The 57671-nt window shown below is 70.7% G+C and carries 33 protein-coding genes and 1 pseudogene (2 of these 34 cut by a window edge); 9 read left to right on the top strand and 25 right to left on the bottom strand.

From position 1 onward, the window contains the following. The 4 genes from KBX21_RS15745 to KBX21_RS15760 all read right to left on the bottom strand — a co-directional run. On the bottom strand, positions 1-1422 hold the 5' portion of the coding sequence (locus KBX21_RS15745) for an ABC transporter ATP-binding protein (RefSeq protein WP_210842356.1). It extends 777 nt beyond the left edge of the window; only the first 1422 of its 2199 coding nucleotides appear in the window; its start codon is at positions 1420-1422; its stop codon lies beyond the left edge, outside the window. A gap of 15 nt (positions 1423-1437) precedes the next feature. After that, complete coding sequence (locus tag KBX21_RS15750; protein ID WP_049575096.1) at positions 1438-2346, bottom strand: ABC transporter permease; 909 nt, start codon at positions 2344-2346, stop codon at positions 1438-1440. An 85-nt stretch (positions 2347-2431) separates the two neighbouring features. After that, complete coding sequence (locus tag KBX21_RS15755; RefSeq protein WP_049575100.1) at positions 2432-3442, bottom strand: ABC transporter permease; 1011 nt, start codon at positions 3440-3442, stop codon at positions 2432-2434. Between the two features lie 607 nt (positions 3443-4049). Next, a complete protein-coding gene (locus tag KBX21_RS15760) occupies positions 4050-5666 on the bottom strand; it encodes a glycosyltransferase (RefSeq protein ID WP_210842357.1) in 1617 nt (538 codons plus the stop codon). Between the two features lie 631 nt (positions 5667-6297). Here KBX21_RS15760 and KBX21_RS15765 point away from each other — a divergent pair. Beyond that, positions 6298-6765 (top strand): ATP-binding protein, encoded by a 468-nt coding sequence (locus KBX21_RS15765; protein ID WP_199776617.1) that lies wholly within the window; start codon positions 6298-6300, stop codon positions 6763-6765. Between the two features lie 77 nt (positions 6766-6842). Here the strand turns inward: KBX21_RS15765 and KBX21_RS15770 are convergent, their stop codons facing one another. The 3 genes from KBX21_RS15770 to KBX21_RS15780 all read right to left on the bottom strand — a co-directional run bounded on the left by KBX21_RS15770 (position 6843) and on the right by KBX21_RS15780 (position 11409). Continuing rightward, positions 6843-7022 carry a hypothetical protein gene (locus tag KBX21_RS15770; protein ID WP_210842358.1) on the bottom strand — a complete coding sequence of 60 codons (180 nt, stop codon included), beginning with the start codon at positions 7020-7022 and terminating at the stop codon, positions 6843-6845. A gap of 231 nt (positions 7023-7253) precedes the next feature. Beyond that, positions 7254-10490: an efflux RND transporter permease subunit gene (locus KBX21_RS15775; RefSeq protein ID WP_210842402.1), complete on the bottom strand. Its 3237-nt coding sequence runs from the start codon at positions 10488-10490 to the stop codon at positions 7254-7256. Between the two features lie 568 nt (positions 10491-11058). Next, positions 11059-11409, bottom strand: coding sequence for a helix-turn-helix transcriptional regulator (locus KBX21_RS15780; protein WP_199776618.1), 351 nt, complete (start codon positions 11407-11409; stop codon positions 11059-11061). 167 nt (positions 11410-11576) lie between these two features. Between KBX21_RS15780 and KBX21_RS15785 the strand changes: the two genes are divergently transcribed. From KBX21_RS15785 to KBX21_RS15805, 5 genes are all read left to right on the top strand, one after another. Further along, on the top strand, positions 11577-12488 hold the full coding sequence (locus KBX21_RS15785; RefSeq protein ID WP_049575116.1) for a cation diffusion facilitator family transporter: 912 nt from the start codon (positions 11577-11579) through the stop codon (positions 12486-12488). Positions 12489-12771: 283 nt separating this feature from the next. Then, positions 12772-14061: a TrkH family potassium uptake protein gene (locus KBX21_RS15790; RefSeq protein ID WP_053107305.1), complete on the top strand. Its 1290-nt coding sequence runs from the start codon at positions 12772-12774 to the stop codon at positions 14059-14061. A gap of 38 nt (positions 14062-14099) precedes the next feature. Further along, positions 14100-14771: a TrkA family potassium uptake protein gene (locus KBX21_RS15795; protein ID WP_049575119.1), complete on the top strand. Its 672-nt coding sequence runs from the start codon at positions 14100-14102 to the stop codon at positions 14769-14771. A gap of 101 nt (positions 14772-14872) precedes the next feature. After that, the gene (locus KBX21_RS15800) at positions 14873-15883 is read left to right on the top strand and encodes a metal ABC transporter substrate-binding protein (RefSeq protein ID WP_210842359.1); all 1011 of its coding nucleotides are present in this window, start codon (positions 14873-14875) and stop codon (positions 15881-15883) included. A 316-nt stretch (positions 15884-16199) separates the two neighbouring features. Then, positions 16200-16433: a DUF397 domain-containing protein gene (locus KBX21_RS15805; RefSeq protein WP_017543722.1), complete on the top strand. Its 234-nt coding sequence runs from the start codon at positions 16200-16202 to the stop codon at positions 16431-16433. Positions 16434-16620: 187 nt separating this feature from the next. Here KBX21_RS15805 and KBX21_RS15810 read toward each other — a convergent pair whose 3' ends face one another. Further along, complete coding sequence (locus KBX21_RS15810; protein ID WP_049575125.1) at positions 16621-17457, bottom strand: helix-turn-helix transcriptional regulator; 837 nt, start codon at positions 17455-17457, stop codon at positions 16621-16623. A gap of 265 nt (positions 17458-17722) precedes the next feature. After that, positions 17723-18220, bottom strand: coding sequence for an ATP-binding protein (locus KBX21_RS15815; protein WP_049575129.1), 498 nt, complete (start codon positions 18218-18220; stop codon positions 17723-17725). Between the two features lie 317 nt (positions 18221-18537). Between KBX21_RS15815 and fabG the strand changes: the two genes are divergently transcribed. After that, positions 18538-19296 carry a 3-oxoacyl-ACP reductase FabG gene (gene fabG, locus KBX21_RS15820; RefSeq protein WP_210842360.1) on the top strand — a complete coding sequence of 253 codons (759 nt, stop codon included), beginning with the start codon at positions 18538-18540 and terminating at the stop codon, positions 19294-19296. A gap of 101 nt (positions 19297-19397) precedes the next feature. Here fabG and KBX21_RS15825 read toward each other — a convergent pair whose 3' ends face one another. From KBX21_RS15825 to KBX21_RS15850, 6 genes and pseudogenes are all read right to left on the bottom strand, one after another. After that, on the bottom strand, positions 19398-20678 hold the full coding sequence (locus KBX21_RS15825) for a hemolysin family protein (RefSeq protein WP_210842361.1): 1281 nt from the start codon (positions 20676-20678) through the stop codon (positions 19398-19400). 164 nt (positions 20679-20842) lie between these two features. Beyond that, positions 20843-21799: pseudogene (locus tag KBX21_RS15830) on the bottom strand (serine hydrolase); the annotation flags it as partial. A gap of 96 nt (positions 21800-21895) precedes the next feature. After that, entirely contained in the window at positions 21896-22519 is a 624-nt protein-coding gene (locus KBX21_RS15835; RefSeq protein WP_210842362.1) for an energy-coupling factor transporter transmembrane protein EcfT, read from the bottom strand. Next, complete coding sequence (locus tag KBX21_RS15840; RefSeq protein ID WP_210842363.1) at positions 22516-23208, bottom strand: energy-coupling factor ABC transporter ATP-binding protein; 693 nt, start codon at positions 23206-23208, stop codon at positions 22516-22518. Before KBX21_RS15840 ends, KBX21_RS15835 begins: the two co-directional genes overlap by 4 nt. Beyond that, positions 23208-23831 carry a biotin transporter BioY gene (locus KBX21_RS15845; protein ID WP_049575145.1) on the bottom strand — a complete coding sequence of 208 codons (624 nt, stop codon included), beginning with the start codon at positions 23829-23831 and terminating at the stop codon, positions 23208-23210. Before KBX21_RS15845 ends, KBX21_RS15840 begins: the two co-directional genes overlap by 1 nt. 169 nt (positions 23832-24000) lie before the next feature. After that, positions 24001-25203: a lactonase family protein gene (locus KBX21_RS15850; protein WP_210842403.1), complete on the bottom strand. Its 1203-nt coding sequence runs from the start codon at positions 25201-25203 to the stop codon at positions 24001-24003. Positions 25204-25605: 402 nt separating this feature from the next. On the opposite strand from KBX21_RS15850, the gene KBX21_RS15855 reads away from it, so the two are divergent. Both KBX21_RS15855 and KBX21_RS15860 read left to right on the top strand, forming a co-directional pair. Beyond that, a complete protein-coding gene (locus KBX21_RS15855; RefSeq protein WP_049575151.1) occupies positions 25606-26082 on the top strand; it encodes a globin domain-containing protein in 477 nt (158 codons plus the stop codon). Between the two features lie 54 nt (positions 26083-26136). Further along, positions 26137-26775: a pyridoxamine 5'-phosphate oxidase family protein gene (locus KBX21_RS15860; protein WP_049576873.1), complete on the top strand. Its 639-nt coding sequence runs from the start codon at positions 26137-26139 to the stop codon at positions 26773-26775. Positions 26776-26809: 34 nt separating this feature from the next. Here KBX21_RS15860 and hrpA read toward each other — a convergent pair whose 3' ends face one another. The 10 genes from hrpA to ccrA all read right to left on the bottom strand — a co-directional run. Then, positions 26810-30775: an ATP-dependent RNA helicase HrpA gene (gene hrpA / locus KBX21_RS15865; protein WP_210842364.1), complete on the bottom strand. Its 3966-nt coding sequence runs from the start codon at positions 30773-30775 to the stop codon at positions 26810-26812. A 224-nt stretch (positions 30776-30999) separates the two neighbouring features. Next, positions 31000-38106, bottom strand: a complete 7107-nt coding sequence (locus KBX21_RS15870; RefSeq protein WP_210842365.1) for a type I polyketide synthase — start codon at positions 38104-38106, stop codon at positions 31000-31002. Between the two features lie 103 nt (positions 38107-38209). Beyond that, entirely contained in the window at positions 38210-43015 is a 4806-nt protein-coding gene (locus KBX21_RS15875; protein ID WP_247665823.1) for a type I polyketide synthase, read from the bottom strand. Positions 43016-43029: 14 nt separating this feature from the next. Beyond that, positions 43030-51069, bottom strand: a complete 8040-nt coding sequence (locus KBX21_RS15880; protein ID WP_210842366.1) for a type I polyketide synthase — start codon at positions 51067-51069, stop codon at positions 43030-43032. 417 nt (positions 51070-51486) lie between these two features. After that, complete coding sequence (locus KBX21_RS15885) at positions 51487-52752, bottom strand: styrene monooxygenase/indole monooxygenase family protein (RefSeq protein WP_049576897.1); 1266 nt, start codon at positions 52750-52752, stop codon at positions 51487-51489. 77 nt (positions 52753-52829) lie between these two features. Next, positions 52830-53387: an ATP/GTP-binding protein gene (locus tag KBX21_RS15890; RefSeq protein ID WP_210842367.1), complete on the bottom strand. Its 558-nt coding sequence runs from the start codon at positions 53385-53387 to the stop codon at positions 52830-52832. Between the two features lie 22 nt (positions 53388-53409). Beyond that, complete coding sequence (locus KBX21_RS15895; RefSeq protein WP_013151545.1) at positions 53410-53769, bottom strand: DUF742 domain-containing protein; 360 nt, start codon at positions 53767-53769, stop codon at positions 53410-53412. A gap of 47 nt (positions 53770-53816) precedes the next feature. Beyond that, positions 53817-54242, bottom strand: coding sequence for a roadblock/LC7 domain-containing protein (locus tag KBX21_RS15900; RefSeq protein WP_017543700.1), 426 nt, complete (start codon positions 54240-54242; stop codon positions 53817-53819). A 93-nt stretch (positions 54243-54335) separates the two neighbouring features. Continuing rightward, the gene (locus KBX21_RS15905; protein ID WP_307869223.1) at positions 54336-56834 is read right to left on the bottom strand and encodes an ATP-binding protein; all 2499 of its coding nucleotides are present in this window, start codon (positions 56832-56834) and stop codon (positions 54336-54338) included. 638 nt (positions 56835-57472) lie between these two features. Next, positions 57473-57671 carry the 3' end of a crotonyl-CoA carboxylase/reductase gene (ccrA, locus tag KBX21_RS15910; protein WP_210842368.1) on the bottom strand. It continues 1055 nt past the right edge of the window, so only the last 199 of its 1254 coding nucleotides appear in the window; its start codon lies off the right edge, out of view; it ends in the stop codon at positions 57473-57475.

Raw genomic sequence — 57671 nt, forward strand, 5'->3', positions numbered from 1 at the left:
CTTGCCCATGACCTCGATCCGCCCCTTCTGGGGCTTGTGGAGGTGGAGAATCTCCATGAGGGTCGACGACTTGCCGCAGCCGGACTCGCCCACCAGGGCGAGGGTCTCGCCCTCGCGAACGTCGAAGTCGAGGCCGTCCACCGCGTAGACGGAGCCGACCCGGCGCTTGAACACCGACCCCTTCATCAGCGGGTGGTGCTTGATGAGGCCCTCGGCCCGCAGCATCTCAGGACGATCCTCACGGCGGACCTCGTTCTCGACAACCTCGGGAATCTCCGGAATCGGGTAGATGTCCTGGCCGGTCCAGTCGTTCTCGGCGATCTCCCCGGAGCGGATGCAGGCGACCCGCTGCACACCGGTGTCGTGCACCGTGGTGTGACCGTCGGTGTCGTCGGCGGCCTCCTCGCGGATCTCGTGGGCGGGGGGCTGGCCGCCGACGCGCAGTAGTTTGGGCTCGGCGAGCTCACACTCTGGCTTGACGATGGGGCAGCGCGGGGCGAACGGGCAACCCGGCGGCAGGTTGGTCAGGGAGGGCGGAGTCCCCTTGATGGGGATGAGCGCGCCCTGGCGCTCAAGGTCCATCCGCGGTACCGCACCGAGCAGACCCATGGTGTAGGGCATGCGGCTGGAGTAGTAGATCTCGTCGACGCCGCCGATCTCCACGGGGCGTCCCGCGTACATGACCAGGAGGCGGTCCACGAACCCCGCCACGACGCCGAGGTCGTGGGTGATCATGACGATCGCGGCGCCGGTCTCGGCCTGGGCGGTGCGCAGAAGGTCGAGAATCTGTGCCTGGATGGTGACGTCCAGGGCCGTGGTGGGCTCGTCACAGATGATGACGTCGGGGTTGTTGGCCATGGCCATGGCGATCATGACGCGCTGGCGCATCCCGCCGGAGAACTCGTGCGGGAACGATCGGTAGCGCTGGGCGGCGTTGGGGATACCGACGAGTTCGAGGAGTTCCACGGCCCGAGCGTGCGCCTTGCCCTTGCCCGCCCTGGGATCGTGGACCAGGACGGCCTCGGCGAGCTGGTCGCCGACCGTGTACACGGGGGTGAGCCCGGACAGCGGGTCCTGGAAGACCATGGAGATGACCTTGCCGCGCTTCCTGGCCATGGCGCGGTCGTCCAACCCGAGGATCTCCTCACCGTGGAGGCGGACGGAACCGGTGACCCGGGCGTTATCGGGCAGCAATCCCATCGCAGCCATGGAGGACACGGACTTGCCGGAACCGGACTCGCCGACGATGCCGAGCACCTCGCCGCGGTTGACGGCGTAGCTGACGCCACGTACGGCATGGACATCCGGATTGTTGTTCAGCCCGGCGAAGGTGACAGTGAGGTCGGTGACCTCCAGAACCGGGACGTGACCGGTCTGGTCTTTCCGTTCCGACGCGTGAGTTTCGGTCATGTCGGTGCTCATGTGTGTGCCCTCCCCCTAGGAGCGACGCGACTTGGACGAGGGGTCGAGGGCGTCGCGCAGCCCGTCCCCGATCATGTTCACTGCCAGGACCAGCACGACCAGCATGACCGTGGGAAACATGAAGACCCACGGGGCTGTAGTGGCGAACGGGGCCCCGTCCGCGATCACGACACCAAGACTGACGTCCGGCGGCTGGACACCCAGGCCGAAGTAGCTGAGCGCGGTCTCACCGATGATCGCCGCGCTGACCATGATCGTGGCGTCCGCGATGAGGAGGGACGACATGTTCGGCAGGATGTGCCGCAGGATGATGCGGTGAGAGGGAACGCCCATGAAGCGGGCAGCGTGGATGTACTCGCGCTCACGGAGCGAAATCGTCAGGCCCCGGACCATCTTCGAGGTGACCATCCAGCTGAACGCGGCCAGCAGGATGACCAGGATGAGCCAGCCGCCCTGGCCGACGAAGTGCCGGGACAGAATGGCGAGGACGACAAAGCTGGGCAGAACCAGAGCGAGATCGGCCACCCACATGAGGAGTCGGTCGGGCAGGCCACCGAAGTATCCGGCGAAGGAGCCGACGAGCGCGGCGACGGCGGTGGAGCCGAGCGCGACCAGCAGTCCGATGAGGAGCGACTTCTGCAGGCCAGCCGTCGTGTGAGTGAAGATGTCCTGGCCGGTTCGGTTGGTGCCGAACCAGTGGTCAGGTGAGGGACCGTTCAGGATGGACACGTAGTCGCGCTGGCCCACCTCCCAAGCGCTGATGATCGGTCCGACGAAGGCGAACAGGGCCAGCAGGACGATCAGGACGAGGCCGACGATGACTCGGCGGGTGGCCAGCATCTGACGAACGACGTCCTTGAGCCGGTTCGGGGCCGGTGGCATCGTCGGCCCTTCGACCGCCGTACTCTCTTGGGGCGTGCTCATGGCGTGGTCTCCAGCTGGACTGCCGCGGAGGTGCGCGGGTGGGGCATGGCGGGGCTGTGGGATCGGGTTCGCGGGTGCGTCATAGTCACACCCGCACTCTCGGGTCGAGCCAGGCGTAGAGGATGTCCGAGAGGAAGGACGCCGCCATGATGGTGATCGCCATGAACCAGGAGACCGCCGCGACCACATGCACGTCCTGACGGGCGATGGAGTCGATCAGCCAGGCGCCCATGCCGTGCCAGCCGTAGATCTTCTCCGTGAAGGTCGCGCCGGACACCAGGGCACCGAAGGTGAAGGTGAAGTAGGTGATCGTGGGGATCAGCGCGGTACGCAGCGCATGCTTGAACAGCGCCTTCCTCCGGGTGAGCCCCTTGGCCATCGCCGTACGCACGAAGTCCGAGCCCAGCACGTCCAGCATCATGTTGCGCTGGTAGCGGGCGAAGGCGGCGAACAACGCCAGGGCGAGCACAAGAGTGGGCAGGATCGCGTGGTGGACTCGGTTGAGTAGGAGTTCCCACCAGGCCCCGCTGAACCCCGCCGTGTACTCGCCCGAATAGCGGAACATCGTGAAACCGAAGGCGTCGTTGACGAAGACCGCGGCGACCTGGACGACGATGGCAATGACCACGGTCGGGACCGACAGCACGAAGAAGGACGCGGCGGTGGCGGCTTTGTCGAAGCGGCGGTACTGGCGCACCGCGGCGTAGGCCCCGATCAGGATCCCGAGCGCGCTGCCGAGGATGGTGGCGACAGTGATCAGCCGTAGGGTCACACCGGCCTTCATCCACATCTGGGAGGAGACCTCACCGCCCTGGATGGTCTTGCCGAAGTCTCCGGTGACGATGCCACCGATCTGGCCGGTCGCGCCGACGTCGCCCACGAGCCAGGTGATGTAGCGCTGGAAGATCGGGGTCTGATCGTTGAGGTTCAGGACGTCCAGTTGGGCGTTGATGAACTCAGGCTCTGGCGGCGGCTGCATCTGCTCGAAGTATCCGCGCGGATACAGATTGGTGGCCGCGAGCACGTACGCGAAACTCGTCGCGATGAAAATCAGCACGACGTAGTTCAGCAGCCGTCTGGCCAGGAACTTGCCCAAAACTATCTCCGAACCTCACAGCCGAGCCCGGCGCTTGACCTGTCTTGATCTGTTGTGGGTCACCAGCACGCGGAGTGACACGGGTCGGGCAAGGTTCGCGCGCTCCGATCGGTTAGTCCGGGTAAGCGCCCAAGCTCTGCCGACACCGCGGGGATCACCCCCAGTGACCGCCGAAACACACTGGATTCCAGTTCACGGTCAGTGACCGGAATGTCAAGATTCTGGGGGATCACTAGACACTTGCCGGTAACCACCGCATCAAGAAAGGACAACGGTGGCAATGTGGGCAGCAAGTTCGCATGCAATTGTCAAGCCTGACACGCAACGCAGCACCTCAACTCCATTGCGTCACACAACCGCACTGAACTGGGCCTATGTGGATTTCGAGCACGGATCACGTAAACGTCGTTTACGGAAAACCGACCCCGAGACGATTCGCCACCCGACCGATCAATGTTCGCAACACGCCGGAAACGGTCCCTCTCCGCACGCCGACCGGGACCGGACCAGCACGCCCAATCATTACTATCCGTCACCGAAATCCCGATCTCCGGCGATTTCCGTTCCACGCCGCATCCCCCGAATAGGTGACCTTGGGTAACACGCGTTAACACGGGCTAAGCATCGCCCCTGAAGCCGTCTTACGAACGGCGCCCTCCGCACCCCCTGCCACCTGCACGGATTCGAGTGACGTGGCCAACACCGGCGGCCGGACACGCGGTACCAACGGGGCTGGGGAACCGGACCGCACCGCGCCCCACCAGGTGCCCAGCGAGCGCGCCGCGTCACCGGCGACGGAGAGACCGGTCCACGCCAGTGGCCCCACCGGGGCCACACCGTGGCGTCGCCGCCACGACAGCAGGTGCGGCACGGTCAGCACGGCGGCGGCGACCAGCGCCCGACGCCCCGTCCGCCCGTCCCTGCCGGTACCCGACGCACGCCGGACTCCCGGGGGCAGGTCCACACGGCCGCTCGGGCGTTCGCGGGCCCAGAGCACCCCGCCGCTGACGGCCACCGCTGCCACGAGCGGCCAGTGGGCCGTCCGCGCGAACCTCGCTCCGGTCCGCACCGTGTGGGCCAGGTCCACGAGCACCGGCCGCACCGTGTCCCCGGCCGGGACCCCGGCTTCCCGAACCAGTTCGCGCGCGGTCGCCGCTCCCCCGAGCGCGCACACCGCGAGACCGGCCAGGGGCCGACCGGACAGGGCCAGGCCCAGGCCGACCACGCCGGACAGTGGCAGCTCGGGGCCGGCGACCCCCCGGCCGTGCCTGCGCGTCAGTGGCCCGGCCGCCGCCCCGGCCTCGAACCGGGAGAGCAGATGCGAGCGCAGGTCCGTGTGCGGCACGGTGCGCACTCGCGACCGGGGCTCGTACCGCACCGTCCACCCCCGCTCGGCCAGACGCCACAGCAGGTCCACGTCGGCCGTCGCGCCGAGGGAGGGGTCCGGGTCGACCAGGCCCCGCCGCACGAACAGGGCGGGCACCGGTTCCGGCGACGCCGCCGGACCGTGGGTGGGCGCGGGTCGGCCGGGGCCGTGTCCCCAGGGCAGGATCGACGTGGGGTCGGGTCCCCGGTCGGCGTGGAGCGCGCTGAGGGAGGCGACGAACATCCCCCGGGGGCCGCTCCGCACCCGTTCGGCGAGAACCCGGGGCACCACCGCGGCGACACCGGGGTCGGCGAAGTGACCGAGGGCGGTGGCCAGCCAGCCGGGGGCGGGCCGGGTTCCGGCGTCCACCAGGGCGACCACCGGGGCGTCGCAGACCCTGAGCGCGACCGCCCGGGCCTCGGCGCCGTCCATGGGCCCGGGCACCACGTGCAGGCCCCTGGCGCGGGCCACCTGGGCACCCAGGCAGGTGGCGCCGACCACCACCGGTCTGAGGTCCGGGTACTCCTGCCGGAGCCCGTCCAGGGTGGCCTCCAGTTCGAGGTGGCGCTCGGCCCCGATCACGGCGACCTGCACGCCGGGAGGCCGGGCCTCCGACGTGGGCCGGGGGTGGGCCAGGCCGGCGTCGACCAGCGCACGTGCGATCCGGCGTTCACCATGGCGGTCGGGCGTGGCTCCGCTCAGCCAGCGGATGACCGAGCTGACGCCCTCGGGAGGCAGACGCAGGGCAGCGGGCGGTGAACCGCCGACGAGGGCGTGGCCCTCGTCCGTGAGTCGGACGGCGCGGTCGATCTCGACGCCGAGGCCGACAGGCAGGGGGTCGGGGGTGGGCGAGGCCATGCCTCCTACCTTCTCGGGTGATCCGCGCCACGCGCAAGACCGAGGCAAGCGGCAAATTTCGGGAGGTCTTCACCAAATCGTTATTCGACCTTGAACCGGCGCAGCGGCGCGTATCCCCGCCGATATCCGACCCCCGTCAGGCCCACCTACCCGAGCGGAACCCTCTTTGGGCAGCTCAGAGGGGGTTACCCTGTCCGGAGCAGGTCGGCTGGGTCGTCAAGGAGGCACGGAGCGTATGCTGAGCGCGATTAGGCCCTTCAGTGTCGTAGGGCACACCCCACACCACACATGACCATCCTCCACGGCCGGCCCTTCGGCCTCGTCACCGTCCCGTGTGAAGCCCCGCGGCTTCTCCCCCACCGCATGCCGTCGCCCTCGTGCCGCGTCCCCAGCGGCACCGAGCCGTGTCCCTCCCTGCTCCCGGGGGCTTCGCCCCGTGTCTGCATCCCGCGCCGTGACCCGTTCCGGGCATGGACGCGTCCAGGGCCAGGCGCCAGTTCGGCCCTGCCCGCGAACACACGTCCTCGGGGAGTGAACCCACTTGTGTGAGACCGCAGCCCCTCGACCAGTGCCCGCGCACCTCCCGACGGCGTCGGCCCCTCTCCACCGTCCCCAACGTCCGGCCAGTCCCATGGAAGAGTCCAGCAGTACCCCGTCCCGATCCACAACCGAGGGCCGTCCAGTGCGTCGGCGCTTCCCCGGTCTGGCCAGCCAGATCTCCTACGCGCGCAGGTTCGTCGCGCGGCAGCTGGCGGTCTCACCGGAGGTCACCACGGCGACGCTGTTGACCAGCGAGCTCGCCACCAACGCCATCACGCACAGCGACTCGGGCCGCGCCACCGGAAAGTTCGAGGTGTGCGTTCGGCGCGCGCCCGGGTGGGCCCGGGTGGAGGTCCGTGACCTGGGCAGCACGACGGAGGCGCCCACGCCCCAGCACCGGGATCCCTACGACACCGCCGAACACGGCAGGGGTCTGGATCTGGTGGAGGCGCTCGCCAGTAAGTGGGGGACCGAACCACGCCACGACGGCCGGGGCCGTCAGGTGTGGTTCGAGCTGGTGTGGGACGGCGACGACCAGGAGTCCGATCGGTCCGGCTGAGGAGCCGGTGCGGTTCCGGAGCAGGGCGTTTCCGGTCGTGAGGTCCGTGCGTCGCCGTGCCGGGGGCGTGTGCTGTCCTAGTCGTCAGTCGTGGTCGGTGCGGCCCCCTTGGGGTCAGCGGTGGTCACACCGGTGTCCGTGGCGGGCAGCCGGTAGCGCTCGTACAGTTCGCGTGCGTAGTCCTTGGCCTCCTGCGAGGGCTCGTCTCCGAGCTCGTCGCGAACGAGGTCATCCAGGCTCTTCTTCGAATCATCCATGGGGGGAAGCCTGCCTGGACTGGGCGGATAGCACAAATCGACATACCGGTGACACAGAGGAAGGGTCCTGGATCCCCTGACCCACAGGGCTTCTCGGTCATCCGGCGGACTCCGGGGCCCGGGTTCCCGCGACCTTCCGGACCTGGTCCGACGCCCCGACGAACGCGAGGAGGGTGCCCCGCACGACCCGCGTGCGGGGCACCCTCCTGTTGGGTGCCGTACCGGTGGGAGCTAGTTCCCTGTGGTTCCTCCGGTGGTGGTGTCCCGCTCCTGCGGGACGTCACCCGTCTCGCCGTCGGCCGTGGTGCCGTCGCCCGACTCCTTGGCCTCCGCCCGGGCACGGCGCCTGGCGCGGCGCCGCTCCTGACGGGCGGCCGACCTGGCCTCGCGCCGCTGACGGCGCACCTCCACCAGCTGGTAGAGGACCGGGACCAGGATCAGGGTGAGCAGGGTCGAGGTGACCAGACCACCGATCACCACGAGGGCGACCGGGGCGGAGACGAAGGCTCCGCCGCCCGCCAGGCCCGTGGCCATCGGGACGAGCGCGGCGATGGTGCCGACCGCGGTCATCAGGATGGGGCGCAGGCGGTGTCGCGAACCCTCGACGATGGCCTCGCTGAGGCCCATCCCCTTCTTCCGGTTCTGGTTGATCAGGTCCATCAGCACGATGGCGTTGGTGATCACGATGCCGATGAGCATCAGCATGCCGATCAGGGCGGCGGCGCCGATCGGTGTGCCGGTCAGCATCAGCAGGCCCAGCGAACCGGTGGCGGCGAACGGGACCGAGATGAGCAGCATGAGCGGCTGCATCAGGCTCTTGAACGTCGCGACCATGATCAGGTAGCAGATGATGACCGCGGCGAGCAGTGCCAGACCCAGCTGCGCGAAGCCCTCGGTCTGGTCCTGGCTGACACCGCCGAGACTGGCGGTGGCACCCGAGGGCAGGTCGATCCCGTCCAGCGCCTGGGTGATCTCGACACTGACCGCGCCGAGGTCGGAGGCGGTGGGGTTGGCCGACACCGTGGTGCTGGTGACACCGTCGATGCGGGTCAGCTCCGGCGGCTGCTCGACCTCGGTGACCTCGGCGACGTCGCCGAGTTCGATCTCCTCACCGGTGGGCGTGGTGATCGGCAGCTCCTCGAGCTCGACCACGGTACCCGGCGCGTCCTGGACCAGGACGACGACGTCGCGGCGGATGTGCTCGATGGTGGCGTCACCGACGTCGCGGCCGTTGAAGGCGGCGGAGACGGTCTGGCCGACCATGCTCTCGTTGAGGCCGTACTCGGCGGCCTCCTCACCGTCGACGTGCACCTCCAGCGCGGGCTGCGACTGGGAGATACCGCTGGTGACGTCGTCCGCGCCGTCGATGCCGCGCAGTTCGTCCTCGATCATCCCGGCCGCCTCGACCAGGGTGTCCTGGTCCTCGGCGGTCACGCGGACCTCGATGCCCGAGCCGCCCATGCCGCCCGTGGAGTCCATGCGCGGCGGGTACTCGGTGTCGAGGTCGTCGAAGGTGTCCCGCAGGACGTCGCGGTTGCGGAGCTGGTCACTGTCGGGGTCAGCGGTGATCGTGTAGTCGATCTGGTCGCCGCCCCCGCCCATCATCGGGTTGCCGCCGATGTTGACCTGGTAGGTCTCGATCCAGGCCATCCCGGCCAGGGCTTCCTCGACCTTGACGGCCTCGGCGTCGGCGGCCTCCAGGGACATGCCCGGTTCGAGCTCCTGGATGACCGTGTAGGTGTTCTCCTCTGCCTCGCCCAGCCAGTCCGTCTCGGAGTTGGCGGCCATGACGAGGGTGCCGCCGAAGATCGCCACCGAGGCGGCCAGCGTGACCACCGTGGCGACCCTGCGCTTGGTGGTGATCCACCGGATGACCGGCAGGTAGGCCCGCTGGAGCGGGGTGCGCATCTCGCGCTGGTGCGCGGCTCGCTCGATCTCCTCGCGGCTGGCGTCCCCGACCTCGGCGGGCCGCAGGAACCAGTAGCACAGGACCGGGGTGATGGTCAGGGCGACGAGCAGGGAGCCGGCCAGGGCCAGGCTGCTGGTGACCGCGAACGGCATGAAGATCTCGCCGACCATGCCGCCGACGAAGGCCAGCGGGAGGAACACGGCGATGGTGGCGAAGGACGAGGAGGCCACGGCGGTGGCGACCTCGCGGACACCGTCCTTGACGGCGGTCATCCGTTCCTTGCCGTAGTCCATGTGTCTGCGGATGTTCTCCAGCACCACGATGGAGTCGTCCACCACCCGGCCGATCGCGATGGTGATCGCGGCCAGGGTGAGCATGTTCAGGGTGAACCCGAACACCTGCATGCCGACGAAGGCCGCCAGGACCGACACCGGGATGGACACCGCCACCACCAGGGTGGAGCGGATGGACAGCATGAAGACCAGGATCACGATGACCGAGGCGGCCAGGCCGTAGGCACCGGCCTCGAACATGTCCGTGATCGAGTCGTTGATGAAGGGCGCCTGGTCGAAGACGACGGCCAGGTTGATGTCGTCGCCGAGCAGGTCGGACTGCTGGTCGAGGACGTCCTGGACCCCGTCGGAGATCTCGACGGTGTTGCCGTCCGGCGTCGCCATGACCATGAGCGCGACGCTGGGGTCGCCGTCCAGGCGGGCGATGGAGGAGGCGTCCTCGGTCACCATCTCGACGTCGGCGACCTCGGAGATCTGCACGGGAGAGGGCGCCGGGGCCGGCGGGGCACCGGGCATGGCCGCGGACGGGTCCGCGCCCTGGGAGGGCTGCACCCACACGTCCTCGATGTCCTCGAGGCTGGTGAGCTGGTCACCGGTGGTGACGCTCAGGCTGCGGCCGTCCTCGTCGATGCTGCCGCCCGCCATCAGCAGGCCGCTGGACTCCAGGGCGTCGGCCAGGTCCTGGGTGCTGATCCCGGCGTCGGAGAGCTCGTCCTCGTCCGGGGTGACCTCGACGCGCTGTTCGGGGACGCCGGACAGGTTGGCCGAGCGCACACCCGGGACCGACTCCAGTTCCGGGATGAGCACGTTCTCGATGGACGCGACCATCGACTGCTCGTCGCCGTTCTCGGAGCTGGCGGCCAGCATCATCACCGGCATCATGTCCATGCTCAGGGCCATGACGGAGGTGGAGGCGTCGTCGGGGAGCAGACCGGAGATCTGGTCGACCGCGACCTGGGTCTCGCGGACCAGGGCGTCCTGGTCGCGGCCGTAGTCGAACTCCGCCATGATCTGCGCGGACCCGGTGGTGGAGGTCGAGGTGATGGTGTCGACCCCCTCCACGCCCTGGAGGGCCTGTTCGAGGGGCTCGGTGACCTGTCCCTCGACCACCTGCGGTGTGGCGCCCTGGTACTGGGCGGAGACCATCACCATCGGCAGGGACATCTCGGGGAAGAGCTCACGCTTGGACGACATCGCCGCGAGGACGCCGAAGAGCAGAACGGCCAGGGTGATGAGGAGGACCAGCGCCCGGTTGCCGAGCGACATGACCGAAAGCCGGTTCACGCGTTCGTCCCTTCCGCCGGGTGGGCGGAGCCCCGAGTCGGGGGGTGTTCCGCGCGGAGGGCCGTTGGGGCCTGTCTGGACATGAGAGGTGATCGCTCCTAGCTCGCCGAGTGTGGGACGGCCGGACCGGGGTGTGCGGCGTTCGTTGTCGAGCGCGCGCTCACCCGTGCGGTCTCGGTGCCGATCCGCGAGGACGTGGGTGTGGGGGATGCGGGGTGTTCGTCCGCCTGGTACGGGGCCCGCGAGGGGCTGCGCATCCGCCGGGCGCACCACTCACCATACGTCGCGTTATATCGGAAGTTGAGCGGAACAAGGGAGTTCAGGGATCTCTCAGGGACATGTCAGCCTTCTGTCAGGGTCCCGTCCGACCAAAGTTAGGGACGTCCGCGGAAAGTCGCGGGTCACCCATCCCGAAGTGTGTGTTCGTGCACTCAGAACCCACGGATTCCTGTAACGGACATCACATGGCTGTTTCCGGCCCACCGAAACTCGCCGGGAGGCCGCGACCCTCCCGGCGGGCCGGGGGCGTACGACGGCGCGGCGCGGTGACTCAGACGACCGGCGCCTGTTCCCCTGGTTCCCCCTGGGAGTCCAGGGTCATGTGGGGCTGCGTGGTACCCCAGACGACACCGAGGAGGTCCTCCAGCGCGTGGGCCAGGGACGCGTCGACGAGTTCGTAGCTGACCTGGCGTCCGCGCGCCTGGGTCCTGACGAGTCCGCAGTCGCGCAGGCACGCGAGGTGGTTGGACACGTTCTGCCTGGTGAGGCCGAGCCGGTCGGCGAGCCCGGCGGGGTAGTCGGCCCCTTCCAGCAGGGCCAGGAGGAGGCGGCACCGAGTGGGGTCGGACAGGGCACGGCCGAGACGCTGGATCGCGGAGAGGCGCTGCTCGGAGGTCAACATGAAAATCATTGTACATCGTTTGCTGTATAGACAGCCCACGCTGTATAAACAGTGAAGGCTGAACTGTTTGACCGGAACACCCGGGCCCGCTGATCACCCGGGCCCGCCGCAGCAGACCGCCGCGACGCGTGGCGACGCCACCGCTCGCCGAACCGAGGAGGGAACCCATGGGCGCCGGACACGACCACGGCCCGATCACCGCCGGGGCCGCCAACAGCAGGAAGTTGGCCCTGGTCCTGGGGCTGATGCTCGTCGTCGCCGTCGTTCAGGTCACCGGCGCCGTGTTCAGCGGCAGCCTCGCCCTGCTCGCCGACGCGGGACACACCGTCACCGACTCCTTCGGGGTCGCCCTGGCACTGGCCGCCGTGTGGATCGCCGCGCGTCCCGCGACCAGCAAGCGCACCTTCGGTTTCCAACGGGCCGAGATCCTCGCCGCCGCCGTCAACGCGATCGTGCTGTTCGCCCTGTGCGCGTTCATCGTGATGGAGGCGGTCAAGCGGCTCAGCGAGCCCACCGAGGTGTCCGGGCTCGGCATGGTGGCCGTCGCCGCCTTCGGCCTGGTCATGAACATCGTCGCGCTGTTCGTCCTGCGCTCCGGCGCCAAGGAGAGCCTCAACGTCAAGGGCGCCTACCTGGAGGTCATGAGCGACGCCCTGGCCTCGGTCGGCGTGATCGTGGGCGGGCTGATCGTGTGGCTCACCGGCTGGCAGCAGGCGGACACCCTGGTCTCCCTGGGCATCGCCGCGATCATCGTGCCCCGCGCGTGGGCGCTGCTGAAGGAGGCCGTGCACATCCTGCTGGAGGCCACGCCCAAGGGCATGGACCTGAGCGAGGTCCGCGCGCACCTCATGGGGCACCCGGCCGTCATCGACGTTCACGACCTGCACGCCTGGACCATCACCTCGGGGGTCCCCGTGATGTCCGCGCACGTGGTGGTCGCCGAGGACGACCTGCGGGACTCCGGAAAGATGCTCGACGAACTGCACGAGTGCCTGACCGGGCACTTCGACGTGGAACACTCCACCCTCCAGCTGGAACCGCCGGGCCACGCCGACCACGAGGGCGCCCGGCACCCCTGAGGGGCTCCCCCTCCTCGCGGTGGGGCGGCGTGCCCGGACCGCGTGGCTTTGGCAGAATTGTGTGGGTCCCCGAGCGAGGAGAGCCCGTGTCACGCAGCCCCGAGCACCAGGCACGTCAACGGTGAACCCACCGCCCGCACGCCGTCGCCCCAGGGCGCTGCGATGGTTCGCACGCGGCGCCTTCTCACTGCGGGGAGCGGTACGGAACCGGGGCCCGGCCACCACACGACACGTCACGCGGGAGCCCCGCGCCTGGCTCAAGCCCGCGCGGGTCTTCCTGCTGATGTTCGTGGCCGTCGACCTGGTCGGTGCACTGCTCCTCAGCACTCCGTGGGCCACGACGGACGGCCGCGGCCTCCCCTTCGAACAGGCCTTCTTCACGGCGACCTCGGCGCTCGCGGTCTGCGGGCTCAGCGTCGTCTCGATCGGTGACGACCTGAGCGGGTTCGGACAGGGTGTGGTGCTGGCGCTGATGCAGGCGGGCGGCATGGGCATCATGACCCTGGCCTCACTGCTCGGAACCGCCGTGATCCACCGGTTCGGGCTCCGGATGCAGCTCAACGTGCAGGCCGAGATGCGCACCCTGTGGGTCGGGGACGTGCGCGGGCTGGTGAGCCGGGTCCTGACGATCTTCCTGGTCTGCCAGGCGATCACCTTCCTCCTGATCACCCCCCGCATGTGGCTGGGCTACGACCTCACCTTCGGCCAGGCCGTCTACTCCGGCGTCTTCCACTCCATCTCGTCGTTCAACAACGCCGGGATGTCCCTGTACCCCGACAGTTTCGTCCGGTTCTCCGGGGACGCGTTCGTCCTCTTCCCCATCGCGCTCTCCTCGATCCTCGGCGGCATCGGCTTCCCCGTGCTGCTGGAGCTGCGGCGCCAGCTGCGCACCCCGCGCCGCTGGACCCTGCACACCAAGCTCACCGTCGCCACCACCAGCCTGCTGTTCGTGGTGGGAGCGCTGCTGGTCACCACGATGGAGTGGAACAACCCCCACACCCTCGGGCAGCTGCACTGGTGGGCCCGGATCACCGACGGCGTCTTCGCCGGGGTGATGCCGCGCAGCGGCGGCCTGAACTCCGTGCCCACCGGCGAGATGCAGGACTCCACCCTGCTGCTGACCATCATGCTGATGTTCGTCGGCAACGGCAGCGCCGGGACGGCGGGCGGGATCAAGGTCGCCACCCTCGCGGTCATCTTCCTGGTGGTGCTCGCCGAGGTCCGCGCGCACGACCGGGTGCACGTCTTCGGCCGTCAGCTTCCCTATGACGTGATCCGCCAGGCCCTGAGCCTGGTGTTCCTGTCCGCGACCGTGGTCGCGGCCAGCACCTTGCTCATGCTGTACGCCACCCGGTACTCCCTCATGCAGGTGCTCTTCGAGGTCGTGTCCGCGTTCGGCGTGGTGGGGCTCTCCACCGGGATCACCCCCGATCTCGCGCCCTGGAACCAGTACCTGATGGCGGTGCTGATGGTCGCCGGTCGGATCGGGCCCGTCACCTTCGTGACGGCCCTGGCCTTCCGCGACCGGCACCGCCGCTACGAACTCGCCGAGGCCCGGCCGGTCATCGGTTGAGCCGGACCCACTCGGCACTTCCCCGGAGGAGAGAGAACATGCCACACCGAGACAGATCAGACGACAAGCGCGTGCTGGTCATCGGCCTCGGCCGGTTCGGGAGTTCGCTCGCGCTGGAACTGGTCAACCGCGGCTGGGAGGTGCTCGGCCTGGACTCCAACCCCCGCCTGGTGCAGACCTACGCCGACGCGCTCACCCACACGGTGGTCGCCGACGTCACCGACGAGGAGGCGCTGCGGCAGATCGGCGCGGCCCAGTACGCGCGGGCGGTGGTGGCGATCGGCAGCCACCTGGAGGAGAGCATCCTCGCCACGTCCCTGCTGGTGGACATGGGTGTGCCCTCGATCTGGGCGAAGGCGACCAACCGCAGGCACGGGCGCATCCTGGAGCAGGTCGGTGCCGACCACGTGGTGCTGCCCGAGCACGACATGGGCGAGCGGGTGGCGCACCTGCTTTCCGGGCGGATGCTGGACTACGTGGTGCTGGACTCGGGCTTCGCGCTGGGCAAGACCCGGGCGCCGAAGTCGCTGTTGGGCAGGACGCTGCGGGAGACACGGGTACGACAGCAGTTCGGGATCACCGTGGTGTCGGTGAAACGGGTGGGCGCGTCCTTCACCTACGCGACCCAGGAGACCGTCCTCCACAAGGGCGACGTGATCGTCGTGGCCGGCCGCACCGACGATGTGGAGCGGTTCGCGGAGAGCACCTGAGCGGGGCCCGGCGATCACCTGGGCGGAGTCGTGGCTGACCAGGAGCTTTCCCACAAAGCAGACAAATTGACAACCGTTTTCATTTTCCCGATGATGGGTCCATGAGAACTCCCATCGCGCGCGCCGCCGCCCTCGGCGCCACCACACTCCTGATCGTCACCGGGTGCGGAACCGGCGGAGGTGGGACCAACGAGGACAGTGTCTCCCCCGCCGACGCGGACCTGACCGTCGTCACCGGCGTGTACCCGCTGGAGTGGCTGGCGCAGGAGATCGGTGGCGACGGCGTCGCCGTCGTCCAGCTCACCGAGCCGGGCACCGAACCGCACGACCTGGAGCTGACCGGCCGACAGATCGCCGAGGTCAGTGAGGCCGACATCGCCTTCTACGTCCAGGGGCTCCAGCCCGCCGTGGACGAGGCGGTCAGCCAGGAGGCGGAGGAGGCCGCTCTCGACGTGGCCGACGTCGTCGAGCTCCGTCCGGCCGCCGGCGCGGACGACCACGCGGAGGACGACCACGATCACGACCATGACCACGGCCATGACCACGAGGAGGACGGGGGGCACCCCGAGGACGACGGTCACGACCACGGCGACCTCGACCCCCACTTCTGGCTGGACGTGGAGCTGATGAAGGAGTCCGCCGAGGCCCTGGCCGAGCGGATGGGCGAGATCGACCCCGAGGGGGCCGACCGCTACCAGGAGGGGGCCGAGCGCGTCGTCGGCGAGCTCTCCACCATCGGTGACGCCTACGAGGAAGGCCTCGCCACCTGCGAGCACCGCGAGGTGGTGGTCGGCCACACCGCCTTCACCTACCTCACCGAGCAGTACGACCTGGAGCAGATCGGGGTCAGTGGAGTGGACCCCGAGACGGAGCCCTCCCCCGCCCAGATCGCCGCGATCACCGACGTCGTCAGGGAGCGCGACATCACGACGATCTTCACCGAACCGCTGATGCCCGCCGCCACCGCCGACACCATCGCCGCGGAGACCGGCGCGCGGGTGGAGGTGCTCGATCCGCTGGAGGGAGTCACCGACCGGTCACCCGGCGACGACTACCCGTCGATCATGCTCGGCAACCTGGACGCGTTGACCGCCGCGCTCTCCTGCGAGTGAGTCGAGGGGGTGCGCACACCCCCCAACGAGGCCCCGTCGGATGACCGGCGGGGCCTTTTGCTACCACAGGACATTCGACGCCGAGCGTCCTTTCCAATAACGGTTCCGCGATTGTCACATAGGGCCTGACCTGCATCGGAATGGGTTTGATCAGGCACTGAAGGCATCTCGATTACATGGCGCTTACATCCTCACAAAGCCCCGGACAAGTGGCGATGGTCACGCTATGCTCGGAAGAGTGTCAGTCCGATGCACGTGCATCTGGTAGTGCATCGGTACGCACATCCCCTCAGAGAGACCAAGGAGCTAGACGAACATGACCGCACACAACGGCATCCGCGCGACCGAGCTGACCGAGGCCTCCTGGCAGAAGGCCAAGCGCAGTAACTCACAGGGTGCCTGCGTCGAGATGGCCCGCCTCAACGACGGTTCGATCGCCATGCGCAACTCGCGTTTCCCGACCGGACCGGCGCTGGTCTACACCCAGGAGGAGATCGACTGCCTCATCCTGGGCGCCAAGGACGGCGACTTCGACAACCTGCTCGGCTAGGACGTGTTCCCCGGCTCCTGATCGGCGCACCCCGGGGCGGTGCGTCAGCCACGGCCTGGTACGCCTCACCCTTGCTCTCTCCCAGGTCGCAGGGCCTCCACGAACACCGAAGGGCTCCGTCCGAAACGGACGGAGCCCTTCACGCGTGTGTGGACCGGCCGGGCGGGGGGCGCCCTCGGTACCGGTGTCAGTTGCCTTCGAGGTCCTTCAACATGTCCTTGAGGAAGGAGAGGGTCTCGTCGGGGGTGGCGGCGGAGACACTGAGCCGCGTCATGGCCTTGGTGTAGGCCTCCACCGTGGCGGGCTTGTCGATGACCTCGCCGTCAGTGAGCTGTTCGAGGTAGACGATGTCGGAGAGTTCGAACTCGGAGTAGCGCAGCAGCGTGAAGGAACCGGCCTCCGCCGCGTGCGCGCCCACCTCGAAGGGGATGATCTGGAGGGTGACGTTCTCGTGGTTCTCGCAGAGGTGGATCAGGTGACGGAGCTGGCCACCCATGATCGCCGGGCCGCGCTCCCTGCCCCCGATGGGACGGCGCACGGCCGCCTCGTCGAGGATGATCCACATCTTCTTCCCGGCTTCCAGGTGCTTCTGTCTGGTGAGTCTGGCCTGGATTCGCTGCTCGGTCACCATGTCCGTCTCGACCCCGCCGGAGATGATCTCGCGGGCGTACTCCTCGGTCTGGAGCAGGCCGGGTACGAACTGGGACTCGTAGATCCGGATCTGGTCGGCTGCCTCCTCGAAGCCCACGTAGCGGATGAACCACTTGTGGAGGGCGTCGCCGTACTCCTTCCACCAACCGGGCTTGTTGGATTCGGCGGCCAGTTCCCGGAATTGCTTGAGCAGCTTGCGGTCCGTGACGCCGTACAACTTCAGGAGGTCCTCGATATCACGGGCCTTGAATCCGACCCGGCCGAGTTCCATGCGGCTGATCTTGGAGGCGGAGGCGCGAATCTTCTCACCGGCCGCCTCGCGCGTGAGGCCGCTGCGCTCCCGATGCTTCCTCAGCTGGTGCCCGAGGAGCATGCGACGCACGGTGGGTCCACTCCCCTGACGCAATTGAGCGATATCCACCTTCGCCGCCTCTCTGTCATTCTCCGAACAAGGGTATCGGGTCGACCGAACCCCTTTGCCGGGCGGTCCGGACACTACACGTACACGATATAGCCCGCGTCCCGCCCGGCCCACGGATCGGTCCCGTCAACCCCTGCGACACGTCGGATCGCTGGGTGGACATCTTCCGGGGGCCGCCAAGCGGTCGGCCCCCGAGAACGGGGGCCGTGTCATCGACTCACACGAATTGCGCCCAAACGAACTTTCCGCCGGGCGGCGTGGGAATCACTCCCCACTCTCGCGCGAAAGCGCTCACCAGGGCAAGCCCTCTGCCACCCTCCATGCTCGGCTCCGCTTCCCTTCTGTGGGGCAAGCGATCTCCGCCGTCCCGAACAGCGCAGATGAATTCACCGCCGCTGCGCATGAGGGACAGCTGAATACCGGCTTCGCCCTGCCTGGTCAAGGCCAGGGGTCCACCGTGCCGTACCGCATTGGTGACCAATTCGGAAACGACCACCGCCACATCACCGGACAAGTACTCCATCCGCCATTCGAGGAGGAGGGCCGCGGAAATCTCGCGCGCGGCGGCCACCGCCCTGGGACGGGGCTCGAAGGTCCACGTGACGGCGTCGTGCCGGTCTCCGCAGACCGGGGTGTTCCAACGACGCGAACCGTGGGTCAGGACCCTGAGCCACCAGGCGCCGGTAGGCTTCGCCACCACCTCCGCACACTCCATGCCCTTCAACTCCTCACTGACGCTTCGCGCCGGGCCGCCGACGAATGGGGAGGCCCGTGCCGGTGCACGACCCGAATGCACGTGCATCTCGGCGTTGGAGGCAATCGTAGGCCACGCCCCGACAAAGTGCAGGCAAACGCGGACACGAACCCGAAAGGATTGCCGCTGCGCAGGTGGGAGGTATCGAAGAGCTGTCGCGCAGGCGTTACCCAGGTGTTTCGCAAGTGCGGCGCAACCACCACCCGGGGACGTACCGACCGGTAGGCATGTGGATAGGATTCCCCAGCGCCCAGCACACGAATTACGGAGGTAACACCATGTCCCCAACGCCTCGTGTGGCGATCGTGACCGGCGCGGCCCGTGGTATCGGCGCCGCGACCGCCGAGCGTCTGGCCCGTGAGGGCCGAGCCGTCGCCGTGCTGGACCTCAGGGAGTCCGACGCCCAGGAGGTCGCGGACCGGATCACCGACGCCGGAGGCACGGCCGTCGCGGTGGGTTGCGACGTCTCGGACGAGGACCAGGTCGCCGCGGCGGTCGACACCGTCGCCGAACGCCTCGGCCCGCCCGCGATCCTCGTCAACAACGCGGGTGTGCTCCGCGACAACCTGCTGTTCAGGATGTCCACCGACGACTGGGACACGGTCCTCGGCGTGCACCTGCGCGGATCGTTCCTGATGAGCAGGGCCGCCCAGGCGCACATGACCGCCGCCAAGTGGGGCCGGATCGTGAACCTGTCCAGCTCCTCCGCGCTGGGCAACCGGGGCCAGGCCAACTACTCGGCGGCCAAGGCCGGGCTCCAGGGCTTCACCAAGACCCTCGCCGTCGAGCTGGGCAAGTTCGGCGTCACCTGCAACGCGGTCGCCCCCGGGTTCGTCGAGACCGCGATGACCCGCGCCACCGCGGAGCGGATCGGCATCGACTACGACGACATGAAGGCCTTCAAGTCGGCCGAGATCCCGGTCCAGCGGGTCGGCTACCCGGAGGACATCGCCAACGCCGTCGCGTTCTTCACCGGTGAGGACGCCGGGTTCGTGTCCGGGCAGGTCCTGTACGTCGCGGGCGGCCCCCTGGACTGACCGGTCCCGCGCCACAGGGCGGGTGTCCCCTTTCGGCGGGGCGCCCTCCCTTCGTGATTCACGTGGCCGGAACCGGCCATCCCGCTTCCGGCGCCGGGGCGCTAGGAGTGCGGTCCTTCCGGCTTCGGGCGAACAAGCACCTCGGTGATGGTCCTGCCGTTGGTCTGCGCCACCTCGGCCGTCCAACCGCCGAAGTCCACCCGTTCCCCCGCCCTCTGGGGGATGTGCTCCAGCACGGCGAGGATCAACCCGGCCACGGTGACGTAGTCGCCCTCCGGCGGGTCCGGGAGGTCCAGGTCGAGGTCGGACAGGTCGTGCACCGGGTAGGTACCCGGCAGCGTCATCGACCCGTCCTCGTGCCGCCGGACGACGCGGACGTCGGTGTCGGTCTCGTCGTAGATCTCCCCGACGATCTCCTCCAGCAGGTCCTCCAGGCTGACGATCCCCTCGATCCAGCCCATCTCGTTGACCACCACGGCGAGCTGCGCGCGTTGCTCGGTCATCCGTTCGAGGGCCAGGGACACTACCAGCGAGTCGGGGAGCAGCATCGGCTCCCGAGCGACCTCACGTACGCTTCCCGAGCCCCGAACGAGGTCGGACCAGTGCACCACGCCGAGGACCTCGTCCAGGTCTGCCTCGGCCACCACCGGCGCCCTGGAGTGCCCGTGCTCGGCGAGCATCCCCAGGGCGTCGCCGGTCGGCGTCCCGGCCGGGATGGTGAACACCTCCCCGCGCGGCACGACCACCTGGCGTAGCCGCCGGTCGTCGATCTCGAACGCACCCGTGATGATGGTGCGCTGTTCCTGGGTGATGCCGCGTTGGGAGGCGAGCATGTCCCGCAGCTCCTCCTCCGAGATCTCCTCCCTGGCGGCCTCGGGGTCACCGCCGGTCAGTCTCACCAGCAGGTCGGTGGACGCGCTCAGCAGCCACACCACCGGGCGGGACAACGTGGCCATCAGGTCCAGGGGGCGGGAGACCGCCAGCGCCCAGGTCTCGGCGCGCTGCATCGCGACGCGTTTGGGCGCGAGCTCCCCCAGCACGAGCGTCACGAACGTGAGGACGACCGTGACGAGGACGACCGACACCGGGGCCGCCGCGGCACCGAGGAAGCCCAGGGGTTCGACGAGCGGACGCGCGAGGGACACGGCGGCGGTGGCGGAGGCGAGGAACCCCGCGAGGGTGATGCCGATCTGGATGGTGGCGAGGTAGCGGTTGGGGTCTCCGGCCAGGCGGGCCACGGCCCTGCCGCCCGCCCCGCGTGCCGCCAGCTGCTTGACCTGCCCCTCGCGCAGGGTGATCAGTGCGATCTCACTGCCCGAGAAGAGCGCGTTGACCAGGACCAGGGCCAGAACCAACCCGAGCTGTACCCCGTAGCCATCCATGTTCCGCCGTCTCCCCAGTGGTGGACCCGTGGATCATTACCCCTCGTCTCCTCACCCTGACACAACGTGCTGTTCGGGCCCCCTCCACGCACCGTGGTCCGCGCTCTTTGTCGGGGGCCCGGGCACCCGGTGCCGACCGCTGCCCCACGTTCGGAGTGAGGGTCGGTGGCCGGAGCGAGGTCGTCGCGGGGGCCAGGCGTGGCCTCGATGGCTTCGGTGACCTCGGTGACCAGTTCCTCGACGAGTTCGATGCCCTGGGTGTAGCCGGGGTGTCCGTCGGACAGGACCGCCACCAGGTACTCGCGGTCGGGTCCGCGGACGTGTCCGACGCTGTTGATGATCCACGCGCCGCCGTCGGACCCGTTCGGAGTCCAGCCGTTCTTCACCCCCACGGTGTCCCCTGGGGCGGCGACCGCGGAGACTCCCCAAGCCTGTTCGGGGGCGACCGACTCCATGAGCCCGCGGACGTGGGCGCGGTCGTCCTCGGAGAGCGGCCCCTCGTCGGTGTACAGGGCGCGCAGCAGGCGGACCTGGTCGGCGGCGGTGGTCTTCGTGGCGCCCCAGCTCCCACCCGCGTCGGGTTCCGTGCCGGTGAACCCGAGGCGCTCCGAGTGACGGCGGAACCCGTCGGTGAAGCCGAGCCGGGAGTAGAGGAGGTCGGTGACCGAGTTGTCGCTGTACCTGATCATCCGTTCGGCTCGTTCGAGCTCGTCCTCTGTGAGTGCGCGGCCCTCCTCCTCGGCGTTCATGAGGAGCATGGTGAGGATGGTCAGCTTGGCGACGCTCGCGGTGGGGAACCGCTGGTGCGACTGGTGACTGAAGGTGGTGCCGGTCCGCAGGTCCTGGACCGCGATCCCGAACTCGGCCGCGTGCTCGGCGTCGAGGGCCTCGACGCGTTCGGTCAGGGCGGCCCGCTCGTCCGGGGGCAGGGCCGTGCCTCCCAGCGCGATGGTGGGCGGCTGCCGGGGCGGGGCGGCCAGTTGGGCGATCCGCGCGGCCCCGGGCGGCACTGCCTCGATCTCGGGGAGCGCGCCGGGCAGGGACGTGCCCATCAGGAGGGCGACGAGGACGGCGGTCGCGACGGACCGGGTTCGTCGATCGGTGGAGGGAGGCCGGGGCACACGATCACCGGTTGCACCGTTGAGGGGGTCTCACGGCCATTATCCCCGGACAACCAGCGCGAATCACCCGTCCGATACCGAATCGGTACCGGTGGGTCAGTCCGTTCCCAGGCGGGTTTCCTCGTCGATTCCCCGGGCCACCAGGGCCTCACCGGTGGCGTCGGCCATCCGGAGCAGTTGGACGATCACCGGCACCACCAGCAGGTGGGGACGCCCGGACAGGCCGCGTGCGCGGTACCCCTCCCGTGCGGCTCGCCAGGCGGTGGCGACCATCGGGATCGACCGCACGGTCAGCGCGAGCACCAGGGCGACCCGGTCGGGGTTCACCCCCACGTGGCGCAGCGGGCGGGCGAGGCGTTCGAAGAGGTCCAGCATCTCCCGCACACGGGTCGTGAGGGTGACGGCGTTGGCCAGCAGCACCAGGGTGGCGAGCTGGGCGCAGAGCCGGAGCCCCTCCTCCCAGGCGCCGAACAACGCCTGGAACGTCCCGATGGCCAGGAGGAACGGCCACAGCGCCCGCAGGACTCCCAGGGCCCGGCGCGGGTGCAGGCCGACCAGCGGATACACGACGAGGCTCGCCGCGAGGGCACCCAGGGACACCCACGGGTCAGCGGCGACCAGCAGCGCCGCGCCGACCACCAGCAGACCCAGGAGTTTGGGCCCGGCGGGGATCCGGTGCAGCGGGCCCGTGCCGGGCACGTACAGACCGATCGCGCTCACGTGGCGCCGTCCGCCTGGTCCATGAGCTTGGTGTAGAAGGTCACCGCGTCCCCGGGGGCTCCGTCGAACGCCACCCGGCCCTCGGCCATGACCAGGACCCGGTCGAAGCCGGAGAGCAGGTCCAGGTCGTGGGTGAACAGGACGACCCGCTGTTCGAGCCCGGCCAACGTGCGGTGCACCATGCGGGTGTTGCGCAGGTCGAGCAGGGTGGTGGGTTCGTCACAGACCAGGATCTCGGGCCCGGTCACCAGGACCGAGGCCAGCGCGAGGAGCTGCTTCTGGCCTCCGGAGAGCAGGTGTCCGGGGTGGTCGCGGTGGTCACCGAGCCCGTACCGCTCCAGGACCTCGTCCACGCGGCGAGCGGTCTCCTCCCTGCCCAGCTTCAGGGAGCGCAGTCCGATCTCCACGTCCTCGGCGACCGTCGGCATGATGATCTGGTTGGCGGCGTCGGAGAAGACGAACCCGACCCTGCGCCGGACCTGCTTCGCGTGCCGACGGGTGTCCCACTCCCCCAGCGAGACCCTGCCCGCGTCCGGCAGCACCAGGCCGTTCAGGGTGCGGGCCAGGGTGGACTTGCCCGATCCGTTGGCCCCGATCACGGCGATGCGGTGCTCGGTCAGGTCGAGGTCGACGTCCCGCAGCACCGCGCGGCCGTCGTAGGAGTGCGAGACCCCTTCGAGGCGCAGCATCAGTCGTTCTCCTGGGAGACCCGGTCGTCGATGACCGGGCGGCCCGCCGGGGGAATCGGGTAGGCGCGGAAGACGGCGCTGGCGATCGCCGCGGTCGCCACGGCCTTGACGATGTCGCCCGGAAGGAAGACCGCCATGGACAGGGCGGCGGCGAGGGCGCCGTCCCCGAGGACCACCGCCATCCAGGGGACGCCGATCGCGTAGATGACGACGATCCCGCCGAGCAGGTTGATGAGCAGGCCCCGCAGGAAGCCGTACCTCCCGTGCGCCACCATGCGGTCGGTGAGGAAGCCGATGACGAGGGCGGCGAAGATCCAGCTCACGATGAACCCGGCCGAGGGCCCGGCCAGGACGGAGAGCCCGCCGCGACCGCCCGCGAAGAGCGGCAGCCCGGCCAGTCCGAGCGCCAGGAAGGCGGCGATCGCCAGGCTGCCGCGCTTCCACCCGAGGAGGCTGGGGGCGAGCATGATGCCCAGTGTCTGGAGGGTGATCGGCACCGGCCCGATGGGGATGGCGACGGTGACGCTGAGCGCGGCGATCAGCGCGGCGAACACGGCGACGAGTGCGAGGTCGCGCGCGGTGAGTCCCCGGTAGCGGACGTGGGCCGTCACGGTGGTGGGCATGCGTGGTCACCTTCGGGGAGGAGTCGGGAGCGGGTCACCGTCCATTGTCCGTTATGCGGGGTCGACCGGCAGGGGGCGGGGCGTACAGAAGCTCGGCGCGGGTGTTGTAGGGGTTCGCCTAGGGCCCGGGTCACAGTGGGTGCACCGGGCCCCGGGATCCCCCTCGATCTCAGCCCTGGGCGGCCTCGGCGCGCTGGATGCGTTTGATGGGGACCGGCAGCACGCAGACGGGGACCGGCAGGTCCAGGCGGTGGCCGGTGTCACTGGGAACGCCGGTGTCCGGGTCGATGCGCAGCGACATCAGGGAGTCCCCGTTCTGGGCGGCCACGACCAGGTGGTCGGGTTGTCCGTTGTGACCCCGGACCACGGTGAAGTGGCGGGGCCAGGCGCCCACGGGGGTGTCGGCCAGGTGCTCCAGGCGGGCGCCCTCGTCGCGGACGGCGAAGGTCGAGACGGCGTCCGCGCCCCGGTTGGACACGTAGACGCGCCCCTCGTAGGTGGTGGTCATCGGCAGGGCGTCGCCGTCGGCGATCTCACGGCCCTCGACCTTGAGCCGGTGGAGCGCGATCTCGGCCGGGAAGTTGTCAGGGAGGGGGTCGCCCACGGCGGGCACGGACCCCAGGTGCTCCCCCGTGCCGTTGCGGGGGTTCCAGCGCACGACGTGCACCCGGGAGTCCAGTTCTCCGGCGACGTAGACGTGGCGGCCGTTGACCGCCATGTGCCGGGGTCCCGTTCCGGAGGGCAGGCGCACGGTGCCCAGGAGGCCCTCGTCGATGGCGGGCGCCGGGCCCTGGTTCTCCTCGTTGAGCGGGGTGGGGTAGTGGTACACGCGCAGTTCGTCCGCGCCCAGGTCCGCGGCGAGCAGGTAGCGCAGGCGGGGGTCGTCGGAGTCCAGGACCACGGCGGTGCTGTGCGCGTGCGGCCCCTCCTGGCGGTCGGAGACCGGTCCGTGGCCGCGGTGGGCGAGTTCGCGACGGGGTCCGGTGGGAGCTCCGTCCTCACCCGTGGGCTGGAGGGTCACCACACCGTCGGCGTAGTTGGCCACGGCCACCCGTTCGGGGCCCAGGTAGCGGACGTGGCAGGGCGAGCCTCCGCCGGTGGGCACGGAGCCGAGTTCGGTGAGTGTGGCGTCGCCGTGCACCCGGAAGGCGGTGAGCGAGCCCTCGGCCCGCTCGTTGACCGCGTACACCGTGGGAGGGTCCGGCCGGAAGGCGAGGAACGAGGGTCCGGTCGTGCGGGCGGCGACGCCGTCCGAGGTCAGTTCTCCGGTCTCGGGGTCGAACCAGACACGGTGGACGCCCTCGCCCTTGCCGGGCGGGTCGGAGTCGGGCGTGTAGGTCCCCACGAGCAGGAGCCGTCGTGGTGTGTCCACAGGGTGTCTCGTTTCCGTCGCCTCGGGCAGGATCGTGGTCCAGACCACGGCGGGAATGCTACCGCCCCCGTCGTCGGCGGGGAAGGACGCGCGGGTCGGCCCAGGGGCCCGGTCCAACTGGGGTTACAGAGAGAAACCCCTGTCTCACGTAGCCCTTCTGTTACAGTTCCTCCTCGACAGCCCGATTCACGGTGGTCAGGTCCCCCTCACTCCGACCTGCCCTTTTCGTCTCCGGGTTCCGGGCCTCGGCGAGGCCGCGAACGGAAACCGTTTCGGCGCTGCACCCGCGGGATCGCGTGCGCCCCCGCGGAGGAAGACCACAGCCAGAGGAACCCGAACCTCGGTACACGGCTCCCCCATCGCGTTCCGTGGCTCCCCGCTCACCTGAAGTCTGGACCCGTCTTGACCCATCGCTCCCTGTCCGAAGTGCCGTTGCCCGACCAGGAGATCATCGAACTGGTCCGCCAGTCCTGTGTGGACATCCCCGAGGGCTCCACGCGTCTGGCCCGGTCCTTCTACGAGAACCTCTTCTCGATGGTCCCCGAGGTGCGGGGCATGTTCTCCGAGGACATCAAGCCCCAGCAGCAGCGCATGGCCGACGCCCTGTTGTCCGTGGTGCGACATCTCGACAGCCCCGACGAGGTCGCCCACTACCTGCGCCGCCTGGGTCGACAGCACCGCATCGAACTCGGTGTGCTGCCCGAGCACTACCCGCACGTGGGCCGTGCCCTGGTCCGCGCGGTCAGCGAGGTCTCCCCCACCTGGTCGTCCTCGATGAGTTCGGCCTGGGTGCTCGTCTACCAGTGGATCACCGCGAACATGATCGCCGGGGCCGAAGAGGCCCCGAACCCCGCACGGGCGTCCCACCGACGGCGCTGACGCGGCCCCACGCCACCCCCTCCCCTCCTCTCACCCCGTCGAAAGCCTTCGTTCATGAGTCAGAGCCATCAGAACCGTACGCCCGGGACCGAGGGAGAACGCCACGTGCAGGCGGTCATGGGCACCGCCGAGCGGGCCGACCGCTTCTACAGTGACCAGATGCTGGACCACCTGAACCCGGTCATGAAGGACTTCATCGCCCGGCAGGAGATGCTGTTCGTCGCCACGGCGGACGCCCGGGGCGAGTGCGACTCCAGCTTCCGGGCCGGTCCGCCCGGGTTCGTGCACGTCATCGACGACCGGACCCTGGTCTACCCGGAGTACCGGGGCAACGGCGTGTTCGCCAGCGCGGGCAACATCCTGGAGAACCCGCACATCGGGCTGATGTTCCTCGACTTCGAGCGGGACCGGATCGGCCTGCACGTGAACGGCCGGGTGAAGATCATGGAGGACGAGACCCTGCGCCCGCACGTCCCGGGCCTGCCCCTGCCCCAGATGCCGGGCCAGCGAGCGCAGATGTGGATGATGGTGCAGGTCGAGGAGGCCTACATCCACTGCCGCAAGCACATCCCCCACCTGCGCCGGGTCGGCGCCGAGGAGTCCTGGGGCACCGACGACGCGCTGCGCAAGGGCGGGGACTACTTCGGCGCCAAGGCGGGAAGGCAGACCCCCGCCGGGACCGGCCCCTGGTAGGGGCCGCCTCCCGGGGGGGGAGCCCGTCCCCTTGCTAGGGCCGCCTGCCCGCGTCCTTGACGGCCTCGATCGCCTTCATGATGCGTTTGTCCGAGACCGGGTAGGCGGTGCGCAGTTCCTGGGCGAAGAGGCTGACCCTGTACTCCTCCAGCATCCAGCGCAGCTCCACCACGTCCGGGTCGTCGGCCCGACCGGCGGGGAGCGCCCCCCGGACCTTGGCGACCGCCTGACGCATCTGCTCGACCTTGGACATGTTGACCTGGTCGCGGCGCGGGTTCTCCGGGAGCTTGCCCAGCCGGTACTCGATGCCGCGCAGGTAGCGGTGCACGTCGTCCAGGCGGGCCAGCCCCGTGCGGGTGACGAACCCGTCGCCGACGAGGTCGCCCAGCTGCCCCTGGACGTCGTTGAGGGACGGCAGGACCGCCAGGGACGTGGTGCCCTTCACCTTCTTGCTGACCTTGCGCCAGAGCACGAGAATGCGGGCGGTCCTGCCCAGGATCTCGGCGAGGGTGTCACCGAGATCGGCACGCACGCGGTCGGCGAGCCGGGCGAAGTCGTCGGCGTTCCACACCGGCCCGCCCTCACGGGTGAGCAGGTGGTCGACGGCGGCGGCCTCGGCGTCCTCCAGCATCTTGCGGATCGACCCGTGCGGGTTGTCCGCCAGGGCGAGCTTGTCCGGGTTGTTCAGGCCCTTGCTCACCGCCGACGCCGGGGACGGGACGGTGAGCATGAGCAGGCGCCGGGTGCCCGCGCGCATGGCGGCGCGCTGCTCGGGCCGGGTGTCGAAGATGCGCACGGCCACGCTCTCGCCCTCGTCGACCAGGGCGGGGTAGCCCTTGACCTTCGGGCCCAGGGCCTTGCGCTCCAGGGTCTGCTCCAGCGGACCGAAGTCCCAGGAGGTGATCCCCTTCCTCTCCACGCCCTTGGCCTCGGTGGCGATCGCCTCGCGCAGGCGGGGCTTGAGCTTGGCGCGCAGCTGTTCGAGGTCCTTGGACTCGGCCAGGGTGCGTTTGCGGTCGTCCACGGCCCTGAAGGTGATGCGCAGGTGGTCGGGCACCCGGTCCAGCTGGAAGTCCTCCGGGCGGATCCGCTCGCCGTGGGCCATCACGGTGAGTTCGGCGGCCAGCGCCTCGGTGAGGGAACCCTCGTAGGGGGTGAGCCCTCCTCTGGCGCGGGCCGCGTTGTCGGGCACGGGGACGAAGTTGCGGCGCAGCGGCTTGGGCAGCGATCGGATCATCGCCGTGATGAGTTCGTCGCGCAGGCCGGGGATCTGCCAGTCGAAGCCGGTGTTCTCGACCTGGTTGAGGAACTTCACCGGGACGTGCGCGGTGACGCCGTCGGAGTCGCTGCCCGGCTCGAACTGGTAGGTGAGCGGGAAGACGAACGCGCCCTGGCGCCACACGTCCGGGTAGTCGTCCTCGCTGACCCCGTCCACACCGTCGTTGATCAGCTCCTCACGGGTGAAGTCGAGCAGCGCGGGCTCGGTGCGTCGGGCCTTCTTCCACCAGGAGTCGAAGTGGGCGGCGGAGACGGCGCTGTCCACTACCCGGCGGTCGTAGAAGTCGAAGAGCGTGTCGTCGTCCACCACGATGTCGCGGCGGCGGGCGCGGTGCTCCAGGTCCTCGACCTCGTCCAGGAGCCTGCGGTTGTCGTGGAAGAACTGGTGCCGGGTCTCCCAGTCGCCCTCGACCAAGGCACGGCGGATGAACAGCTCCCGGGAGAGCTGCGGGTCGATGCTTCCGTAGGACACCTTGCGCTGGACGACGATGGGCACCCCGTAGAGGGTGACGCGCTCGTAGGCCATGACGGCGCCGCGCTTGCGCTCCCAGTGCGGTTCGCTGTAGCCGCGCTTGACGATGTCGGCGCCGAGCTCCTCGGCCCACTCCGGCTCGATCCGGGCGACCATGCGTCCCCAGAGCTTGGAGGTCTCCACGAGTTCGCCGACCATCACGAAGCGGGGCTGCTTCTTGAACAGCGCGGAGCCGGGGAAGATCGCGAACCGCGCCCCCCGGCCGCCCAGGTACTCGTGCTTGTCGGGGTCCTTGAGGCCGACGTGCGAGAGCAGCCCGGCCAGCAGGGACATGTGCACGGAGCGCGGGTCGGCGGCCTCCTCGCGCAGCGGCGGGACCTCGATGTCCATCGTGCGCAGGACCTGCTTGAGCTGGCCGTGGATGTCCTGCCACTCGCGTACCCGCAGGTAGTTGAGGAACTCCTCGCGGCACATCCGGCGGAACTGGTTGCCGGACAGCTCCTGCTGCTTGTCGCGCAGGTGGTTCCACAGGTTGAGGAAGGCCAGGAAGTCCGATTCCTTGTCGGTGAACCGGGCGTGGGCCTGCTGGGCCTGCTGCTGTTTCTCGGTGGGGCGTTCGCGCGGGTCCTGGATGGACAGGGCCGAGGTGATGACCATGACCTCGGCCAGGCAGTCGCGCTTCTCGGCCTCCAGGACCATACGGCCCAGGCGGGGGTCGATGGGCAGCTGGGCGAGGCGGCGGCCGACCGGGGTCAGACGGCGCTGCCGGTTCGTCTCGCCCGCGTTCTCGGGCTGGAGGGCGCCGAGCTCGGACAGCAGGTTGACGCCGTCCTTGATCTGCCGGTGGTCGGGGCCGTCCACGAACGGGAAGGCGGCGACGTCGCCCAGGCCCAGGGCGGCCATCTGGAGGATGACCGAGGCGAGATTGGTGCGCAGGATCTCCGGGTCGGTGTACTCCGGGCGGGAGAGGAAGTCCTCCTCGGAGTACAGGCGGATGCAGATGCCCTCGGACACACGGCCGCAGCGGCCCTTGCGCTGGTTGGCGGAGGCCTGGGAGACGGCCTCGATCGGCAGGCGCTGCACCTTGGTCCGGTGGGAGTACCGGGAGATACGCGCGGTGCCGGGGTCGATCACGTACTTGATGCCGGGGACCGTGAGCGAGGTCTCGGCGACGTTGGTGGCCAGGACGACGCGGCGGCCGCCGTGCCGGGACCACACGCGCTTCTGTTCGGCCACGGACAGGCGCGCGTAGAGGGGCAGGACCTCCAGGCCCCGGATCTTCTTCTTCTCGAGGGCCTCGGCGGTGTCGCGGATCTCCCGCTCCCCGCTGAGGAAGACCAGGACGTCCCCGGCCTCCTCGCGGGAGAGTTCGTCGACGGCCTCCAGGATGGCCTGGGTCTGGTCCTTGTCGGTGCCCGGCCCGGGGTTCTTCTCCTCGGGGTCGAGGATGTCCTCGGAGATGGGCCGGTAGCGGACCTCGACCGGGTAGGTGCGTCCGGAGACCTCGACGATGGGGGCGTCGTCGAAGTGGCGGGAGAACCGTTCGGGGTCGATGGTCGCGGAGGTGATGACGACCTTCAGGTCCGGCCGCTTGGGCAGGAGCTGTTTGAGGTAGCCGAGCAGGAAGTCGATGTTGAGGCTGCGCTCGTGCGCCTCGTCGATGATGAGCGTGTCGTACTGGCGCAGCATGCGGTCGTGCTGGATCTCCGCGAGCAGGATGCCGTCGGTCATCAGTTTGACGAGCGTGCTGTCGTTGGAGGAGTCGGTGAACCGGACCTTGTAGCCGACCGTCTCGCCCAGGGGTGTGCCGATCTCGTCGGCGATGCGCTCGGCGACGGTGCGCGCGGCCAGGCGGCGGGGCTGGGTGTGGCCCACGGTGCCCATGACTCCGCGCCCCAGCTCCAGACAGATCTTGGGCAGCTGGGTGGTCTTTCCGGAACCGGTCTCTCCGGCGACGATGACGACCTGGTTGTCCCGGATGGCGTCGGCGATGTCCTCGCGCCGGGCGCTGACCGGCAGGTCCTCGGGGTAGTTGAGCTCGGGGACGGCCTCGCGGCGCAGGCCCACGCGTAGTTCGGCGCGGTCGATGTCGCCCGCGATCTGGGTGGTCACGGAGGCACGTCGGCGCTCGTCACGGATTCTGGCCAGACCGTCGATACGGCGACGCAGACGGTGCCGGTCGGCGGGCATGAGATCGCGCAACCGGGAACGGAGCTGGTCCGTGGCGGGCGCGGGCGTGGTGGTGCTCATCAGTACCCAAGGTTAGGAGGGCTGGCAACCGGTTTTCCCGGCGGGCACGGTTCTTGACGGTACGGGCCCGTGCCGGAGTGAATCTCTCGGGCGCGCCCTTGGCCCAACGCCCGGAATGTCGGAGTTGTTCCGGGGGTTCGCGCGGTCACGCGCCACCGGTCCGCGCCACCGCCACGGGGCGGGCGGGCACCAGCCGGTGCCCGCCCTCACTCACCCCGTCCGGATCACCCGGCGCCGTCCTCGGAGACGACCCGGTCCACGGCCTCGGCGGTACGCGGCGCCCACTCCTCCATCATGGTGAAGTGGTCACCCGGGACCTCGGTCCGCTCGTGTTCGGTGGGCCACTCCCAGGACAGGCCGAGCTTGTCACCGGCCGCTGTGACCACCGCCTCGGTCGGTCGCACCTGCACCGTCGACCCGCGCCAGTCGGAGGGGCGCCACGAGGCGAACAGGTCGAGGTAGGCGCCCATCGCGGTCAGTCGCGGGGTGTCCAGGAGCTCGAACTCGCTGGCCCGGTCGGTGACGAACTCCGTCACCATCGGCAGGAGTTCGTCGTCCCCGGGCACGACCGTGTCGAGCAGGACCGCCTTCACCGGAGGCGTCCCCCGGCGAGCCAGCTCCTCGGCCACGGCGTGCGCCGTCCAACCACCGGAGGAGCGTCCGACCAGGACGAACGGGCGGCCGTCCGCCGCGGCGAGCGCCTGGTCGGCCTGGGATCGCACGAAGGTCCCCAGGTCGGCGGGGAGCTCCTCGCCCTCCAGGTAGCCCGGTGCCGAGAGCACGTGGACCCGGCGGCGCCCCTGCCAACGGCTGGCGAACCGCGCGAACTCGTGCGGACCGGAGGTCATCACCAGCGAGGGGTGGCAGATGAGGACGGGTTCCTCGGGACCGGACGCCAGGGTTGTGGCGGCGGACGGTGAGGCGCCGGTGAAGACCGCGCGCGTGCGTGAGGCCGCCAGGGCCAGGTCGAGGGCCTCCTTCGGGCGCTGCGCGACACAGGCGTCCAGGAACAGTCCGACCAGGCTGTCGCCGTGGCCGCGGCCCCGGGCCTGATCGCCGCGATCCCCCGGAGCGGATCCACCGGTCGTCTGGCTGGCCTGGCCCAGCTCACGGTCCAGGTGGCGCGCCAGCGCCTCGGGGGTGCTGTGCTGGAACACGAGGGTGGCGGGCAGCCGCAGACCAGTGAGCGACTGGAGGTGGTTGCGCAGTTCCACGGCGGTCAGGGAGTCGAACCCGGACTCGGGGAACTCCTGACGGGCGCCGTACTCCGCGTAGCCCAGGATGTCCGCGGCCCGTTCCCTGGCCAGTCGGGTGATCAGCTCCCGGCGCTCGGCTCCGGGCGGGACCGACCCCAACGAGGGCGCCTGCGCCTCCGCCCGGTCGGGGGCCCGGACCAGTCCACGCAACAGTGACGGAACCGTTCCGTGGGTGACCGCGCGGGTGCGGAGCCCGGCCAGGTCGAGCGGTGAGGGCACCAGGTGCGCCCGGTCCGTGGCGAGGGCGGCGTCCAGGAGGGCGCGTCCCTCGTGTTCGTCGATGCCCTGGACCCCCCAGGTCCGGGACATCCGGTTGGCGCTGACCTCGTTCATCTGCGCGGCCTCCCGGGACTCCGTCAGCCAGCGCCCCCAGGACAGGGACTGGGCGGTGAGTCCACGGTCCCTGCGGTACACCGCCAGAGCGTCCAGGTACGCGTTGGCGGCCGAGTACGCCGCCTGCCCGGCGTTGCCGAACACCGACGCCGCCGAGGAGAACAGGACGAAGGCGTCCAGGTCGAGGTGGGCGGTCAGGCAGTGCAGGTTCCAGGCACCGACGGCCTTGGGGGCCAGGACCCGGGTGACGTTGTCGGCGGTCAGGCCGGTGAAGGTGGCGTCGTCGAGGACCGCCGCCGAGTGCACCACGGCGGTGACGGGAACTTCGGCCAGGAGATCCGCCAGCTGGTCGGCGTCGGCGACGTCGCAGGCCTCGACCCGGACCCGGGCTCCCAGGGAGGTGAGCTCGGTGACGAGGTCTTCGCTGCCCGGGGCCTCGGGACCTCGGCGGCTGACCAGGAGGAGGTCGTCCACTCCGTGCCGCACCACGAGGTGTCGGGCGATCAGGGAGCCGAGCTGACCGCTCGCCCCGGTGATCAGCACCCTTCCACCGGGGCGGAAGCGGGTGGCGAGCTCCAGAACCGCCTTGCCGACGTTGTGACCGCGCTGCATGACCTGCAACGCCTCTGACGCCGCCTCGATCGGGTACCGATGGAGCGGCCCCCGGGGCAGCGTTCCGTCCCTGAGCAGCGGCACCAGCGCGTCGAAGGCCCGCTGGATGCGTTCGGGCCCCGATTCCAGGACGTTGAAGGCCCGGTAGGTCACGCCGCTGGGGACGCCGTCCGCGCCCAGGAGCTCGTTGCGTCCCAGTTCCACGAACCGTCCGCCGGATCCGAGCAGCCGAAGGGAGGCGGGGATGGCCTCCCCCGTGAGGGAGTTGAGAACCACGTCCACGGTGCCGGCGACTCCGCGGAAGCGCTGTTCGAAGTCGAGTTCGCGTGAGTGCGCGATCTCCTCCTCCGCCAGCCCCGAGGAGCGGAGCAGGTCCCACTTGCCGGGGCTCGCCGTGGCCAGGACCCGGGCTCCCAGGTGCCGGGCCAGCCCGAGTGCCGCCTGGCCCACTCCTCCGGCCGCGGAGTGGACGAGCACGGTCTCGCCCGCGCGCAGACCGGCCTCCTCCACGAGCGCGAGGTAGGCCGTCAGGTACACGGCGGGGACGGCGGCCGCCTCCGCGTGGTCCCAGTCGTCGGGAACGGCGGCCAGGTACCGGTGGTCGGCGACCGCGACCGGGCCGAAGGCTCCAGGGAACAGCCCCATCACGCGGTCGCCCGGTCGCAGGCCCCCGGCGTCGCGCCCCGCCTCCAGCACCACACCGGAGCCCTCGTTGCCGATGTCGCCCGGCTCGGGGTACATGCCCACGGCCATCAGGGCGTCCCGGAAGTTCAGTCCGGCCGCGCGGACGGCCACACGGACCTCGTGCGGCGCCAGCGGGCGTTCGGGAACGGGAACGTGGGTGAGCCCGTCGACGATGCCCGAACCGTCGGTGTCCAGACGCCACCCGGGGCTGCGGGCGGGCGGCCGGGTACCGGTCTCGTCCTCGCTACGGCTGCGGGCCAGGCGCGGAGCGTGGAGCCGCCCGTCCCGGGCGGCGAGTCGGGGTTCGCCCGTCCGCAACGCGGCGGAGAGCAGATCGGTGTCGGCCTGGTCGGCGTCCAAGAGCAGGAAACGGCCGGGGTTCTCGGTCTCGGCTGAGGCGATGAGCCCCCACAGTGCGGCGCCGGAGGGATCCGAGGGCAGGTCGGTGTCGCCGGGCAGGCGCACCGCGCCCCGGGTGAGGACGACGAACCTCGTGGCGGCGTAGCGGTCGTCCTCCACCCAGCGGCGCAGGGGGTCGACGGCACCGGTCAACCGTTCGAGGGCTTGTTCGGGGTCGGCACTGGCGTGGTGCCCGGAGCCGAGCACGACCACGGCGGGAGCCTCCGTCCCCTCCTCGGGGCGACGGTCGATCGCCAACGGCGTGCCGGTCGTCGCCGCCCAGGACCCGGGGCTCGGGGCCACGGTCCCGTCGGCGGCGGTGACCTCCTCCCACTCCTGGTGGAAGAGCGCGTCCCGGTCCGGTCGGACGGCCCCTGCGGCTTCGCGCACGGTGAGGGAGTCGACGCTCAGGACGGGTGTGCCGAGGTGGTCGCTCACCAGCACCTCGTAGGTGTCGTCACCGGTCCGGGTGAGCTGCACACGTACCCGGTCGGGGGTGAGGTTCCCGTGCCGCCGCACCCCGCTCCATCCGAAGGGCATGAGCAGCCGGGTCTCGTCCGTGCCCGTCTCCCGCAGGAGCAGTGACTGGAGCCCGGCGTCGAGCAGCACCGGGTGCGGTCCGGTCATGGTGGCGGCGTCGGCGGGCAGGGTCTCCGGTCCGGCCTCCGCCCATGTGCGGGAACCGTCGGTCCGCACCTCGCGCAGGCCCCGGAAGAAGGGTCCGTACTGGACGCCCATGGCTTCGAAGAGCGGGTAGGTGTCGGTGACCGCGAGTGCGGTCGCGTCGGCGCCCGGGGGGACGGAGGCCGGGGCGGGTGCCGTGGTCGCGGGGTCCAGGAGGCCCTCGGCGTGTGTGGTCCACGTCCTACCGTCGGCCGCGGACAGGAGCTGGAAGGCGCGGGTGCCGCGCAGGTCGGGCGGTTCGACGACGACCTGGATCGCAAGCCCCGGTCCGTCGGGGTCCAGTTCCAGGGGGTGGCTCAGGGTGAGTTCGGCGATCTCGGGCCGGTCACACAGGCGCCCGACCCGGAGGAGCAGCTCCACGGTGGCGGTGCCGGGCAGCAGCGCCCGCCCCGACAGCGCGTGCTGGGTCAGCCACGGGGTGCGCGCCGTGTCGAGCCGACCGGTGAAGAGGGTCTGCCCGGTGGCGCCGATCGGTGTCCAGGCGCCGATGAGCGGGTGGTCGGCGGAGCTGAGGCCCACCGAGGAGGGGTCGCCGGTGAGCCGGGGTTCCTCGAGCCAGTACCTCCGTCGTTGGAACGGGTAGGTGGGCAGCTCCACCCTGGTCTCCCCCGCACCGAGGACCGTCCGCCAGTCGACACCGATCCCCTGGCAGTGGGCCTCGGCCAGCGCGGTGAGGAACCTGCCACGGGGCTCCTCGTCTCGTCGAAGGGTGTGGATGAGGGGACTGTCGTCGGCCCCGGCGGCGTCCAGGGTCTGGCGCAGCGGTACCGACAGCACGGGGTGGGCGCCGACCTCGACGAACGCGTGTCCGGTCGGGGCCAGGCGCCTGATCACCGGTTCGAGGACCACGCCGTGGCGCAGGTTCCGGTACCAGTACCCGGCGTCCAGGGTGGTCCCTTCCACGGGCTCGCCCGGCGGAACGTACCCCGGCGTCCAGGTGGTCGAGGGGGCGACGGTGGAGTGGAAGGGCACGGTGCCCGCGCGGGGTCGGAGGTCGGCCAGTGCGGTCAGCATCTCCTCCTCCACCCGGTCCATCAGGAAGCAGTGGGAGGTGTAGTCGACCGGAATGCGGCGGACGAAGGTCCCCTCCTCCGCACGGGCGGCCACGAAGGCGTCGACCGCCTCGATCGAGCCCGCGACCGTGCAGGTCTCGGGCCCGTTGGCCCCCGCGACGGACAGGCGGTCCTCCGTCCCGCCGATCAGGCTCGCGGCCCGGTCGGCGTTGAGCCCGACCACGGCGATGCCGCCCTCTCCGGCGACCCTGGCCAGCGCTCGGCTGCGGGCCACGACCACGCGGGCGCCGTCCTCCAGGGTGAGGATTCCGGCCACGCAGGCGGCGGCCACCTCCCCCTGTGACTGGCCGACCACCGCGGAGGGCTCGACTCCGGCCGAGCGCCAGAGGCGCGCCAGGGACACCAGGAACGCCCACAGGACCGGCTGCACGACATCGGCCCGGACGTTGTCGCCCGTGAACGCCGGAGCGCCGGGCTCCTCGAGCAGGACCGAGGACAGGGACCAGTCGACGAGGGGGGCCAGGGCGCGTTCGCACTCGTCCACGGACGCGGCGAAGACCGGGGAGTCGGTCATGAGGGCACGGGCCATACCCGACCACTGGCTGCCCTGGCCGGGGAACACGAAGACCGGGTCCTCGGTGCGTCCGGACCGCCGGGTCGTGCCGGTGACCGTCGCCTCCGAGTCCCCTCCCTCGGCCAGGACCCGCAGCCCTTCGGTCAGTTCACCGGTGTCGGAAGCGCCGACGACGACCCCGCGTCGGGCGAACCGGGCACGGGTGGTGGCCAGGGCCCGGGCGACGTCGTCCGGGTGCCGCTCGGTGTCATCGGTGACGTGGGCGGCCAGGCGCTCCGCCTGCGCCCGGAGGGCGGGTTCGTCCCGCGCGGACAGCAACCAGGCGGTCCGCCCCCGGATCAACGGCCCGGTGGCTCCCGGATCCTGCGTCCCCTCGGCGGCGTCGCCTCCTTCGCCCGGGGCGGGCGCCTCCTCCAGGACGATGTGGGCATTGGTTCCGCTGATGCCGAAGGACGACACCCCCGCCCGGCGCACGCGTTCGCCCCGCGGCCAGTCCCGTGCCGCGGTGAGCGGGCGCACTCCACCCGAAGCCCAGTCGACCAGCGGTGTCGGCTCATCGGCGTAGAGGGTTGCGGGCAGCCGTCCGCGGTGCAGGGACAGCACCGTCTTGATGATCCCGACGGCCCCCGCCGCCCCCTGGGTGTGGCCGAGGTTCGACTTGACCGATCCCAGCCACAGCGGGTCCTGACCGGGCCTGGGTCCGAAGACGTCCAGCAGGGCGTCGGCCTCGATGGGGTCGCCGAGCCTGGTGGCGGTACCGTGCGCCTCGACCGCGTCGATGTCGTCGGGCACGACCCCGGCGTCGGCGAGAGCGGCCCGGACGACCCGGGTCTGCGCGGGACCGTTGGGTGCGGTCAGTCCGCTTGAGGCGCCGTCCTGGTTGACCGCCCCGCCCCGGATCACGGCCAGGACGGGGTGTCCGTGGCGCTGGGCGTCCGAGAGCCGTTCCAGGACGAGGGCGGCGGCACCCTCGGCGAACCCGGTGCCGTCGGCCCCGGCCCCGAAGGCCCTGCAACGCCCGTCCGGTGAGAGCACTCCCTGTCGTGCGGACTCGGCGAAGAGCGACGGTCCGGACATCACGGTGGCCCCGCCCGCCAGGGCCAGCCCGCACTCGCCCCGGCGCAGGGAGCGCACCGCCAGCAGCACGGAGGTCAGCGAGGAGGAGCAGGCGGTGTCCACGGTCAGGGCCGGGCCGCGCAGCCCCAGGGTGTAGGCGATCCGTCCCGAGACGACGCTCGCCGCGGTGCCGGTCATGAGGTAGCCCTCGGCGCCGTCCGGTACGGGGACGCGGCCCGAGGTCGTGGTCCGGGCGTAGTCCGTGCTGCTGACGCCGGTGAAGACGCCCGTGCTGGTCTCGGCCAGGCTGTGGGGGTCGATCCCCGCGCGTTCGAGGGACTCCCAGGTCACCTCCAGCATGAGCCGCTGCTGGGGGTCCATCGCCTCGGCCTCACGCGGCGAGATGCCGAAGAAGGCGGCGTCGAACCCGGCCGCGTCGTCGAGGAAGCCTCCGCCCGAGGACATGCCCGGGCGGCCACGCATGTCCTCCACGTCCCAGCCCCGGTCACCGGGGAGGTCGCCGATGGCGTCGCTCCCGCTGTCGAGCAGGTCCCAGAGCGCCTCCGGGCTGTGCACCCCTCCGGGCAGCCGACACCCCATACCCACCACGGCGATGGGTTCGTTGTCACGCTCCCTGAGTCGCGTGAGCTCGGCTCGGGTGCGCCGAAGGTCCGTCGTGACCCGTTTGAGGTAGTCGAGGACCTGTGCGTCGTCAGTCATGGTGGTGCCTTGCCGATTCGCGTCGCGGCAGTGAGTGCCGGGATGGTCTGGGGTGGTGGGGATGAGTCGTCGACCGGGTGCGACGGCCGTGCGCTGGCCGGGATCAGTCGGTCAGGGTCCTGTCGATGAGTGCGAAGAGCTCCTCCCGCGAGGCCGACTCCAGGTCGGCTCCGCCGGTGTCCCCTCCGGGTCGGCCCGACGCCCCCGGTGCGAGCCGTTCCAGCAGTTCGCGAAGCCGGTCCGCGACCCGGTCGCTGCCGGTCGTCTCGTACTCGTCGAGCGCGGCGGTGAGCCCGTCGAGGCGTTCGAGGACCACCTGTTCCGCGCTGCCGAACATTCGTTCCTCCACGTGGCTGGCGAGCGCGGCGCAGGTCGGGTGGTCGAAGGCGACCGCCGATGGCAGACGCGCCCCCGTGGACGCGGTGAGCCGGTTGCGCAGCTCGACCGCCGTGACCGAGTCCATACCCAGGTCCTTCAGGCCCCGGTCCGCGGGGACCGCGTCACCGGACTCGTAGCCGAGGACGGCCGCCACGTGGTCGCTCACGTGCTCCATGAGCGCGCGGACGCGGTCGGTGCGGCCCAGTCCGACCAGGCGGCCCCGCAGGTCCGCGCCGTTCGCCTCCCGGACGGCGCCGTCCCGCGTGCCGGGGGTGGCTCCGGTGGCGGTGGCCGCGGAGGGCTCCGGCCCGGGATCGAGGTCGGTGATCAGGGGGCTGGGCCGGTTCGCGGTGAGGGCCACCCGGAACCGGGGCCAGTCGATGTCGGCAACGGTGAGCGCGGTCAAATCGTGGTCGAGGACCCCGCCCAGGCTCTCCAGTGCCAACTCCGGCTTCATGGTGGGAAGCCCGTGTCGGCGCAGGAGCCCGGCGACGGCCTCGCGGCCGGCCATGCCGGCTCCCTCCCAGGCACCCCACGCGATCGAGGTCGCGGGCAGCCCCAGGGACCTGCGGTGGTGGGCGAGGGACTCACAGAAGACGTTGCCGGGCGCGTAGTTGCCCTGACCGGTCACGCCGAAGACGGCTCCCACCGAGGAGAACAGCACGAAGGCGGACAGGTCCAGCCCCTTGGAAAGCTCGTGCAGATGCACGGCTCCGTCCGCTTTGGCGCCCAGGACGCGGGCGATGCCCTGCGGGGAGAGGTCGGCCACGGGAGCGTCGTCCAGATCCGCGGCGGTGTGGAAGACCGCCGTGAGGGGCAGGTGCGCAGGTACTCCACCCAGGACGTCGGCGAGCTGGGAGCGGTCACTGACGTCACAGGCGGTCAGGGTGACCCGCGCACCGGCCGCGCGCAGCTCGGCCGCGAGTTCTCCGGCTCCCGGGGCGTCGGGCCCACGGCGGCTGAGCAGAAGGAGGTGCTCGGCTCCCCTCGCCGCGAGCCAGCGGGCGGTGTGGGCGCCGAGGCCGCCGGTTCCGCCGGTCACCAGTACGGTGCCCGAGGGCCGCCAGTCGCGGGTCCCCTCGCCCTCGACGGCCACTCGCGCGAGCCGTCGGGCGAGCACCTTCGTTCCGTGGATCGCCAGCTGGTCCTCGCCGTGCGCGGTCTCACCTGTCAGAACGGCGGCGAGCGCGGCCCCGCTGCGCGGGTCCTCGCGATCGGTGAGGTCGACCAGCCCGCCCCACCGGTCCGTGTGCTCCTGGGCCGCCACGCGGCCGAACCCCCACACCAGTGCCGCGGCGGGGTCGCTCACGTCCGATCCGCTGTTGACCGCGCCGCTGGTCAGGCACCACAGGGGCGCGTCGACACCCGTGTCGAGCAGGGCCTGGAGGACGAGGACCGCGTCCCGGTGGGCGGGTGCGGTGGAGGGGGGCAGGACCTCGTCGGGGTCCGTGTCCAGGGAGGTGGTCAGCAGGACGCCGGCGATCGGCCCCGCGCCGTCACGGGCGGCGCCGACCAGCGCCGCCACGGCCTCGCGGTCGGCGTCGCGGGGAAGGCCCAGAACACGGTGGCCGTGACCGCGCGCCTCCAGGGCTCCGACGCACTCCTGGAGGGCGGATCCGAGACGGGAGCCGATCAGCAGCCAGGTCCCCCGCTCCCCTGCCCCGGGGGTGACGGTGGACGTCGCGGCCTTCGCCGGGACGGTCATCCACTCCTCGCGGTAGGTCCATCCGTCACTGCGACCCGGAGCCGCCGTGGTCCGGGACGGCACCGATTCGGGACCCGGACGCCAGTAGCGCTGTCGTTGGAAGGCGTACGTGGGCAGGGCGACCCGGGTGGTGTTCCGATCGAACAGCGGAGTCCAGTCGAGGTCGAGCCCGTGGACGTGGGCCTGCCCGAGCGACGTCAGGAACCGGACCGGTCCGCCCTCGTCACGGCGCAGGGTCCCCAACGCCACGGCGTCGCGGGCCTGTGCCTCCTCCAGCGTGTCCTGGATCGCCGGAGTCAGCACCGGGTGCGGTCCGACCTCCACGAACACGTCGTGGCCGGCGGCGGCCAGGGCGCGGGTGGCCTCGGCGAACCGCACGGGTTGGCGCAGTCCCTGGAACCAGTACGCCGCGTCCAGCGGCCGCCCGTCCAGGACCCCACCGGTCAGGGTGGAGTAGAAGGGGATCATCGGACGTTCGGGGGTGACGCCCACGAGTTCCGTCGTGATGCGGTCCGCGAGCGCGTCCACCGCCGACGAGTGGGACGCGTAGTCGACGGCGATCATCCTGGCGCGGAGGTCGGCGGCCTCACACTCCTCGACCACCCGCGCCACCGCGTCGGGTTCACCCGCGACGACCGTGTTCGACGGGCCGTTGACCGCGGCAACGGTGACGCGGCCCGAGAAGGGCGCGAGGCGCTCGCGCACGTCCTGTTCGGAACTGGCGATCGAGGCCATCGCACCGGAACCGGCCAGGTCGAGCACCGCCGCACTGCGCAGGGCCACCACCTTCGCGGCGTCGTCCAGGGTCAGGGCTCCCGCGATGTGCGCGGCGGCGACCTCCCCCTGGGAGTGCCCGACCACGGCGGCCGGAGTGAGGCCGTGGGCCATCCACAGACGCGCCAGTGACACCATGACCGCCCACAGGGCCGGCTGGACCACGTCGACGCGTTCCAGGGAGGGAGCGCCCGTCCGGCCGCGCAACACGTCGGTGAGTTTCCACCCGACATGGGGTTCCAGGGCTCGCTCGCAGGCGGCGATGTGCGCCGCGAAGACATCCGAGGAGTCGAGGAGCTCGACCGCCATGCCCTCCCACTGGCCGCCCTGACCGGGGAAGACCAGCACGGGGCGGCGATCGGGCCGGGCCCGGCCCGTGGCCGTGGTCGCGCCCGGCGTCCCCGTCTCCAGGGAGGACAGCGCCGCCAGGAGTGCCTCGCGGTCACGGCCGACCGCCACCGCCCGGTGTTCCAGCCCCGACCGGGTGGCGACCAGGGACAGCCCGACGTCGGCGGGAGTGAGCCCGGGTCGGTGCTCCACGTGTTCGCGCAACCGCTGCGCCTGCGCGGCGAGCGCCTCGGGGCTCCGGGCGGACAGCGTCCAGGCGGCGGCGCCGGTCACCGACGAGGTGGCCGGACGGGTCTCCTCCGGAACGTCCTGCGCCGGTGTGCCCGACTCGGGCTCGGGGGCCTGCTCCAGGATCAGGTGCGCGTTGGTTCCGCTCATCCCGAAGGAGGACACGGCGGCCCGGCGCGGCCGGTCGGCGTCCGACCACGGTCGCGAGTCGTGGAGCAGCCGGACCCCGCCGTCCCACTCGACGTGGGTACTGGGATCCTTCGCGTGCAGGGTGGGGGGCATGACGCCGCGGCGCAGCGCCTCGACCGTCTTGACCACCCCGGCCACCCCGGCGGCGGCCTGCGGGTGCCCGATGTTGGACTTGAGCGAGCCGAGCCAGAGGGGGCGGTCCTCGACGCGCCCGCGGCCGTAGGCGTCGATCAGCGCCTGGGCCTCGATCGGGTCGCCCAGGGGCGTCCCGGTTCCGTGGGCCTCGACCATGTCGACGTCGGCGGCGTTCAGACCGGCGTCAGCCAGGGCCCGGCCGATCACACGGACCTGGGAGGGCCCGTTGGGCGCCGTGAGTCCGTTCGAGGCGCCGTCCTGGTTGACCGCACCGCCCCGGACCACGGCCAGGACGTCGTGCCCGTGGCGGCGCGCGTCGGACAGGCGCTCCAGGACGACCATCCCCGCGCCCTCGGAGAACGCGGCGCCGTCGGCGTCCCGGGCGAAGGCCTTGCAGCGGCCGTCGGGGGACACTCCCCGCAGTCGGGTGAACTCGGTGAGGGTGCCGGGCCCGGACATGACCGTGGCACCCCCCGCCAGGGCCAGAGAGCAGTCGCCGTCGCGCAGGGCCCGCACGGCGAGGTGGAGCGCGACGAGCGAGGAGGAGCACGCGGTGTCGACGGTCAGTGCGGGGCCGACCAGTCCGAGGCAGTAGGAGATACGGCCCGAGGCGACACTGGCCGAGATCCCGGTCAGGGTGACGCCGTCCGGGTTCACCGCGTGCACCGGCGGCCCGTACTCCTGGTGCGCCAACCCGACGTAGACGCCCGTGTCACTGCCCGCCAGGGAGGTCGGTGGGATGCCCGCGCGTTCGAGTGTCTCCCAGGCCAGTTCCAGCAGGAGCCGCTGCTGGGGTTCCATGGCCTCGGCCTCGCGCGGCGAGATACCGAAGAAGGCCGGGTCGAAGTCGAAGGCGTCGCGGAGGAAGGAACCCCGGTCCATGGCGACGCGCCGCTCGTCGTCCGGTCCGTCGAACAACCCCGAGAGGTCCCACCCCCGGTCCTCCGGGAACGCACCACGCGTCTCATGGCCCTCGGAGACCAGGTCCCACAGCTGCTCGGGGGTGTCCACCCCTCCGGGGAGCCGGCACCCCGTCGCCACGATCGCGATCGGTTCCGGCTCGGATCGGCGGTCCAGCTCGGCGCGAAGACGCGAGTTCTCCTTCATCGCGCTCCGGAGAGCCGTCACCAGACGTTCGTCTTCACTGCTCAACTCAAGCCTCCTCGTCATACGCTCGGGCCTCGCAGGGCGAGGTTCACCAGGTCGTCGACGCCCATGGCGTCGATGGCGTCCCCCTCCCCGTCCATCTCGGGAGGCGTGTCCGTCCGGTGCTGGGCGGGCGGTTCGTCGGTGGCCTGGGGCTCCGGTGCCAGAAGACCGACGAGGTACCGCGCCAGAGCCCTGGGGGTGGGGTGGTCGAAGACCGCCGTGGCCGGGACCCGCACACCCACGGCCGCGCTGAGCCTGTTGCGCAGTTCGACGCTGGTCAGCGAGTCCGTGCCCTGTTCGGTGAAGGGCCGGTCCGGGTGCACCTCGGCCACCGACCCGGACCGGTGGCCGAGCACCACGGCGGTGTGCGCGCGGACCTCGTGCAGCAGGGCCCGGGACAGCTCGTCCGCTTCCATGGCCTCGAAGCGCGCGGCGGGATCGTGTTCCTCCCCCGGGGCGCTCCCCCCGGTCTGTGCGTCGGAGGCGGCGGTCGCGGCGGAATCGGCGCGGGCGGGCAGGAGGTCCCTGAGTACGCTCACGCCTGGGACGGGGGAGAGCCACGCGGGGACGGCGTGGACCAGGTCACGGGCCATGGCGGCGTCGAACAGGTCGAGCGCCGCGTCCGGCCGCATCGGCAGCAGCCCGCCGCGACCGAGGACGGCGAGGTCGCTCTCGTCCAGGTGGTCGGTCATGCCACCGCCCTCCCACAGGCCCCACGACAGCGACACCGCGGGCTGACCCGCGTCGCGCCTCACGTGCGCCAGGGCGTCACAGAAGACGTTGGCCGCGGCGTAGTTGCCCTGCCCCGGGTTGCCGACCACACCCACGGCCGACGAGAACAGGACGAAGGACGACAGGTCGTCGGTGAGCTCCTGCAGGTTCCACGCACCGTCCACCTTGGGTCGCAGGACCGTGTGCAGTCGCTCGGACGTCAGGGCGCTAACGGTCGCGTCGTCGAGGACACCCGCGGCGTGCACGACGGAACGCAGCGGCCGATCCTCGGGGATCGAGTCCAGGACACGGGCCAGGTCCTCACGGTCGGCCGCGTCGCAGGCGACCACCTCCACCCGCGCTCCGAGCGCCTCCAGCCTGGCGGTGCGCTCGGCCTGACCGGGAGTGCCGGGACCACGGCGACCGAGCAGCAGCAGGTTCCGGGCCCCGTACCCGGTGACCAGGTGGTGGGCCAGGCGGTTGCCGAGGTCCCCGGTCCCACCGGTGATCAGGACGGTGCCCTCCTGCGGGAAGGGAGCGGGCACGCGAAGAACGAGCTTGCCCACGGTCTCACCGCGTTGGAGGGCCCGAAAGGCCGTCTGGACCTCACTGACGTCGTGGACGGTCGTGGGAAGCGGCCGCAGGGCCCCCTCCTCGAACAGCTCCATCACGCGGGCGAGCATGTGGCCGATCCGTTCCGGATCCACCTCCGGCAGACTGAACGCGGCGTAGGAGCAGCCGGGGTGGTCGGCCGCCACGGTGTCGGCGTCGCGGATGTCGGTCTTGCCCATCTCCACGAACCGGCCGCCCGGGCCCCGACCGTCACTGGGTGAGCGAAGAAGGCGCAGGGACGCGTCCACGAACTCGCCGGTCAGCGAGTTGAGGACGACGTCGACGCCCTCGCCGCCGTTGGCCTCTCGCAACCGGTCCTCGAACTCCAGCGTTCGGGAGGAGGCCATCCGCTCAGGGGTCAGACCGTAGGCCGCCAACTCCGACCACTTGTGGGGGCTCGCGGTGCCGAACACCTTCGCACCCATGTGTCGGGCGAGCTGGACGGCGGCCGTCCCGACTCCCCCGGCGGCCGCGTGCACGAGCACGCTGTCGCCGGGCCGCACGGCGGCCAGGTCGACCAGCCCGTGGTAGGCGCTCAGGAAGGCCACCGGGACGGCCGCGGCCTGTTCGAAGGTCCACCCCTCGGGTATGCGGGCCAGCCGGGCCCGGTCGGCCACGGCGAAGGGACCGAAGGCACCGCCGAACATTCCGGCCACCCGGTCCCCGGGAGCCAGGTCCGACACCTCGGCGCCGACCTCCAGGACGACTCCCGCACCCTCGATGCCGATCCCGGTCTCCCCTTCGACCAGTCCCAGGGCGACCACCACGTCCCGGAAGTTGACGCCGGCGGCCCGGACGGACACCCGGACCTCTCGTGGCGCCAACGCGTCCAGGGCCTCCGGCGCGGGCAGCGCCTCCAGGGAGTCGATGGAACCGGGGCTCAGCGTGTCCAGCCGCCACGAGCGCGTGTTGGGCGCCACCGCCTCCACCGCCGTGTCCGAGGCGCGCCTCAGCCGGGGGACGAGGACGGCGCCCGAACGCAGTGCGATCTGGGGTTCGTCGAGACCGAGCGCGACGGACAGCGTCCGGTGGGACTCCACGGCGCCGTCTGAGTCCAACAGCACCAGACGGCCGGGGTGCTCGCGCTGGACGGCTCGAAGCAGGCCCCAGACCGGGGCGGCGGCAACCCCGGGGAGCGGTTCACCCGGGTACGTGGCCACCGCCCGCCAGGTGACCAGCGCCAGGCGGGAGTGCGCCGTGCGCTCGTCCGCCAGCCACGCGCGGACCGATTCGAGGGCTGACTCCAGCCCCCGCCGTACCCTCTCGTGCAGGGACCCGCCCTCGGTGTAGACCACGTGCGCGGGCAACTCGGCGCAGACCAGCTCGGGGACGGGCGCCCCCGGCTCCACATCCTCCAGCGAGGGGAGCGCCCCGGGGATCGGGTCCTCGGCGGCCTGCTCCGACGGAGGTGCCACTCGCTCCCACACGAGCTCGTACAGTTCGGGGATCTCACCCGGCTCCGGTTCGGGCAGCGTGTCCTCGGCCAGGGGCCTCAGGGTCAGCTCGTCCACGCTCCAGAGCGCGCGTTCGCCGTCGGGGCCGGTGGCCAGCAGCCGGTAGCGGTCGTCGCCCAACGAGGTGAGCCGCGCCCTCAGGCGCCGCGGTGTCTCCCCTCCCTCGGTGCGGGCCAGCCGGACCCCGCCCCACGCGAACGGCACCAGGGGGCCGTGGTGGCCCTCGGCCCGGTGGTTGCGAAGTACGGCGTGCAGGACCGCGTCGGTCAGGGCGGGGTGGGGGCCGAGGAAGTCCGCGCTCTCACCGGCGGAGTCCGGAAGCTCGACATCCAGGAAGAGTTCGCCCGCGTGCCGGTGCACCGACCTCAGTCCGCGGAAGGCGGGACCGTAGTCGTAACCCAGGGCCCGCAGGGCGGCGTAGTCGACCGGAATCCGTTCGGCGCCGTCCGGGGGCAGGGTGCCGACACCCCCACCCGTCTCCGAGGCGGCGTGCGCGTCGCCCGTCTCCCGGGGCTTCGCACTGGCGACGGCGCCGGAGGCGTACCGTATCCACGGGCTGTCGTCCGTGGTCTCACGGCGCGCGTACACGTTGGTCTCGCGGTGCCCTCGGGCGTCGCGGGCGCCGACGATGACCTGGAGCTCCGCCGTTCCGGCCCCGCCCAACGTCAGGGGGGCCTCCAGTACCAGGTCGGAGACAGTGTCCGCGCCGACGGTCGCCCCCGCCCTGGCCACCAGGTCCACCACCGCGGTGCCGGGGAGCATCACCCTCCCGAGCACGCGGTGGTCCGCGGCCCAGGAATGGCTGGAGACGGAGACGCGGCCTCGGAAGACCGCTCCGCCGTCGGCCAGGGTGAGTCCGTCGTCGAGAAGCGGCTCCACCGGTTCCACCGGTCGGACCTCGGGCCCGCTCGGCAGCAGCCAGTGGCGGGAGCGCTGGAAGGGATCGTCGGGCACGGTGACCGGGGCACCCTCGTCGGCCACCCCTTCCAACACCACGTGTGCGTTGGTACCGCTGATTCCGAAGGAGGACACCGCCGCCCTCCGGGGCCGCCCGGTGTCGGGCCACTCGGCCCCCTCGGACAGCAGGCGGACCCCACTGTCCTTCCACTCGACCCGGTCCGTCGGTTCGTCGGCGTGCAGGGTCCGGGGCAGGCGGCCGTGGCGCAGCGCCTCCACGGTCTTGATCACGCCGGCCACACCCGCCGCCGCCTGGGCGTGGCCGATGTTGGACTTGAGGGAGCCCAGGAGGAGGTCGTGTTCGCGCTCGCCGCCGTAGACCGACATCAGCGCGGTGGCCTCGATGGGGTCCCCCAGACGTGTTCCCGTCCCGTGTGCCTCGACCGCGTCCACCTCGGCGGGGTCGAGTTCGGCGGTGGCCAGGGCCTGGCGGATCACCCGCTCCTGGGCCTCCGGGTTGGGTGCGGTCAGACCGTTGGAGGCGCCGTCGGAGTTGACCGCGCTGCCGCGCAGCAGCGCCAGCACGGGCCGACCGTTGCGGCGTGCCTGGGAGGCCCGTTCGAGCAGGAGGACACCGGCTCCCTCCGCCCAGGCCGTTCCCTCGGCCCCGGCGCCGAACGCACGGCAGCGCCCGTCTGCGGAGAGTCCGCGCTGGGCGGAGAACTCCAGGAACATGCCGGGGGTGGCCATGACGGTGGCGCCTCCGGCCAGGGCCATGGAGCACTCGCCCCGGCGCAGGGCGGAGGCAGCCTGGTGCAGGGCCACGAGTGATCCGGAACAGGCGGTGTCGATGGTCAGGGCGGGACCGTGCAGGCCGAGCACGTAGGCGATACGGCCGGAGGCGACGCTCAGGGTGCTCCCGGTCAACCGGTACCCCCCGTCGGCCTGGCTGGCGGGGTCGGCCAGACGGGAGCCGTACTCGGTGGGCATCGCGCCCACGAACACGCCCACCTGTTCACCGCGCAGGCTGGCCGGGTCCATTCCGGCTCGTTCGATGGCCTCCCACGAGGTCTCCAGAAGCAGCCTCTGCTGCGGGTCCATGGCGTCGGCCTCACGGGGGCTGATCCCGAAGAAACCGGGGTCGAACAGGTCCGCGTCGTGAAGGAACCCGCCGTTGCGCGTGTAGGTGCGACCGGGGGTGCCGGGCTCGGGGTCGTAGAGGCCGTCCAGGTCCCAACCCCGGTTGTCCGGGAAGGGCCCGATGGCGTCGGTCCCCTCCTCCACCAGGCGCCACAGCTGCTCCGGGGAACGCACCCCGCCGGGCAGACGGCAGGCCATCGCGGTGATCGCGATCGGGTCCTCGTCGGCCGGGGCGACCACGGGGGCGGTCACCGCCGGGGCGGCGCGACGCGGAGCCGTGCCCTCCCGCGCGGGAACACGGGGATCCTCTCCGCGTTCCCTCGCGACGTGCCCGGCCAGGGCGGCCGGGGTGGGGAGCTCGAAGAGGACGGAGTCCTCGAGTCGGACCCCCGTCTCGTCCTCCACCAGGTCGGCCAGTTCGAGCAGCATGATGGAGTCGAAGCCGAGGTCGCGGAAGGCGCGGTTCTCGTCGGCGGGGTCCAGCTCGTCCAGCTCCAGGACCCGGGCGCTCAGGGACGCCACCAGACCGGCGGTCCCCCCGCCCTCCCGGTCCAGAGGTTCGGACGCGCGTTCGGCCTCCGGGGGCTCGTCGGCCAACACCGCCGGCAGGGACTCCGGCCAGAACCTGGTCCGCTGGAAGGGGTAGGTGGGAAGGTCGATCCGGTGGGCCCCCGAGCCCCGGAACAGGCTTCCCCAGTCGACGTCCAGGCCCGAGGTGAAGGCCTGGGCGGCGGCGGTCAGCAGTTGGGCGGAGTCACCGTGGTCCCGGCGCAACGTGGGCAGCACCGTACCCCGCACCCCGTGGGCGTCGAGTACACCCTCGACCCCCCGGGCCAGGACCGGGTGCGGACCGACCTCCACGAACGCGGTGTACCCGTCGGTCAGGGCCCCGGCCACCGCCTCGGCGAAGCGGACCGGGTTGCGCAGCCCCTCGTACCAGTACCGACCGTCCATGACCGGCTCGTCCGTGCCGAGCACGCCGCCGGTCAGTGTCGACAACACCGGAACCCGGGCCGGCCTCGGCGTGACACCCCTCAGTTGTTCGAGCAGGGTCTCGCGGATCCGTTCGACGTGCGCCGAGTGCGAGGCGTAGTCCACGTCCACGAGGGCGGCGTGCACACCCTCGTCCACGCAGTGGTCGACGGCGGCGCGGACCGACCCCGGGTCGCCCGAGACCACCACGGACTCGGGGCCGTTCACGGCCGCCAGGTGGAGGTCCGGCAGGGTCTCCAGGAGTTCCCGGACCCGCTCCGAAGAGACTCCGAGCGAGGCCATGGCACCGCTGCCACCGAGCGCCGTGAGCGCCTGGCTGCGCAGGGCCACGACCTTGGCGGCGTCCTCGAGGGTCAGGACCCCCGCGACGTGGGCGGCGGCGATCTCGCCCTGGGAGTGACCGATCACGGCCGCGGGGCGTACGCCCAGGGCCTCCCACACGCGGGCCAGCGCCACCATGACCGCCCACAGGACCGGCTGGACGACGTCCACACGCGCCCCGGATCCGACGTAGCGGGGTGCCCCCGGCTCCCCCCTCAGCACCCGGGTGAGGGACCAGTCGACGTGCGGGTCGAGGGCGCGCTCACACTCGCGCAGCCTCCGACCGAAGATCCGGGCGAGCTGACCGTCGCTGTCCAGGAGCGCACGGGCCATGCCCTCCCACTGCCCGCCCTGTCCGGGAAAGACCAGGACCGGGCCGCGCCCGTCGTGTTCGGTCATGGGCGCGCCGGAGGGACGGATCGACTCCAGCTCGCGGGTGCCGCTGCCCCCGGGAGCGAGGATGACCGCGCGGTGGTCCATGACCGTGCGGGTGGTGACCAGCGAGTAGCCCACGTCCTCAGGGCGCAGTCCGGGTCGTTTCGACACGAAGGAGTGCAGGACCGACGCCTGGGCACGCAGTGCGTCCTCTGACCGCGCCGTGAGGACCCAGGGCACCGGGTCGAGCGCGCCCTCCCCCGGATCCTGGCGGGTGTCCGACGACCGCCGGGGCGGCGGGGCCAGAACGAGGTGGCAGTTGGTGCCGCCCATACCGAAGGAGGACACCCCCGCCAGCGGAGTGTCGGTCGGCCAGGGCTCGCGCACGGTCTGTGGGAGCAGCCCCAACCCCTCCAGGTCGATCTCGGGGTTGGGGGTGGAGAAGTTCCGGGTCGGGGGCAGCAGCCCGTGGGAGAGGCTGAGCACCACCTTGAGCAGGCCGACGATCCCGGCCGCGCCCTCAAGATGACCCACGTTGGTCTTGGCCGAACCCACCCGTAGGGCTCCGGGACGCCCGGCGAAGACCGAGCCGAGGGCGGCGGCCTCGACCGGGTCACCGGCCGGGGTGCCCGTGCCGTGCAGCTCCACGTAGCCCACGTGGGCGGGATCGATCCCGGCCCGGCGGTGCGCCGCGCGCACGACCTCCGCCTGCCCTTCCGGTTCGGGTCGCGCCAGGAAGGACGTGGGGCCGGAGTTGTTCACGGCCCCGCCGGAGAGCACCGCGTGGATGTGGTCCCCGTCCGCGAGTGCGCGGTCGAAGGGCTTGAGAACCAGCACGGCCCCGCCCTCGCCCCGGACGTAGCCGTTGGCGCGGGAGTCGAACGTGTAGCAGTGGCCGTCGGGTGAGAGGCCGCCGAACTGGGCCACGTGCTCGGTGCTCTGGGGCAGGAGGATGAGGTTGACACCGCCGGCCAGCGCGAGGTCGCACTCGCCGTTGCGCAGACTCTCCATGGCCGCGTGCACGCCGACCAGGGAGGAGGACTGGCCGCTGTCGACGGTCATGCTGGGCCCGCGCAGACCGAGCGTGTAGGAGACGCGGTTGGCGATCATGCCCCGCTGGCCGCCGGTGAGGCTGTGGTGCGAGGCGGGCAGGTCGCGCAGGAGATGCGAGTAGTCCGAGGCGATCGCTCCGGTGAAGACGCCGGTCCGGGTCCCGTGCAGGCTGTCCGGGGCGGTCCGGGCGTTCTCGATGGCCTCCCAGCTGAGTTCCAGCATGAGCCGTTGCTGGGGGTCCATGGCCACGGCCTCGCGGGGGGAGACCCCGAAGAAGGCGGCGTCGAAGTCCTCGGCGCGGTCCAGGTAGCCGCCCCAGTGGTGGTCCCGCTCCGTCGACGTCCACCCGAGGCGTTCGGGCGGCGGCGTGATGGCCTCACGGCCCTCGCAGAGCAGCCGCCAGAAGGAGTCCGGGTTCGAGGCGCCTGGCAGGCGACACGCCAACCCGACCACGGCTATGGGCGAGCGAGCAGCGCCGCCGCCGTCAGCATCCCTGGTCATCGCGTTCCTCCGGTCGAACTCGACGTCCTCGCCCCGGGCGGGTCCTGGCCCGAGGGCATGTCACGGGGTTGGCTTGCGAGTCTCGTGAAGGTGCACGCGCACCGCTCATACCTCAGAGATCGAGGGCAGTGACGGACACAGGATGCAACCGCAATACCCGTGATCCCCAGTGGGACCAACAAGCCGAACACGACTCATTTGGCACGTGAATCACACGTGCCCCACGGCCGTGCCGAGCAATACGCAGAGGGGATCGTATCCGCGATTCAGGACACATGACAACGGAACACTATTTTTCGGTCATCACACTGACCCCATTCCGTGCGCGACACAATCAGAAATTCAACAAATCTGTTACCAAAAGGAAATGCCCGATGTCCGCGGACATCGGGCATTGCGAGGCGCGCTCGGAACCGGTCATCCCCCGTTGCGCGCCCGAACCTCGGCCAGGTACTTCATGGACTCCTCCGGGTCGAGGAGCCAAGACGCGTAGTCAGGAGGATAGTCCCAGCCCTGGATCCAGCGGTCGGCGACCTCCGAGTGCGTCGAGGCCGTCTCGACCAACTCATAGAAGTGGGTGGGCAGGTCACCCTGGTCCCACAACGTGGAATTCATCTCGGACCACATCTGGTTGTGCAGACCGAATTCCCAGAACCGGTCGAAGGTCCTCACCAGGAAATCCTCATCGAACTGGCGATCGCCGTGCTCCATGATGGACTCCAGGTAGGCCTTGGCGCACCTGGTGGAATTGTTCCAGCTCTGCCCCACGTAGGGGTCCATCGTGACGACGACGTCCGCCATCCCGAGGACCTTCCCCCCGGAGGGCAGCGTGCCCACAGGGTTGCGTACCTGGGGAGTCAGCTCCTCGATCAGGGTGCTGCGGCCGCCCTCCACCAGCACGGTGTCCTTGACCCGCTCGTAGTACTCCGGGGAGTACTGGCGAAGCAGGTCCTTCATACGGCGCAGCTGTTCCTCGGGGCCCGGACGGTCCGGCCAGGCGTCCATGGGGCCGCCGCGCTTGTCCACCATGAGCAGGTTGTGGCAGGGGCCGTCCTGGCTCAGCATGGGGATGAAGATGGTGTTCCCGGCCTCCCGGGCGGAACAGGCCCAGCCGACGTTGTCGTCGTCCTCCGTGCTCGGCCAGACGTCGTAGATCTGCGCCTGGGCGATGGACCGGGGGCGGGCTCCGCTGAACCTGCTCTCGTCGTAGTCGAAGAGCTGGCCCAGCTCCCCGTGGCCGACCGCGACGATGATCAGGTCGAACATGCGGGAGAAGTAGTCGAGGTCCGTCACGGTGACACCGTGGATGACGACCTTGCCTCCCCGGTCCTCGAAGAACTCCAGCCAGTCGGCCATCTTGACCCGGCGGTCCACCGCCACCATGTAGTCGTTGGCCTTGCCGGTCCGTCCCTTGAGGGACAGAGTCGGACGGTCCGCACCGGGGTAGAGGTGGACTCGCTGCTCCCGGATCTGGGGGCTGAGGGCGCTCCACAGATCCAGCTCGTACTCGCGCTCGTAGTCCAGGGCCGTCGGGAAGGTGAACTGGGTGACTGACGGCCGCCCGGTCCGGATCTCCGTCGAGGACTGCCCCGTGATCACCGTGACGTCGTAGCCATGGGTCAGGAGACCGTGAGCCAGGTGCAGGCCGGCGTGGCCAGCGCCGACGATAAGGATCTTGCGCATTGTGTCGCTAACTTTCCTGGGAATCTACGGGGGCTGCGGGGAGGATCGGCCAGAGGGGGTCCGAACGCCCCCGCCCGTCAGGCGACGGGCTCGCTGGCTCGGTTGTGCTCCAGCGCGTACCGCAACAGGGTCTTGAGCACGTCGCCGCCGGACGTCCTGTGTCGCGCGTCGAAGTCGATGATGGGGACCTCGGGACTGACCTCCAGAGCCTCGCGGACCTGCTCGGCGGTGTAGTCCAGGCGCCCCTCGAACTTGTTCAGCGCCACGATGTAGGGAATCCGCTTGTTGGTCTCGAAGTAGTCGACCGCGTCGAAGGAGTCCGCGAGCCTTCGGCAGTCGACCACGACGACGGCGCCCACGGCGCCGCAGACCAGATCGTCCCACATGAACCAGAACCGGGCCTGCCCCGGTGTACCGAACATGTACATGACCAGCTCGTCGTCGATGGTGATTCGGCCGAAGTCCATCGCGACGGTGGTCGTCGTCTTGTCGGGTGTGACCGAGGTGTCGTCGTGCCCGACACTGGCCTCGGTCATGATCGCTTCGGTAGTGACCGGCGGAATCTCCGACACCGAGCGCACCAAGGTCGTCTTGCCGGCACCGAAGCCACCGGCGATGACGATCTTGCTCGACATCTTCTTGCGATTCGACCTGCTGTCACTGGAAAAGTCGTTCGAGACCACGAAGAGCCCTCTCCAGAACCTGGTTTTCGGACGGACTGCTGCCGGTGATGGTCGGGTGGATGTACACCAGGTCCTGCTCGGCCAGGTCACTGACCAGAACCTGAGTCACACCCAGGGGGATGTTCAACTCAGCCGACACCTCGGCGAGAGACCGCGTCTCCCGGCACAGTTTGTAAATACTGATCGACTCCGGCATGAGGGTGCCAGGAGGTTCCTGCCCGGGCTCGGACGTCGAGACCAGGGTCTGCACCATCAGCGGATGCCGTGACCGCGTCCGCCCACCCGTGAAGGTGAACGGGCGAACACGGTTACTCCTTCGCCTGCGGAAGCTCATAGCCGCGGCAACCTCATTCCTGCCGAACCGTTACGGGTCACCGCTCGTCAGTTCTGGATGACCTCGCGCAGCTGCGAGCGCAGCTGCGGAGTGAGCACGTGGGCGACGTTGTCCACGAGCTTGGCCATCTGGAAACCGACGATCTTCAGCTCCGTACCGGGTGCGGTGAGCACCGCCATGCAGGAACCGTCACTGATGGCCATGATGAACAGGTGGCCGTGGTTGAAGCGAACCAGAAGCTGCTCGCACTCCCCCCGCTGGAACAGACTGGCACCGCCGACCGCCAGGCTGTGCAGCCCGCTCGCGATGGCCGCGAGCTGTTCGGCGTGCACCTCGGGGAAGTCACTGGAGTGGGTCAGGACCAGGCCGTCGGAGGAGACCACCACGGCGTGCTCGACACCGCGCACGTCCCGGACGAACCGGTCGATGAGCCACGAGAAGTTCTCAACGCTGTCGTTCGTGGATTCAGTCATGGTTGTGCTCTACCTGCCTCGGCCGAAGGTCGTGTTCGCTGGGGGTCTGGGGTCTGGGGCCCGGTCGGAACGTGCGGGCCCCCGTTGGGAGGGTCATTCCTTGTCGTCCTCGAGCTCCTCGCCGTCGAGCGCGGCGCGTTCCCCGTCGAGGAAGTCGCCGAGCTCGTCACGGATCTGTTCCGCACGGGCCTCACCGGTGAGCCTGGGCGGGGTCTCCTCCCGGCCCTTCGGCGGGGGCGGCGCGTTGTCCGAAAGCGCGTCGGGGTGCGGCATCATCCGCAGCGGCGAACCGTGCGGGGTGGCGCTGCGTCGGGGCAGGCCCGCCGAGGTGACCGTCGCGCTGCCTCCGGCGGAGGGCTGCGGCGGGGGCTTGGGACTTCCGGCGCCGTTGACCGCACGGCCGTCGGAGGACTGCTGTGGAATCGGGCCGGTCGAGGTCACGGGAGCGCTCGCGCTGGGAATCGTGGCGGTACTGGTCTGTCCGGGGGTCCGGGGCGTGGCCACCCGCAGGAGTTCCTTGGGCACGATGGTGTACGCACTGACCCCTCGGAAGGAGCGCGACTCCAGCCTGGTCTCCAGGTTGTGCTTCTGCGCGATCCGGCTGGCCACGTACAGACCCATGTGCTTGGGGACGTCGTCGTCCAGGACCGGGTCACCGTCGAGCCGGCTGTTGAGTTCCACCAGCTGGGCCTCGGGGATGCCCACTCCCTCGTCCTCGACGACGATCATGAGGCGGCCGTCGTCCAGTTCGCGGGCGCTGACCACCACCTGGGAGTGCTCCGGCGAGTTCGCGGTGGCGTTGTCCAGCAGCTCGGCCAGGAGGTGGCTGATGTCGTCGGCGGCCAGACCGGTGATGGAGGTCTGCGGGATCTTGCCCAGGCTGACCCTGGGGTAGTCCTTGATCTCCGAGGTCGCGGCGCGGGCCACGTCGAGCAGCGGGACGATCTCGTCGTGGGCGTCGGACTCTCCGCCGTCGTGCCCGGTCAGCACCAGGAAGTTCTCGCCGTTGCGTCGCATACGGGTCGCGAAGTTGTCGATCTGGAAGAGCTTGTCGAGCAGATCGGGGTCCTGAGCCCCGGTCTCCAGGGCCTCGACCATCTCCAGGAGCGCGTCGACCAGGGAGAGGTCCCGCATGGCCAGACCGGCGAGCGCCTCGTTGAGGAGGTCTTCCTGAACCTCGCCCCGCGGAGCGGAGCCGACGTCGGTCGGCTCGGCCGTCCCGACACCGGCGGTCTCCGTGACGGGTGCGTCGGCGGAGGCCTGACCCTCCTGGGCCCGTGTCCGCGTCTCGGTGGCGGTCGGAGCCTCCTCGGGCTCGACCCCCTCCTCCTGGGCCGGTTCGTCGGCGGTGCGCGTGTCCGTCCCGTTCTCGGAGCGGGTGAGCGCCCGGTCCTGGCCGATCTCAGGGGAGACCGACGGCTCGGCGCGCTCGGCGAAGAACGTGGCGGCCGACTCGGCGGTTATCACCTGGGGCTGCTGGCCGGCGGCGAGCACGATGACGTGCTGGACCGGCTGGCCGTAGGGGTTCATCTGCCCGTAGGGAGAGAACTGGCCCGGGTAGACGACCGGCTGGCCCGGAAGGACGTAGCCGGGCGGCTGGTAGGGCAGCGGATAGGCGCTCTGGTACGGCAGCGGCGGCGGGTAGGCCGGGTAGTGCGGCGCGGGCGGCTGCGGGGCGTAGTCGGCCCTGGGGTACCCGGCGTACGGGTGGCCCTGGGCCTCGTGCGGCGGCCGCTGGTAGCCGTGGGGCGCTGCCTCGGGACGGCCGTAGCCGTGCCCCTGGTACCCGGGGGCCTGGGGGGCCTGTTCCGGGTGACCGGGGAAGTAACGGGGCTCCTGGTACCCGTAAGCCTCGGGGTAGCCCTGGGGCTGGTGGCTGCGGGCCTCCGGGTAGCCCTGGGGGTCCCGGTAGCCGTGCTCGGGCTGGCCCTGGTAGCCGTACGGGGCCTGGGGGCCCTGACCGGTCGCCCGGTGGTCCCGGCCCGGCTCCGACCCCTGGGGGTGGGCGGGCGCGGGGCGCGGCTGCTCGTACGGCGAGTCACCCTGAGGGGACGTCCACTGCGCCTGGGGCGCGGCGGTGTCGGCGGCGGGCCACCTCGACTCGACCGGCGCGGCAGGGCGCTGGGCGCCGCCGTGAGCGGCCTCGGGCGGGCCCGGGTCGACCCTGGGTGCCTCGGCCCTCGGGGGCTCGTGATTGGCACGCTGCCCCGGCGTGTGCCGTGGGGCGGCGGCGGGTTCCGGTGTCGCCGGTGCCGTGGGTGACACAGGGGCCTCGGGCCGCTCTGTGTGCTCTGATGCTCTGGGGCTGTCGGTCATGGTGTCCGTGGTGGCGGGGATGTGTGGGCTGCGCGGTTCGGGCTCGTTGAGTCCGACTCCGCGCCACTGGCCGACCTGGTTGGCTCCGGTGTCGACGTCGTCGATCTCCAGGTTCCGGGTCGTGTAGGGGTTGGGGACGCTCACCCTGGAGGTGGGACGGTAACCGTTCTCGGCGGACGCGGAGAAGGGTCCGGTGGGGGGCTCCGTCGCGGCTGTCTCCTCGCCGTCCGACGTTCGGTCGGTGTTCTGCGAGTGCGGATGCACGGGCTGATGCACGGGATTTCCTTGCTCGGTCTCCGGTGACGGGGGTTCCTGGGACTTGACCATCCGGGAGATGGCCCGGCGGAACCTTCCTTCGCGCCTGGTTCCACGCCCATCCTCCGTCGACATCATCTTGGCCAGGGAGTGGTCATCGCGCTCCTGCGGTGACTGCGCCTGTGCCACAATCTCGTCTCCTCGCATCAGGTGGGCGGATGGCGGTGGCCCCGCACCACCGCCCTGACCAGGGAGGAAATCGTTTCTCGGGTCCTTTGGGCCCGCGAGACGACCAGACGCCCCTAACGCCGGGGGGACGCCTCGACGGTTCTGGCGGGAGAGGGGGTTCGTGGCGCGTGGCCGGGGGTCGGCGGCGAGCATCCGATCCGGCGGACAAGTGTCCCCGCTCCACACAATTCCCGAACTTCCACCGGGAACCGTCGTTCGGTTCGTCAGACTAACAAAGGACGCCCAGCTTGACAGAAGAATCGAAGATCCGCCGAAAGGGCACCGGGCACCCCTGGGGTGACGTGGGAAAACTCTGAGAAAGTGACCTCTCGGACCACTTTGAAATCAGTGCTTTTGTCATGATTTGTCTGATTCTTGCCGGGTGTCACCTTCTTGTGGCGACACCCGGCGCCCCACCCGCCACACGTCGGTCAGAGGTCGATCCCGACCTGCCCCGGAGCCGCGTTGACCAGGGCAGCCATGTTCCCCGGCGGCTGCTGGTTGTCACGCAGCAGCTGGTGCGCGACGCCGATCTCGTCGAACGGTACGGTCTTGGTCACACAGGGGTCCAGCTGACCGTTCGCCACGAGGTCGATCACCATGCGGCACTGCGCGGGCGAGGCGAAGTGC

The sequence above is a fragment of the Nocardiopsis sp. B62 genome, from assembly GCF_018070675.1.
Classification (GTDB): domain Bacteria; phylum Actinomycetota; class Actinomycetes; order Streptosporangiales; family Streptosporangiaceae; genus Nocardiopsis; species Nocardiopsis prasina.

Excerpts from the sequence above, each read along its gene's own strand:
- KBX21_RS15750 (WP_049575096.1), bottom strand. The coding sequence starts at position 2,346 with ATGAGCACGCCCCAAGAGAGTACGGCGGTCGAAGGGCCGACGATGCCA.
- KBX21_RS15760 (WP_210842357.1), bottom strand. The coding sequence starts at position 5,666 with ATGGCCTCGCCCACCCCCGACCCCCTGCCTGTCGGCCTCGGCGTCGAG.
- KBX21_RS15765 (WP_199776617.1), top strand. The coding sequence starts at position 6,298 with ATGGAAGAGTCCAGCAGTACCCCGTCCCGATCCACAACCGAGGGCCGT.
- KBX21_RS15770 (WP_210842358.1), bottom strand. The coding sequence starts at position 7,022 with ATGGATGATTCGAAGAAGAGCCTGGATGACCTCGTTCGCGACGAGCTC.
- KBX21_RS15775 (WP_210842402.1), bottom strand. The coding sequence starts at position 10,490 with ATGTCGCTCGGCAACCGGGCGCTGGTCCTCCTCATCACCCTGGCCGTT.
- KBX21_RS15780 (WP_199776618.1), bottom strand. The coding sequence starts at position 11,409 with ATGTTGACCTCCGAGCAGCGCCTCTCCGCGATCCAGCGTCTCGGCCGT.
- KBX21_RS15785 (WP_049575116.1), top strand. The coding sequence starts at position 11,577 with ATGGGCGCCGGACACGACCACGGCCCGATCACCGCCGGGGCCGCCAAC.
- KBX21_RS15790 (WP_053107305.1), top strand. The coding sequence starts at position 12,772 with ATGTTCGTGGCCGTCGACCTGGTCGGTGCACTGCTCCTCAGCACTCCG.
- KBX21_RS15795 (WP_049575119.1), top strand. The coding sequence starts at position 14,100 with ATGCCACACCGAGACAGATCAGACGACAAGCGCGTGCTGGTCATCGGC.
- KBX21_RS15800 (WP_210842359.1), top strand. The coding sequence starts at position 14,873 with ATGAGAACTCCCATCGCGCGCGCCGCCGCCCTCGGCGCCACCACACTC.
- KBX21_RS15805 (WP_017543722.1), top strand. The coding sequence starts at position 16,200 with ATGACCGCACACAACGGCATCCGCGCGACCGAGCTGACCGAGGCCTCC.
- KBX21_RS15810 (WP_049575125.1), bottom strand. The coding sequence starts at position 17,457 with ATGCTCCTCGGGCACCAGCTGAGGAAGCATCGGGAGCGCAGCGGCCTC.
- KBX21_RS15815 (WP_049575129.1), bottom strand. The coding sequence starts at position 18,220 with ATGGAGTGTGCGGAGGTGGTGGCGAAGCCTACCGGCGCCTGGTGGCTC.
- fabG (WP_210842360.1), top strand. The coding sequence starts at position 18,538 with ATGTCCCCAACGCCTCGTGTGGCGATCGTGACCGGCGCGGCCCGTGGT.
- KBX21_RS15825 (WP_210842361.1), bottom strand. The coding sequence starts at position 20,678 with ATGGATGGCTACGGGGTACAGCTCGGGTTGGTTCTGGCCCTGGTCCTG.
- KBX21_RS15840 (WP_210842363.1), bottom strand. The coding sequence starts at position 23,208 with ATGCTGCGCCTCGAAGGGGTCTCGCACTCCTACGACGGCCGCGCGGTG.
- KBX21_RS15845 (WP_049575145.1), bottom strand. The coding sequence starts at position 23,831 with ATGCCCACCACCGTGACGGCCCACGTCCGCTACCGGGGACTCACCGCG.
- KBX21_RS15860 (WP_049576873.1), top strand. The coding sequence starts at position 26,137 with ATGAGTCAGAGCCATCAGAACCGTACGCCCGGGACCGAGGGAGAACGC.
- hrpA (WP_210842364.1), bottom strand. The coding sequence starts at position 30,775 with ATGAGCACCACCACGCCCGCGCCCGCCACGGACCAGCTCCGTTCCCGG.
- KBX21_RS15870 (WP_210842365.1), bottom strand. The coding sequence starts at position 38,106 with ATGACTGACGACGCACAGGTCCTCGACTACCTCAAACGGGTCACGACG.
- KBX21_RS15880 (WP_210842366.1), bottom strand. The coding sequence starts at position 51,069 with ATGACCAGGGATGCTGACGGCGGCGGCGCTGCTCGCTCGCCCATAGCC.
- KBX21_RS15885 (WP_049576897.1), bottom strand. The coding sequence starts at position 52,752 with ATGCGCAAGATCCTTATCGTCGGCGCTGGCCACGCCGGCCTGCACCTG.
- KBX21_RS15890 (WP_210842367.1), bottom strand. The coding sequence starts at position 53,387 with ATGTCGAGCAAGATCGTCATCGCCGGTGGCTTCGGTGCCGGCAAGACG.
- KBX21_RS15895 (WP_013151545.1), bottom strand. The coding sequence starts at position 53,769 with ATGAGCTTCCGCAGGCGAAGGAGTAACCGTGTTCGCCCGTTCACCTTC.
- KBX21_RS15900 (WP_017543700.1), bottom strand. The coding sequence starts at position 54,242 with ATGACTGAATCCACGAACGACAGCGTTGAGAACTTCTCGTGGCTCATC.